The sequence below is a fragment of the Pseudomonas sp. IT-P253 genome (assembly GCF_949768125.1).
Classification (GTDB): domain Bacteria; phylum Pseudomonadota; class Gammaproteobacteria; order Pseudomonadales; family Pseudomonadaceae; genus Aquipseudomonas.
On record NZ_CATKPT010000008.1, the window covers coordinates 57,672 to 115,342 of the forward strand.

Genomic DNA, 57,671 nt, shown 5'->3' on the forward strand with positions numbered 1-57,671 from the left:
CTGGATTACATTTTGGAGCTGATCTTCGAGCACAACAAGAAGATTAAGAGCAAGTCGGATCTAGTGGATGAGGTGCGCCGGGTGGTTCGTGCCAGCTTGGGTAATCGCGCCAAAGAAGGCTTGCTGGTGGATTTCATCAATCGGACCAATTTGGATCAGATTGGCGATAAGGCAAGCGTGATCGACACCTTCTTCAGCTTTGCTCAAGTGGAACAGCAACGTGAGGCTGCCGAGCTGATAGACAGCGAGAACCTCAACGCCGACGCGGCCAGACGCTTTATCACTACCTCACTGAAACGGGAGTTTGCCAGTGACAATGGCACCGAGCTCAATGCTGTGCTGCCTAAAATGAGTCCGCTGAATCCGCAATACCTGTCAAAAAAGCAGAACGTCTTCCAGAAAATCTCTGTTTTTGTTGAGAAGTTTAAGGGCGTGGGTGGGTCGGTTTAATTACCCTCCATTCGCCCGGAATCCTTCAAGATATTCGTGTGGCCAAGCGCGGCCCCGTGTATTTACCTGACCTCGACTCGAGCGGATGTCAGTCGATATGGCCTCAGATTCGTCTGCTTTTGGCCGTTCTCCGCCGGTCGTCACTACGGCGTGTGCTGGTCAGGTCGAATGCAATTCGACTGGTCAGTGACAATGCAAATGGTCAAGTCCATGCAATTACGCAGGCTCACATTAAAAACCGACGAACGACCACCCGCCTATGGAAAACCACCGGGTTCCAAGGTCTTCCAGCGCTACCGATTGGCGCAAGAGTCGCCCCCAAAATACTGTTGACCGCGAGCAGAACGAGCGCTAAACCAGAACTGTACAAGCGCTGTCCTCGACAGCACCCAGGTAGCCAGAACCTTTGAGGCTACGCCACATTCTGGTGGTTCACCCCCAAGTGCGATTAGCGTCCGGCGGCTCGCACGGTCACAGCGATGTGATGGATGCCTACTTCTCAGCTTTGCCCATTGCGGCAACTCATGCCTTCTCCTGGCTGCTCTGCAGCAATTTATTCGCTTGGCCATTTCTTGCGCCAACCTGTTGCCCGTCTCTTTGCCCCCTAAAGAGACGGGCACATATCACACTGCTGCAGCCCTGCTCGCACGGGCCTTTGCGGCTTTCCCCCTCGTGACAATCGGCGTGACAAACACCGAAGTCACCAGCAACAGCGATGCCGATGATGGTGCCGCAGCCCAAGGAATGGACTGCACCTGACTGACAGTCAGGCACGCCCCGGTCATCGCCTCATTGCCTTCACCCGACTCAGGATCTCGCGGCACCGGTCTCGTCAGCCAGTGCAGCCTCCACCCGCCCACTTCTTCGGAAGTGCTCAGGAGGCCAGATCATGAGGTGCCCAAGCTCCCGGTCGTAAGGAGCCGTCAGTCCCACGTGAGTGGACAAACCTCACAGGTCGCAGGGGCCTTGATCCCTGATAACACTCAACAACCGTGGCGGGATTAGTGAGGACGAAGTCGATAATCTCAGGAGAATGGCGATGCAACTGTTCGAAGCGTTCGAGCCACCACAACCATTGCTGGAATACCAACAGGCGCCACTGCCCTACCCGGTCAAAGCACTGGGGGATCTGTTGGGCCCTGCGGTCGAACGACTGGCCGACGTGATCGGCGTACCCTGCGCCATGGCAGCACAATCGGTGCTCGCCAGCGCTGCTCTGGTGAGCCAGAGTCATGCCAATGTCCAACTCGACGGTCGAACCTATCCGCTGTCCCTCTACCTACTGACGGTGGCGTCCTCGGGTGATCGCAAAAGCGCGGTGGATCAGCTGGCACTGAAGGCGGCGCGCGACTGGGAGCGACAGCAGTGGATCCGGTACGCGGAAAAGCTCAAAGCTTATCGCGCCGCTACCAGCAACATGACCAAACCCAAAACCTCAAAGAAACACGCGGAGGCGGAAGGCGGCGAAGTATCCGAGCCAGTACCGCCGAGACTGATCATTGCCGAGCCCACTATCGAGGCCCTGGTCAAAAGTCTGTGCCATGGTTTGCCCAGCATGGGCTTGTTCAATGACGAAGGTGGCCAGTTCTTGGGCAGCAGCACCATGAGCAAAGAGAACCTACTCAAGGCGATCACCACTTTGTCGACGTTGTGGGATGGCAGCCCGATCGACCGGGCACGCTCCATGGCCGGGGAAAGCCTTCGGGCTTATGACCGCCGCCTCAGCCTGCACCTGATGCTGCAGCCCTACCTGGCCAACCAGCTATTCAAAGACCCGGTGATCAATGGCCAAGGCATCCTCGGCCGTTGCCTGATCAGTTGGCCCGAGCGCCTGGCCGGCCAGCGACTCTACAAGGCAATCGACCTGACCCGAGATGCAAAAGTCCAGCGCTACCAACAGCGGATCACCGCCCTGCTGCAAAAGCCCTGGTCGCTTCACAAGGATGGATCACTCAATCCCGCCACCCTGGAGCTGACTGCCCATGCCCGCCGGGCCTGGATTGATATTCACGACACCATCGAGTGCCAGTCTGGCGAGTTCGGCGAGCTGGCCGGCGTCCAGCCTGTCGCGGGCAAGGCCGCGGCGAATGTACTGCGCATCGCGGGCGTGCTGGCCATGGTTGAAGAGGCCAGTGTGTTGGACGAAGCACACATCCAGCGCGCCTCCACGTTGATGGATTACTACCTGGCCGAGATTCAGCGCCTGACCGAACAGGAGCCGGTCAATAGCCGACGCGAAGAAGCGGATCGGCTGCTGCGCTGGTTGGCGCAGAAAGGCTGGACCCACTTCACCGTCCGCGACGTCAATCGCAACGGTCCTCGTTTTGCCCGCAAGAGCGCTGACCATACCGCCTCTTTATTGGTCGCGCTGATCACTCATCGCTGGCTGAGCAGCCGCGACGGAAAAACCTTCGAGGTCCGCCATGTTTCGCCTCAATGACGCGGTGCGTCGCTACCAGGCGCAACAACAACCGCAACCCGAATCGCGGCGTGTCGCCGCTGCTGTCGCCACCCTGTCGCCACGCGCCAGGCCAGAAGCGACGCGGGTTGTCGCCACTGTCGCCGCTGTCGCCACACCACCACTGGAGCCTACCCACCTCGCCCGGCTGATCGAGCAACTGCGTGAGGAAGGGGCACTGTTGCAACACCACGAGAACGCCCTCCTGATCCGCCCGACACACTGGCAGCAGGTGGACAGGATCAGCCCCCACTGGAAAGCCCTGCTGCGCTTTCTGCAAACAAATGAAAACGGTGATGATGATGGCTCTAGTCGGTCGGCGTGATGGTCGTAACTTTGGCTACGGTCGTCAGCTGAGCTATGCCGGCCCACAAGCGCTCAAGGATCTGTTTGCCGGCGGCCACTTCGCCACGGTCAAAGCGCATAGCGATCGCTGGCAAGCATTCGTGTGTTGGTGTCGATCAGAGGACGGCCCCGGTTACAACGATGCGCGCCAGATCGATCGCCGGACGCTGCAAGACTACGCCGCGTATCTGCGCCAGCAGATCCAGCAAGGTGAACTCTGCATCGCGACCGCGCAGAACCGCCTGAGCAGCGTCAACCGCACCCTCGCTGCGCTGCGCGGTGATCAGGACGTGAGGATCGCCAGTCCGAGTCAGACGTTGGGACAGAAGCGCTCGAACGTACGCACCTGCGCACCGGATGGCCAAGACCGCAAACAAGTGCAGCGAGTGATTGAGGCGCTTGGCGAACAGCAACACGAGCGGGTGGCGGCAATTGTCCTTTTGGCGCGAGAAACCGGTATGCGCCTGCGCGAAGCGATCCTGGCCGATCTGCCGCGCTTGCAACGCGAGGCCGAACACTTAGGCCGCATCAACATCCAGGACGGCACCAAAGGCGGCCGCTCAGGCGCATCAGCACAGCGGTGGATCGCAGCAACTCAGGAGGTGAAGACGGCGCTACAGTTCGCTCGGAATGCGTCGCCGCCCGGCAGCCGCAACTTGTTGGCCCGAGACGAAAACTACGCCGCGTTCATGCAACAGACCGTGCTCCCCGCCCGCGAAACACTGCATGAACACGGGCTGAAGGGTTTCCATGAGCTGCGAGCGGCCTACGCCTGCGAACGTTACGAGCAGCTCACTGGCCACGCGGCTCCGGTCAATGGTGGTCACTGCTATCGCATTGCCCGCGACCTTGATCAACAGGCGCGCCAACAGATCAGCCTTGAACTCGGGCATAACCGGATCGATGTGATGTCGGCCTACATTGGAGGTCGAGCATGACCAAGTCCTTCGATATGGCGCTGTTCCTGAGCGGCGTACTGACCGGCTCGAAGGTCACGCAGCAACGACACCTACGGCAAGCCCGAATCATGCAAGCGGCCATTCAACAGCGATGGCAGCGAGACAATCCCTGGACCTGGCAGCTCAAGCATGTGCGCTGGTTTCTGGCTCACCATCTGAAGGGGCATTCCGATGCTACCCGGTATTACTATCGGCTCACGGCCCTATTGGTCTGGAAGCGATTAGGGAACGGCCGAGAATTACTGATTGGTCGCTCAATAATTCGTGAGTAGGCAGCCCAGCAACCTCACTTGCCCACTTCATTTATCTCAGCGTGGACATTCTCTTGATGGATGGGCCTGTTCGCAGGATACCGCTGCAACGGAAAAAATCGTCCAGGAGCAGACGTTCGAGGCAGGGTCGATGCGGCCAGTCAGCTATTCCGATCAGCTTAAGAAACTACTGCGCGATTGAATTTAGGCTTCCTTCCTTGCTTCGCTTACAGCGTCTGGTTTACGCCCTGCCATGAGAAAACTTCCGACAAACCAAATAAATGAGGCAATTAGAGATGCGACTATACCGAACCCGAACCCGATGAACCGTTCCTTCCAAATGCCAGCATTTGTACGGTCTTCTTGCGCCCGGAACAGAGCTTCGACCACCGCCCTATTGGACTCAACAAGAGGTTGTAATTTTTCCTGTTCTGTTTTTAGCTTAGAAATATTATCTTCCGTTTCTCGGAGAGAAGCTTGTTGCATCTTCACAAAAGAAAGTAGCTGCCGAATATTCTGCTCCGTGTCTTCCAGCTGACTAATTTGCAAACCATAATTATTATTCTCAAGTCTTTTAGCTTCTCGATTAGACTTGTCAATATAGTCAAAATATATAGTCGACACAGTCATTATAACAGTCACCGCGGCGGTAACCGAGGCAGTTAGAAATGGCTTCAGCTTGAATATTTCTACCCAGAGCCTTGCTGACGCCTGAATCAAAGAACTCGTCATGCTTTTCGCGCTCTAGTAATTAAATTATTAATGTCAATTAAAATATGGCAACTCTTGAACAATCGCCTACTGCTGCGAGGAACTGTTACTGCAGAGCAACCGTGTGCCGCCATCCGAGTGCATAGAGAGTGGATTCTGGCTTTAAAACCTTTAAGCCTCCTCAGGCTCAGCATACACTTTGTTTTGTTGGCAATACAATGAAAGCTCCGCCTCATAAATGTCGCCATCTAATAAATCATACAGTTCCGGCGTGACTTTTGAGTAGTTCCCCACGCCATAACCACCTATATAAACGTCCTCGGTCTCCCCAGCTTCTGCAATGGGTTCGTATAATTCAATCCCTTCAAAACCATGTGGCAGGGCCGCTCTTAGAATCTGTACCTTGTGGTCAACAGGAAGCATAGGATTTAAGGCAATGGTCCATACTTCCGGTGGCGAAAGTTTCGCACTGCCAAAGATTGAGGCTATGGGTATCCCAGAGGCTCGGAGGGCATTTTTTATCTCTTTATAGTTTGGGTGTAAGTGATTTATTCCAACGGCCCAATTTTTCCAGTCAAGATTTGGATTTTTTAAGCTCTCTGGCTTGTGGGCTGTAACTGGCGACTTCAACTCTGCTAGCTGCGAAATACGCTTTTCTATTTCACTTAAGCGGTTATCCTGCACTGTATCCTTATCAATCCTTACGACAGATGCTGATTTTTTGCTTATATACTCATGATAAAAGGTATCTTCTTGGAGCTCGGCACGAAATTTTGTCTGCAGTAAAAACAGAGCACCAAGAAATATAGGCACATTAATAATTGCAGCTATTACCAGCGCGCCCCTCTCCCAACTTTGTGCGTCGAGGGATAAAGTCGCGGTAAGAAATATTGAGTCAGTAAGTACCAATCCTACAAGCCAAGCACCCAAAAGCTGTATCGGCTTCGTGATTTTATGTGGTTCTAATTTTTGGTCTGCCATATCTGCTCGTTCGGTGTAAAAAATTTTCGAGTGCGTTTTTTTAGCATCTAGCTGCGGTAGGTTTTAGACAACATCTGGCTTTCAATCATCGTTGCCAACCGATAAGTCCACTCGAGAAGTACAATATTGCAGAATGATTTCACTCGAGCGCTGTCAAGCCAGGCTACTATTTCGCCATCAGACTGTCTACTCAGTCCCTCTAGCAGTTGTGCCGGGTGCCTAGCGTCACTTGCTGGCCTTGATCTGCTCCCGCCCCGCACAATAATCAATTGAATGAACTCCGAGCCCTGACTGCCAGGGCCAAAACCCGCCGCACGGAGAGGGGCATTCCGCGCATTGCCATGGTCCAGGGCAGATCCCGAGCACATACTGGCTGCGGTCTATGACCCGATAATCAATCTGATCCCGCAAGGCAGCAAAACCATGACCGTAGGCGACCGCACGCTGCGGTATGACCCGACGACGTATTTCGTCATGTCCATCGAGTTGCCAGCGCTGGGCACGGTGCACCCTGAGTCTGGCGAGCAGTACCTGGCGGTCAGCCTCACACTCGATCCGACAGTGCTATCCACGCTGTTGGCCAACCTGCACAAACCAGTTGGCCGCGATGAAACCGACGCTGGTTTTCGGTGGCAGCACTCACGCCCGAGCTGATAGACGCCAGGGTGCGCATGGTGCGTTTGATGGACAACCCTGACGCCATCTCGGCCCTCGCCCCCGTTTACGAGCGTGAAACTCTGTTCCTTGTGCTGCAAGGCCCCACCGGCTGGATGCTACGGGAGATCGCAGCACTGGATACCGTGGCCATGCAGTGGGCTCGTCGAGACTTTGCCGAACCTATCAGACACCGACAGCCTAGTGATTGCTGCCTTTGGGATAGAGCCACTACCTCGTGGCTGGCAGCTATCGGCTCAGAGTGTGCAAAAAAGCTCATGGCCTCGTACTCTTGGAGTATCGACGTTTGTTCGCTGAGCGATCGCACGGTCAGGACCATGGCTTGCATCGGTAAAGACCTGGAACACGTCAACACTGTTTTACACTCTCTTGGATGGGCCAAAACCAGCTTTTTTAGGCCGACAGCACCTTCATCAAACCGTTAGTACCGATGATTTTCATGATCCATTTCAAGATGTAGGCGAGCACATTCAAGCTCATCTCTGCATTTACCCCTGCCAGCTTCGCGTCAAGAAATGCGTCGCCCCACCCATTGTTTGAGCGTCCCGAAGATATGTTAAACCGTTCGTTTGCGACTCCGCACCTTCAGGATAATCAGCGATTAGAGTGGGTTATGATTCGTTACGTTAGATATTTAGTCATGGAGAAAAAATGAATTATTTGAAAGAGTTCAGCTCTTGGATTGATGAACGCCATTGGATTGAATTTTCGGCTGAATTTTTTAATGAAATGGGCTGGAACTGTATTGAAAGCGAAAACTCTAGTTATGTGGTTGAGGCTGATGGAAAAAGGTATTTTTTGAGTGCTCGGCATAATGCGGGAAATGGAGCTATCGGCACAGAGAAGGAGTTAGATATCCTTGACAGGATTGATACATGCAATGCCGATGGCTTTATTGGATTTTATTCTGGAAACTATAGCACCGGACTGTATGTTAGATTGAAATCCCTTGGCGTGCCATTTGTATTATTTAACGGTGCTCGCATTGCGATTTACATGGCATATGCTAGATCTTTTTTCGTTGATAAATACTTTGGTAATGGAGAGCGTGCAGGCCGGATTATTTGGAGATACTATAACAATAAAGATACAGACAAACCGCTTAAGCCTCTTCTTTGCGTGTGTGGCTGCGGCAAAGATATTCTAGAGGTAAAAAACATTTCGTACTCATTGGTACTGCTGGAGCAATATGAAAATCAACTTTATTTCCTTTATGGTTTGAAGTCGTGTCTAGCTCAATTTGATGGCAACACTTATTGTGGCTGGGTAGAAATAAATCAAATTTTGCACCCGGACCAATTTGCGTCTTGGAACAGACTAGTTTCTAATTATATTTCAGACAATCCTTCGTTAGATTTATCCAATTTTCACCCCGCCCGCCGAGAGTTTATGTGTAGACTGATGCAGCGCATGCGGCCTGTCAATGCCGGCTTTTTCATGGAGGCTATGTCTTTTCAATGAAAATATTCAACCAGTTGAGCCCAGATGACTGGGAAAATTTTGCATATTACTACCTTGAAAGCAAAGGTTATCTGATTATTGACGAGCCTTCGGTAGGTCCCGATGGAGGAATCGATTTAAAGGTAGAGATAGGCGGCGTGTATTGTCTCGTAAGCTGCAAGAATTATGTTCACTCAGACAAAAGTGTGGTTGCCAATAATGAACGCTCGGTTCGCGATAGACTTAGGCAACACGGAACGAATAAATTTATCGGATTTTATTCTACAAGGGCTGACAAATCATTAATTTCATATCTCGACGAGAAACATGTGGACTATACAATCGTCGATGGCGATGAGATTGCAAGGGAGCTTCCGAACTTGCCATTTTCTGTCATTCAGGCATTGATGAATGCTGGTCGAGTGCTTCAATCAAAAACTTTTGGTGAAGAGCATCGAGGCCTGCTGTGTAAGTGTGGTTGTGGCCTGGATCTTCTTATTGGTGGAAATGCAGCATCTGCAGCCATATATTTAATTTTCGAAGAGGGGGAGTATAGCATGGAATGGCGATTGCTCGACCATATGCTAGGTGGCGAGGAAAAACAGTCGAGAATTTTTTTACTGGAGAGTCTGTTTGATTTGAGAGGTGTGAATAGATTCATTGATGTCATGGATGAAGAATGTAGGAAGTCTTCATTTCAGGCGTCTAAAGATTTTGATAAGTGCTACTCAGAGCTTCTAGAGCTAAGTCATCAGATGATATATACATCTGACTTAACGGAACATGAGCAATTCAATTGATGATTCGTGTAAGTTCTGTACGAAATCCTTTAAGGCCATCACAGCAGATGAGCACTAGGGTTCAGTGGAGTTCGCGCCCATCGAAGACAGGATAGTCTCGATGGTACATCGATAAGACACACCCAGTACAGTCTAGGCTCTGTACGAAAAATAGTGTCCTAAACACAGCGTGGCGCAGGCCCATGAGACCATCGCCGCGATGGCTTTTCGCGAGTTTGTAAAAGCGCGTGACAATGCGCCGATTTCTCTTCAGCCATCCGTACTTATGCTTCATGAACTCCACATTCAAAGCTCTTAGCTGATCTCGGAGACTGTGCTTCCGATTCCCTCATGAGCCAGCCCGCCATAATGCGATCCGACGGATCTACTACAGGCTTTAGGTTGATGATTTACCAACGACATCAAGAAGAAAAACTAGAGCATCCGCAGCAGGATTTCAGATGCCTACATCAACAAATGACATGAAACAGCTTTTGATTAGCCGCATACCTGAACCGCGGCGGGCGCCTATCAATGTAGTGGTGTTGTACCTCACGCCTAGCAAGCCGAAAGCTAACGCAATTACGAACACAAAGCCAAACGACTTCACTCCCAAAGTGACGCAGCTCAGGCAATCAATCGCAATATTAGGCTTGGCAATGTCCGCTTCTTGCCCAGGCTGTGTAAAAACGCATTCACGTTTTTTTGGTCCGCGTTTTTTACGTAAAATCTGATTCCGCGCGGCGCCTCAGCAGACTCAGAATTTATGCAGGGGCGCTTTTTTCAGGCTGCTGTCAGATACAGCCAGCGCTCAAAAACGTTTTTACACAGCCTCGGCCGATTTCTGCCTGTCGCCACCAGCGACTATGGGCAGTTCACTGCCAATCATAGTTACAAAGCGTGCTGGTCAGATCGAATGAAACGGGAGGTCAAGTGGAGTGCAGTATTCCAATTGGTATTCCAACTAAAAATCAAGAACGTCATTAATGTTATAAATCAATATCTTACCGATCGAATTCAAATTCCCCCGGCCCACCAATCGAGACACCAACGAAACCCGCCCAGTGCGGGTTTCGCTGCATCTGGGGTTTCATATGTTGTTGAAGGTTGTAGTGGATTCATGCCGATTCGCGCCCGCTTCAGCAGCTTTTCAGCAACATCTCTCTCCGGCGTTCTGCCGACCTAACACATCCCCCTACCCCCGCTCCTTCCTCAAATGCTCGACTATTCTGGTGGTCGCCCCCCTCGTCTAGTGGGCGGCGGCAAAACCGCAAACTGCGCTTTGCCGTTGCTTCTCTAAATCGGTCGGGTCGGCACCTGCCTGCCATTGAACGACTCAACGCTTCACCCCCCATTCGACTCAGGAGATAACAATGAATAAGAACATTTCTCGTCGTAGCGGAGGTCAGATTTTGGTGGATGCGTTGCGCATCCATGGCGTCAAAAGAGCCTTTTGTGTGCCTGGCGAAAGTTACCTGGCAGTCCTCGATGCTCTGTATGACGTGCGCGAAGAAATCGATCTGGTCGTCTGCCGCCAGGAAGGCGGTGCAGCCTATATGGCAGAAGCCTATGGCAAGCTCACCGGAGAGCCGGGCATCTGTTTCGTGACCCGAGGTCCGGGCGCGACAAACGCTTCTGTTGGCGTTCACACAGCGTTTCAAGACTCTTCGCCCATGATTTTGTTCATCGGCCAAGTCGCTCGTGATCAACAGTACCGCGAAGCTTTTCAGGAAGTTGATTTCCGCCAGATGTTTGGCCCCCTCGCGAAATGGGTCGTACAAATAGATGACACCAGCAGAATTCCCGAGCTGATAAGTCAGGCATTCCATCGAGCGGTCAACGGCAGACCCGGACCTGTAGTGGTCGCCCTGCCAGAAGACATGTTGACCGAGATGGCGGAGGTCAGTGATGCCGGGGCGTTCAAGCGAGTTGTGATGACGCCGGCAGTCGAGCAAATGGCAGCAATGGAGCAACTGCTGCAGCAATCCGAGCGTCCATTGATGGTGCTGGGAGGCAGTGGTTGGGATACCGAGTCAGTACACAACATTCAGTGTTTTGCTGAACAGCAGAACCTCCCGGTTGCGGCCTCTTTCCGCTGCCAGGATCTGTTCGACAATCGTCACCCCAACTACGCCGGCGACCTTGGGTTCGCGGCGTCTGCCCAACTGACCGCAGCGGTGAAAGAGGCTGATCTACTGCTGGTGGTTGGCTCCAGAATGGGGGAAGTGTCGACGGGTGGATACGCAGCGTTGGACATCCCCGTACCCAAACAAACCCTGATCCATGTCCACCAGGGTATTGAGGAACTGGGTCGGGTGTACCAGCCGACACTGGCTATCAACAGCAGTATGTCGAGTTTCGCAACAGGGGCAGCGAAGCTGACAACCGACACGTCTCAACGACACAGTGAATGGACGCGGTCACTGAATGAAAACTATCAAGGCAACCTGCAATGCCCTGCCTCCCCCGGCGATGTTCAACTGGCCGAAATCATCAACTGGCTAAATCGGCGACTTCCCGATGACGCCATTCTTACCAACGGCGCTGGCAACTATGCCGTATGGCTTCAACGCTTTTATCAGTTCCGCCATTACCGCACTCAGCTAGGACCTACCAACGGCTCTATGGGTTATGGCGTCCCCGCTGCGGTGGCCGCCAAACTGACTTGCCCGGACCGACTGGTGGTTTCATTTTCCGGGGATGGCTGTTTCTTGATGAACGGCCAGGAAATAGCAACCGCCGCTCAATATGGCGCCAATGTGATCTTTATTGTGATCAACAACGGTATGTACGGAACAATCAGAATGCACCAGGAACGGAATTATCCTGGACGGGTTTCAGGAACCGAATTGCATAACCCGGATTTCTCGGCACTAGCACGGGCTTATGGGCTCCACGGCGAAGTCGTCACCCGTACCTGCGAGTTTGCACCAGCGTTCGAACGCTGCGTGAGCGCATCCGGCGCTTCGTTGATCGAAGTCAGGATCGATCCTGAGGCCCTGACACCACGGATGAGCCTGACGCAAATCCGAGAACAATCACGCAAACAGTAATCGGCAGGCAGTGCCCTCTGACGGAGGGCGCTTCGGGGGAGTGCCGTCTTTGCATCGGATAATGAAACCAAGCCCTTCTACACTCAACCCGCACCACAGCCCAAAACACCCACCAAACGAGCGCCCATGACCACCCTCAAAGAACGCTTGAAGCAAGGCAAGGATGCTCGCAAGCTCTGTTCCCGCAGCGCGCAGGCGTCCGTAGGAAAAATAAATCGTGACCCGCTGCCGCTGATCAAAGCATCGAGTGAGGGCCGCATTAACTCGCTGGTCGAACTGCGGTATGGGCGCATGCTGGTGTCGCCATTTACCTTCTATCGCGGCAATGCCCTGCTGCACGCCCATGACCTGGCTGGTACGCAGAACATGGGGTTGGTGGCGCCGATTTGTGGCGACAGTCACTTGATGAATTTTGGTGGGTTTGCCACGCCTGAACGCAATCTGTTGTTCAGCGTCATTGATTTCGACGAAGCCCATCCCGGGCCATGGGAATGGGACTTGAAACGGCTGGTGGCGAGTTTCGTGGTGGCTGCGCGCGACCTGCGCCATGGCGATACGGTCGAAGAAACAGTCTGCCGCCGGGTGGTCGGCGCCTACCAGCAGACCATGCATGAGTGCGCCGACCAAAGCGTGCTGGAAACCTGGTACGAATCCATCACTTATGACGATTTGCTGGAGCAGGCGCGCAAAAGCACGCTGGAACATGTACAGCGCTCCATAGAGAAAGCTGAACGACGCACCCATGCCGAACTGCTGCCGAAGATCAGTGAACGTGACGCAAAAGGCCGTCTGACTATTCGTGATGACCTGCCGGAAATGTTCCACCTGCACAAAAACATCACGTTGCTGGATGCCGACGATGACTGGCTACGTCTCTCGGACTGGCGGCCGCTCTACGACACACTCATGCGCGACTATCGAGCCACGCTGCAAGCCGATCGCCAGGACCTGTTATCGCGTTTTCATGTCCATGATATGGCGTTCAAAGTGGTAGGTGTCGGCAGTGTCGGCACGCGCTGCCTGGTGGCGCTGCTGACCGATGAAAAGGAGTCCCCGCTGTTCCTGCAATTCAAGGAAGCACGGCGTTCGGTACTCGCCGATTACGTGAAGACAAAATCACGGGTGCGCCACAATGGTCAACGCGTGGTCGATGGCCAGCGGTTGATGCAATCGGCCAGCGACCTGTTCCTGGGATGGACCACCGGGCCTAACGGACGTCACTTCTATGTGCGTCAGCTGCGCGACATGAAAATCTCCGCGGAACTCGAAAACTTCGATGCAGAGACTTTCGCTGCCTACGGGCTCGTCTGCGGCCGCGCATTGGCCCGCGCCCATGCCAGATCGTCCGGTTGCGCCGCGCAGATCAGCGGCTACATCGGCAAGGGCGACGCGTTGGCGGATGCGCTATTCAAGTATGCGCAAAGCTACACCAAACAGAATGAGCGCGACTTCGAACGCTTCCAGATGGCCTGCCGCAAGGGGCGTTTGCGGGCGCGATCGGAAGCCGACTTTGCGGCGGATCATTTGCCGTAGCGAGTTTCGGCGCCGGGAAGCGGGCCTTCATCGAAATGAATTTTTCTTCACCCCATGGCCCCGTGCCAACCGGTACATTGCGCTCGCTCATTCAAGAAACTATGGTTTGCCCGCCTTCCCGCGGGCTTTTTTTTGCCTGCTTTTTGCGGCGCTGCCGTTTATCTTCGAGCGACGGCGACGGCAAAGGCAGTACCTTTATCGTGCCCCTGCCGTTGGCGGTTTGAATTTTTCGCATGCTCTTCACGTTTTGTTAAGCATTCACTCCGTACGCTAAGACTCCCCGCTTCTCCGTCGGTCACAAGAAGTCTATGTCGCGCTCAACCTCTTCACTGTTTCTGCTTGCCGCCCTGCTGTTTTTCTTCGCCTTGGGCAATCACCAACTGCAAGGCTCCACCGAGGCCAGGGTCGCCGGGATCGCCATGGAAATGCACTTGGATAACGACTGGGTAACGCCCCGGTTATTCGGTGAACCTTTTCTGGAGAAACCGCCCCTGAGTCTGTGGCTCGATGCCGGGGCGATCCACGCATTCGGTGGCACACCATGGGCCGTACGGTTGGTGTCGGCATTTGCCGGGTTATTCAGCGTGATGGTCCTTTACGCGATGTTGCGGCGATTGGGTCGGCCCAAGGCGATCGCCTGGACGGCGGGGATTCTGCTGGCGACCATGGCCAGTTACTGGAGCAACGTACGCAGCGTCGGTGAAGACGCGTTACTCGCCCTGGGTGTGACTATGGCGCTGTTGGCGTTCTTTCAAGGGCATCGACGCGCAAACCTCGCCAACGCCTTGCTATTTGCCGTGGGGATTGCCATCGCAACGTTGAGTAAAGGCGTGTTGGGCCTGGCGATGCCAGGGGCGGTGATCTTTGCGTTTCTGCTGGCCGAGAGCCTGATGGACAAACGCCTGAAGGTCTCGGACTGGCTACGCCCCGGCCTGTTGACGCTGTTGGGTTTGGTGCCGCTGATGATCTGGCTGGCGATGCTGTACCTGCGTGGCGGCACCCAGGCCTTGTCGGAAGTGCTGCTGACCAACAGTGTCGGACGCTTCAGCGGCTCCTTTGTCGAAGCGGGGCATTACGAGCCGTTCTATTACTACCTGGCCAAACTGCCAGAAGCTTTTCTGCCGTGGAACATTCTGGTGTACCTGGGGCTGTGGCATTTCCGCAAAAGCCTGATGGCCAATCGGTACCTGTTGTTCTTCACGCTGTGGATACTGGCGCAGTTCGTCATGCTGAGCCTGGCCTCGAGCAAACGCACCGTGTACCTGATGTCCATGACACCCGCGGCGGCGGTCATCGCTGCCGAGTACGCGAGCGTCCTGTATGAAAGGCTCAAGGCACGGGAAACCGCCTCGACGTTACTTGGCCGCATTGCCCGCCACCGTCAGGCCATGGCCGTCGGCGCGATGACCGTGGTGGTTGCAAGTTACCTCGCCGTCGCGCAATGGGTATTGCCTGACGCAGATCGCACCGAGTCTTTCCTGCCGCTGATCGAGCAGATTCAGACGGCGCAAAGTAACGGGCTCCATGTCGCGATGTTCCAGGCCAGTGAACGGGCGGGTGGCGCCAGCGTGTTCTATACGCAAAATGTGCTCAAGGGGCTGGATACCGAGGCGCAACTGCATGAATTCTTGAGCGCTTCACCGTCCAACGTGGCGGTTATGGGTGGAGACGCCGAACCAGCCGCACCGCTGAAAGTGCTCAAGACGGTGAAAGTGGGGCGACAGGTTTACTACTTCGTCGGCAGTGAGAAAGCGTCATCGTTTTTCGTCGCAGGAGATGTCCTACCTGTCGATGAGAAAAAGGAGAAAAGTCCCACAGGTCTTTAAGGTTGTGGCTCGGAAGCGGGCTCTCTAGTCTTGGGCTGTCACTGAAAACTCAGTGATCGGGTGTGAGAACCCGGCAAAGAGTATTAATCCAGTACCAGTACCACCATAATTGCCGCCAGCTTATCCGCTGCCTGCAATTGCATTATGGCGGCTGTGTGCGGGCAGACTACGGTCTGGCCGGATTGCTCCTTGCCGGTTTCTCACTCCGCACATAGCTGCCACCTCTTCGTCCGCGTGAGAAACGGCAAGTGATGGCTCCGATTTGATAAGGAGTGTTACTTGGAAAAGTTGATCCCCGATCCCCCCGTTACCAAACCCTATCGCCCCAGCCCCTTTTTCACAGTCCTTCCCGACATCCGCACCGAAAGCCTTCTCGCCCATGCCTGTGAGTCATTGGCCTCGGCCAGCGTCATGATGAGCGATTTCGCCACTGACTTGACCGGTTCCCAGCGCAACACGGCGCTGGCCATTGCGCAAATCATCATGCTGGCGGAGTTGGCGGTGAACCGGGCGCTGGATAATGTCGATCCGCAGGATTAGGCAGGCCTGGCGCGTTATCGTTCTTCGCGAGCAGGCTCGCTCCCACATCAGATGTGCGACACCAACAAAGAGTGGGAGCGAGCCTGCTCGCGAAGGCCATTTCCCAGACAACAAAAAACCCGCAATCCCTATTCGGGATGCGGGTTTTTGTCGTCAAAAACCTGGCTCAATTGGCGGGCTGAGTCTGAGCTGCCAACACCGGTTTTTCATGCTTTTGCAGAATAGGAACGTCCAGCCGCGCTCGCCCATAAAACGCCAGCGCCGTCAGCAAACACGCCAGCCACACAAAGATCCCGGCCCAGAGGGTGTGGGACATGTAGTGCCAGCCTTGCAGAACCCGCGTCGTGCCGTAGATGAAACCAAGCAACAGCGAGCCGTACATGATCGCTTTGGAAAAACGCCAGCTGTAACGGCGCGCCACGAAGTACAGCGCCAGCATGGTGAAACCGCCCGAGGCATGGCCGCCTGGCCAGCAACGGCCATCGCCGGCTTCCTTGAACAGCTGGAAGTTGTCGTACCACTCTATATGGGCCATTTTCCCACCATAAATGGTCGTTTCAATCGGGCAGTACACGCTGGTGTGCGACTTGAGGAAATGGATCACGCCGGTGCAAATCGCAAATGCGAACACCACAAACCAAAAATCCCGACGATGAGCGGTGGCAAACCGGAGCACCGGAGCGGCTTTGCACCGCTCCAGGAAGCCGCCAAGACGCGGATGTTTTTGCGTGTTGACCAACGGCCAGACTAACGACAGGATCGCGCCAATCAAGGCAATTTCAGCGGTCCAGTTCGGAATGATGCGCGCCCACTTGTGGGTGAGCCTTTCAAAGAATTGAATCTGGTCGATCGGGAAGGTCTTGGTGACGGGATCAAAAAGAAGATTGCTGAAAGCAATGTCGATTTTGGTCATGTCGAACAGCAGGAAAACCACGGCCGCGCAGGCCAGCGGAATACCGAAGTTCACCCAATAAAAACGGTTTCGGGAAGCGGTCAGCATTGTGTGTCGAGATCCAGAAGGAGATTGGAAAAACTTATTCGGTGGTCACCGAGTGCCAGTCCGAAGCTTCGATAAAACCGAGCATGTGCGGGGCTTGAGGCATTTCGGTCGAAATAAACAACGACGAACCGTAACCCAACGTAGAGGTCGGTAATTTGAGGTCTTTCTCAAGTTGCGCCATGCATTCGCTGTGGGTCACCAGAATCAGGTTGCGCCCGGCCACCTTGTGCGCCAGCGCATCACGCAACATGGTGCCCTTGCAGCTGATCAACCAGTCCTCGCCGGTGCTGACTTTGTTGAACATGAAATCGGCCGTTTGCGACGTACGAAGCATCGGACTGTTGTAAATATCTGCATGGTCCAAGCCCAGTTTTTTGAACTGCGCCCCGACGTCCACCGCAACGCTGCGGGAACGCTCGGTAATGCCATCGTTGCCAATCAGGCAGGGAGCGCTGGAATGATCACAGCGTTCGACATGGCGCACCAGCACGATTATGTCGCCCTTGGCCCAACCGTCAACCAGCGCCTTGGCACCGGCCACGTTGCCATTGGCCAGATTCGGCACAGCGGCACGATGCAGCAGCCAGATCGTCAACGGAACGACCAATAGGGCCACGGCCAGCACCACGATTACATTGCGACGGCGGGTTTTCCCGAACAGATTCAGTCTTAATTCCACATCAAGCCGCCTCGCCGGCACGCAACTTTTTCATTCGACCGGCAAGATTACAGAATTTCGCGTCGGCAGGTAGTGAAACTCATGTGAAAAAAAGCTTAAGACCCGAGCAAACCCTTGTTACAGAATCTGCCTGAAAAATCCTTTCAGCTCTCGCCATGGCTGCCGATACAAACCTGCTACACCCCCTTGCTGGCACCCAACAACAACAATCTTCCAGCCAACCGACGATCAAGAAACACAACGTTCCTGGAGGAATTTTGATGAATAGCTGGTTCGGCAATATCAGCGTGAACCTGAAACTGGGCCTGGGATTCGGCCTGGTCCTGGCATTGACGTGCGTCCTCGCCCTGACGGGCTGGACAAGCCTGGGCGGGTTGATTGACCGCAGCAACTGGATGAGCGACATCACCCAGCTCAATGCCGGCCTGACCAAGTTGCGCGTGGTTCGCCTGCAATACATGTTGACCAACGGCGACGAAACGGCCGCGCAGACCGTGCAGACCACCCTGGAGGCCTTCTCGGCACAACAACAATCGTTGCTGGCGAAATTCAAGAGCCCGGAAAACCTCAAGTTGCTCAAAGCGCAAGGCGAGGTCATTGAGGCGTACAGAACGTCCCTGAATAAAATGCGCAGCGCGTACCGCACCGGCAACAGCGCGCGCGACGCCATGGGTGCCAGCGCCGACACCGCCAACACGCTGATCAATGCCCTCAACACTCGCGTGCAGCAGATGCCGGCGAGCGACCAGCGTTTTGAACAATTCCAGGCCATCACGGCCGCCAAGGAAGCCTTCTTGCTGGCGCGCTATGAAGTGCGCGGCTACATCGAGACCACCAACGCCGAGACCGAGCAAAAAGCCGTCGGCCAAGTGGACGCGGCCATCGCCAGCCTGAAAACGCTCAATGTGCAGTTCGCCGACATCCAGCTGGATGCCGTGCGTCAGCTGGAAACCGCGCTGATCAATTACCGCAGCGCCTTGCAGGCCTATAAGGCCGCCAACAACGATGCGGTGCAAGCGCGCAAGGAAATGACCGACCAGGGTGCCAGCATCGTGTCCCTGAGCGATCAGCTGTATCAGATCCAGCTCGACCGCCGCGACGCCGAAAGCGCCCAGGCCCGCACCCTGCAACTGATCAGCACGTTGCTCGCGTTGCTGGTCGGCCTCATTGCTGCCGTGATCATCACCCGTCAAATCACCGGTCCCCTGCGCGATACGCTGGCGGTGGTCGAGCGCATCGCCAGCGGCGACTTGTCCCAGGACGTGAAGGTGACTCGCCGCGACGAACTCGGTGTGTTGCAACACGGTATCGCGCGCATGGGCGTGACCCTGCGCGACTTGATCAGCGGCATCCGCGATGGCGTCACCCAGATCGCCAGCGCAGCCGAAGAGCTGTCAGCCGTGACCGGGCAAACCAGCGCCGGGGTCAACAGTCAGAAGATCGAGACCGATCAGGTGGCCACCGCCATGCATGAAATGACGGCCACCGTGCAGGAAGTCGCGCGCAACGCCGAACAAGCCTCTCAAGCCGCCGCCGCGGCTGACGGCGAAGCTCGCGAAGGCGACAAGGTCGTCAGCGAAGCCATCGCCCAGATTGAGCGTCTGGCCAGCGAAGTGGTGCGCTCCACCGAAGCGATGAGCGTGTTGCAACAGGAAAGCGACAAGATTGGCAGCGTCATGGACGTGATCAAAGCCGTGGCCGAACAGACCAACTTGTTGGCACTCAACGCCGCCATCGAAGCCGCCCGTGCGGGTGAAGCCGGTCGTGGTTTTGCGGTGGTTGCCGACGAAGTCCGTGGCCTGGCCCAGCGCACGCAAAAATCCACCGAAGAAATCGAAGGCTTGGTGGCCGCCCTGCAGAATGGCACTCAGCAAGTGTCGGCGGTGATGAACAACAGTCGCGTCCTGACCGACAGCAGTGTCGCGCTGACTCGCAAGGCCGGGGTATCACTGGAAAACATCACCCGCACGGTGTCCAACATCCAGTCGATGAACCAGCAAATCGCCGCCGCGGCCGAGCAACAAAGCGCCGTGGCCGAAGAGATCAGCCGCAGCATCATCAACGTGCGTGACGTGTCCGAACAGACCGCCGCGGCCAGCGACGAAACCGCCAAGTCCAGTATTGAGCTGGCACGGCTGGGGAATCAGTTGCAGATGATGGTCAGTCACTTTCGGGTCTGATCTTCACTTTGCGGTGAATGAAAGCCCCATTCGCGAGCAAGCTCGCTCCCACATTGGATTTGTGTCTTGCCACTATTTAGTGGCCAGCACTTGTTTAATGTGGGAGCGAGCCTGCTCGCGAAGGCTACCTAACCTTCAAACACAAATCGCATTGGTAAACACCAACCGATTCCCGAACGGGTCGGTGACGGTCATGTCCTGGCTGCCCCATGGCATTGCCTGTATCTGTGGACAGGCGAACTGATATTCCTTGGCCAACAATTGCTGCTGGAAAGCTTCCAGTTCATCGGTCTCGATCCGTACGGCCGAGCCCGGTGTCGCGTCGCCGTGATGCTCGGACAAATGCAGCACGCACTCGCCGCGAGAGACTTGCAGGTACAGCGGGAAGTTGGCTTCGAAGCGGTGCTGCCAGTCGATCTTGAATCCCAGGAAGTCGACGTAGAACTCCACGGCCTTTATTTCATCGAAAATCCGCAGGATCGGGGTGGTTTTGCCGAAGCTCATGAAGTTGCTCCCAGACTGGTAAGGCCCAGAGTGAAGCTGGGCTAGTGTCAGCGCTTCGGCTTGGCGATGGCTTTCTTTAATTGCAATGTGCCACTACGCGAAGCAGTTCAATAGATCGTCCGAACGCCGCACCCTGTAGGAGCGAGCTTGCTCGCGATGGTGTATCAGCTACATTGATGTCGACTGACACACCATCGAGAGCAAGCTCGCTCCTACAGGGTGGCACTAAGATCAATGAAAACCTGCGCGCAAATCCCCTTCCCGCGCCAGAAACCGCCCTTCCCTCCTGCCATTCGCCTGGCCTTCGCTGTAGCTCAACGCACCATTGACCCACACCCCATCAATCCCTTCCGCAGCCCGTTGCGGGTCATTGAAGTCGGCGACGTCGCGAATGGTCGCGGGATCGAACAACACCAGGTCTGCCCAATGCCCCAGGCGAATTTCGCCCCGTTCCTTCAAGCCAAATCGAGCGGCCGAGAGCCCGGTCATTTTGTGCACCGCAGTGTGCAGCGGAAACAGCCCCACATCGCGACTGAAATGCCCGAGTACGCGTGGGAATGCGCCCCACAAGCGAGGATGCGGAAACGGGTCTTCCGGCAATCCGTCAGAGCCAACCATGGATAACGGATGGGCGAGGATTCTTCGTACATCGGCCTCGTCCATTCCGTAGTACACCGCGCCCGCCGGCTGCAGTCGGCGGGCGGCATCCAGCAGCGGCACGCCCCATTCGGCGGCGATGTCCATCAGGTCGCGGCCGCCCAGTTCCGGGTGCGGTGTCGACCAGGTGATGGTGATGCGATGGGCGTCGGTGACTTGCTTGAGGTCCAGGGTCGAAGAGCTCGCCGCATAGGGATAACAGTCGCAGCCCACCGGGTGGGTTTTTGCCGCGAGTTCGAGCGCTGCCAGCAGCTGCGGACTACGCCCCCAGTTACCGGCGCCCGCACATTTGAGGTGGGAAATGATCACCGGCGATTTCGCATGACGGCCGATCTGGAACGCCTCGTCCATGGCCTCCAGCACCGGTTCGAATTCGCTGCGCAAATGAGTGGTGTAGACCGCGCCGAATGCGCTCAGCTCTTCGGTCAGTTGCATGACTTCGTCGGTTGTGGCCGAGAAGGCGCTGGCGTAGGCAAGCCCCGTGGACAAGCCCAGTGCGCCGGCCTCCAGGCTTTCTCGTAACTGTTCGCGCATCGCGCTGATCTCATCCGGCGTGGCGGTGCGAAACAGGTCGTCGAGGTGGTTACTGCGCAACGCGGTGTGGCCGACCAGTGCCGCGACGTTCAACGTGGTGTTCGCCGCTTCGACCGCCGCGCGGTAATCGCTGAAGGTCGGATAAACAAATGCCGCTGCGGTCCCGAGCAGGTTCATCGGGTCCGGCGGATCACCCTTCAAACTCACCGGCGAAGCGCTGATCCCGCAGTTGCCGACAATCACCGTGGTCACGCCCTGGCTGAGCTTGGGCAGCATCAGCGGCTGGCGGATCACCACCGTGTCGTCGTGGGTGTGTACGTCGATGAACCCCGGTGCCAGCACACGGCCGGCCGCGTCGATTTCTTCGGTGGCAGTGGCGTCGTGCAAATCGCCGATGCGCTCGATACGGCCGTTCAGAATGGCCACGTCAGCGGGGTAGCCGGGGCGGTTGCTGCCGTCAATGACCAAGGCGTTGCGAATCAGCGTGTCGTACATCATGTCAGTCTCCCAGCGGCAAGTGATCGTCGCCGCCGCGGTAATCGTCGAGGGCGAGTTTGATCCGCCGCAGACGTTCTTGATTGTCTTCAGGATTGGCCAGCGCCAGCTCGGTGGCAAGCACGTCGATGGCCAGCAGCATGCCGTAGCGTGCCGCCGTGGGTTTGTAGATAAATGAGGTTTCGACGCCTTGCAGCGGCAACAGCACATCGGCCAATTGCGCCAGCGGCGAATCGGCCCGGGTGATCGCGACAATACGTGCGCCGTAGCTGCGCGCCAGTTCAATGGCTTCGAGCAGTTCGGGGGTGATGCCGGTCAGCGAGCAGGCAATGACGGCGTGCCCGGCATCGAGGCTGGCGGCGGTGACGCGCATCATCACCGGGTCGTGGCACACCGCAATCGGGTAACCGAATCGCACCAGCCGCACTTGCAGTTCATCACTGCACAAGGTCGAGCAACCGCCCATGCCGAACGCGTGAATCATCCGCGCCTTGCCCAGTAACTTCACCGCTTCGACGAAACGTGACTCATCGAACGCCGACAGATGCTGGCGCAAGGTCGACTCGATATCACCGACGATCTGCCCGTAAAACGCCGACTGCTCGGGCGTACCTGCAGGGTCCAGAAAGCGACTGCCGACCCCGCTCGCCTGGGCCAGCTGCAGGCGCAAGTCGCGCAAGTCACGGCAGCCCACCGTGCGGGCGAAACGCGACAGCGTGGCGGTGCTGACTTCCGCTCTCAGCGCCAGCTCATCGAGGCTGGCGGCAGAGGCAAATCCGACGTCGTCGAGCATCAGCCGCGCGATGCGTCCTTCACCGGCACTGAAAGAATCCTGACGGACGCGGATCTGGTAGAGGATGTCCATGGCAGGCGGCTCCGGTTAAATCAGGTAAGAGAGACCCACGGTCAGACCGAACGCAACCACCGAAATCAGGGTCTCGAGCACGGTCCAGGTCTTGAAGGTCTGGACGACGGTCATGTTGAAGTATTCCTTGATCAACCAGAAGCCGCCGTCGTTGACATGGGAAAAGATAACCGACCCGGCACCGGTCGCCAGCACCAACAACTCCGGGTGCGGATAACCCATCCCCACGGCCACTGGCGCGACAATCCCCGACGCGGTGGTCATGGCCACCGTGGCGGACCCGGTGGCGATGCGCATCAATGCCGCGAACAGCCAGCCCATGATCAACGGCGAAAGGTGAAATTCGTGGGCCAGACTGACGATCTGGTCGGTGACGCCGGCGTCCACCAGGATCCGGTTCAAGCCGCCGCCCGCACCGACCAGCAAGGTGATGCTGGCGGTGGGGGCCAGGCATTCATTGGTGAATTTAAGGATCGATTCGCGGCTGAAGCCCTGGGCGATGCCGAGGGTCCAGAAACTCAGCAAGGTGGCCAGCAGCAAGGCGATCACCGAGTTGCCGATGAACAGCAGGAACTGGTTGAAACCGCTGCCCGGGGTGGAAATCAGGTTGGCCCAACCGCCGATCAGCATCAACACCACCGGCAGCAAAATGGTCGCCATGGTGAGGCCGAACCCCGGCAGGCTGTCGCGCGGTTCACGGTCGAGGAACTGCCGTTCCAGCGGGTTATCTGCCGGCAGTTGAATGCGCGGCACGATGAGTTTGGCGTACAGCGGACCGGCGATGATTGCGGTCGGTATGCCGATCAGAATCGCGTAGAGCAAGGTCTGCCCCACCGACGCCTGATAGACCTGCACCGCCAGCATCGCCGCCGGGTGCGGCGGCACCAGCGCATGCACCACCGACAGCCCGGCGACCATCGGCAGACCGACCATCAGGATCGACACACCCACGCGCCGCGCCACGGTAAACGCAATCGGCACCAGCAACACAAAGCCGACCTCGAAGAACAGCGGCAGCCCGACCAGGAACGCGATGCAGACCATCGCCCAGTGCGCATTTTTCTCGCCAAACCGGTCGATCAAGGTGCGCGCCACCTGCTCGGCGCCACCGGACTCGGCCATCATCTTGCCGAGCATCGTGCCCAGCGCCACGACCAGCGCAATGTGCCCCAGAGTTTTGCCGACACCGGCCTCGTAGGCGCCGACCACGCCGGACGCCGGCATCCCGGCCAGCAGCGCCAGGCCGATGGACACCAAGGTGATGACGATGAAGGGGTTGAGTCGGTAACGGGCGATCAAAACGATCAACGCAATGATGGCGATGGCGGCATACACCAGCAGCCAATAGCCGAAGGACAGGGTCATGCGGTACTCCTCGAAAGGGTCACGTCGAATGGATTGTGAAACTCATAAAACATTTCGAGGCGTGACTTTCAAACGAGGTGAAAGTTATTTTCGTAGAGGGGTAAGGGTTGTCGCGCAGAGGTATGAGCAGACGTGGGTTATGAAAATACGACTAGCGAATTTTCAACAATCAGGGAGAGAAAACATGAAATATGGAATCTACGCCGCATGGCCGTAGGAGCGAGCTTGCTCGCGATAAATCTGACCCCGCGGCGTTCTCAGGCTTATCGCGAGCAAGCTCGCTCCCACACCCTTTAGTTGTATTCGCCCCCGGCGCGCTTGAGCATCTGCTTGCAGCGCTCCGAAAGGTGAAACACCCGTAGATGCTTGCCAGCCTTGGCATAGCGCTCGCGCAGGGTCTTGAGCGCCGCAATGGCCGAATAGTCGACAAAGCTCAGGTGGCGACAATCGATCGTCACGACGGGTGGATCGTTGGCGGGATCGAACTGATTGAGAAAAGGCGTGGTCGAGGCAAAGAACAGCGTGCCGTGCAGGTGATAAAGCTTGCTGCCGTCGGCTTCCAGATGACTGTCGGCGTAGAGCTCGCGGGCCTGCTGCCAGGCGAAGTTGAGCGCCGCGATGATGATCCCGCACAGCACGGCGGTGGCCAGATCGGTGAACACCGTGATGACCGTAACCGCGACGATCACCAGAACATCGTTCAGCGGCACCTTGTTCAGCACCCGCAACGAAGCCCAGGCAAACGTCTGCTGCGCCACCACGAACATCACACCGACGAGTGCGGCCAGCGGGATGCGTTCGATCAGCGGCGAAAGAAACAGAATGAACAGCAGAATCAGCACCCCGGCCACTGCACCCGACAGCCGTCCGCGACCACCGGAATTGAGGTTGATCACCGTCTGGCCGATCATCGCGCAGCCACCCATCCCGCCAAACATGCCGGAGACCATATTCGCGGCGCCCAACGCCACGCATTCGCGATCCGGGAAGCCACGGCTCTCGGTGATCTCGTCGGTGAGGTTCAGGGTCAGCAGGGTTTCGAGCAGGCCGACCAGCGCCATCAATATTGCGTAGGGGGCGATAATGCGCAGGGTTTCCAGGCTCCACGGAATGTCCGGCAGCGCGAACGTCGGCAAGCCGCCAGCGATGTGCGCCATGTCGCCCAAGGTGCGCGTCGGCAGACCGAGCAGGTACACCGCCAGGCCCACCCCCAGAATCGCCACCAGCGCGGGCGGCACGGCACGCGTCAAACGCGGCAGCAGATAAACAATCGCCATTGTCAGCGCCACCAGACCCGCCATCACGTACAACGGCGTGCCACTGAGCCAGGTGTCCCCACGCTTGAAATGCTCCAGTTGAGCCAAGGCAATGATGATCGCTAACCCATTGACGAAACCGAGCATCACCGGGTGCGGCACCATGCGCACCAGTTTGCCCAGTTTCAGCAGCCCGAACGCCAGCATGATCAACCCACCCAGCAACACAGTGGCCAGCAAATACTGCACGCCGTGCTGAACCACCAGCGCGACGATCACCACGGCCATTGACCCGGCCGCGCCGGAGACCATGCCCGGCCGCCCGCCGAAGAGCGCGGTCAGGGTGCAAATGATGAACGCACCGTAAAGCCCCATCAATGGATTGAGGTGGGCAACCAGCGCGAAGGCGATGCATTCGGGCAGCAGGGCGAAAGACGTGGTGAGCCCCGCCAGGACATCGGCACGCAGGCGTTGTGGTTTCATGAGTTGCCCAACAAAAAAAGAGCGGCGGATGTTACGGAATTGAGGGCGAGCCGGCCAGCTGTTGGGCGGCCGAAAATGCCTTCGCGAGCAGGCTCGCTCCACATTTGATCTCTATAGGACACAGGTTTTGTGTACGACGAAGATCCACTGTGGGAGCGAGCCTGCTCGCGAAGAGGCCCGGTCGCGCTCCCGATTCACTCTCGCGCAACGATCACGAATCAGCCTTGAATTCCGTATTCGCATACACCGCCAATTTGCCCTGGATGAAGTCCAGAAAGCATTGAATGCGTAGCGCCAGTTGCGAGTTACGGTAGTACACCGCGTTGATCGGTTGGCGATAACCACTGTTGAAATCCGCCAGCAGCACCTGCAAGCGGCCGGCGCGGATGTCGTCGATGGTCATGTAGTGCGAAAGGCAGGCAATGCCTTGACCTTCCAGCGCCAAGTGCCTGATCGTCTCGCCGCTGGACGCGCTGATCGACGCCTGAATCGGCCAGCGATCCCCATGCACATAGCGCAGTGGCCATTGATTGAGGCCCTCGTTTTGGGTGAAGCCCAGCAAGGCATGCCCGGACAGGTCCGCCACTTCAACGGGTCGGCCGTATTTTTCCAGGTATGCCGGGCTGGCAACGATGTGCAGCGGGCTGCACCCCAGGGAGCGGGCATGCAGGGTCGAGTCGGCCAGTGTGCCGATGCGGATGGCAATGTCGGTGCTTTGTTCGAGCAGGTCGATGATCAGGTCGTTGCTGTTGAGTTCGAGCTGGATGTCCGGATAGAGCCGGCGGAATTCATCAATGTACGGAACGATGGCATGCAGCATGAACGGCGATGCCGCGTTGATCCGCAGGCGCCCGGACGGGGTTTGTTGACGTGAATTGAGGCGTTCTTCGAGCTCGTCCATCTGATCGAGAATCAGTTTGGCATGCTCGAAAAAATACTTGCCCTCCTCGGTCAGGTCCATGCGCCGTGTGGTGCGGTTGATCAGCGTGGTATCCAGTTTCGCCTCCAGCCGCGACAGCGTGCGGCTGACCGCCGAAGGGGTTTGCCCGACCTGCTCGGCCGCCGCCGAGATCGACCCGCACTCAATCACACAGACGAAAATCTGCAACTCATCGGATCTGGCTTTCACGTGTGTCCCTTATCGATAGTCCAGCGCAGTTCTACTGGCAGAAGAAATCTAATGTGGCGAGGGAGCTTGCTCCCGCTGGTGCGCGAAGCGGACCCAAAACCAGCAAACGCGGTGGTTCGTGTACACCGCTTCGGCTGATTTACGACGGCTTCGCCGCCGAGCGGGAGCAAGCTCCCTCGCCACAGATCAATGTCCGCTTCAGATATCGATAGTAGCCGAGCCTCATGCGTTCAGGCCGAACACCTCGTTCAAATGCTGTTCATAGCGCGCCACATCGGCCTCGATGTTCGGACGCTTCATCACGTCGACGCAGAGGAAGGTCGGCAGTGCGGTCATGCCGAGGAACTCGTTGGCCTTGTGGAACGGGAAGTACACCGCGTCCACGCCCTTGGCCTCGAAGAAGTCGCTCGGGTCGTCGAAGGCTTGCTGCGGCGCGTTCCAGGTCAGCGACAACAGGTATTGCTTGCCCTGCACCAGGCCGCCGCTGCCGTATTTTTGCGACGCGTCGGACCGTGTGCGGCCATCGCTGGCATAGAGGCTGCCATGGCCTTCGGTGAACACTTCGTCGATGTATTTCTTGACGGTCCACGGCGCGCCCATCCACCAGCCTGGCATTTGATAAATGATCACGTCGGCCCAGAGGAATTTCGCGACTTCTTCAGCGACGTCGTAACCCTCGTCGATGAAGGTGGCTTTCACGTCGACACCGCCGCGATCCAGCACACTCAGCGCGGTTTCATGCAGGGTGGTGTTGTAGCGGCCATCGGAGTGGGCGAATTGTTTGCCGCCATTGAGCAACAGGACTTTTTTCATGAGAACGCTCGGAAGGTTAGAAATTTGATGGCGGCAGCGTAACGATCCGGCTCGCGTGGAATAAGCCCTGAGTCGGCAATATTCATTTGACCCATGCGCACGAATCCACAGGCGATTGTTGCCGTAGACTGCCGCCGATTCTGACTTGAGGAGTTTTTTGATGAGTGACGTTCAAGGTTTCATCCTGCACGCCAAGACCCGCCCGGAAAAATCCGACGCCTTCGAAGCGTTCTTCAGCGGCTATGTGCAAGCGAGCCGTGCCGAGCCCGGTTGCATCGAGTACCACATGCTGCGCGACAAGCAGGACCCGACATTGTTTATCTTCTACGAGATCTGGCAGTCCCAGGCCCACCTCGACGTGCACTCCAATCTGCCGCACATGCAACAGTTCCTCGCCATGCGGATGGAGTATCTGGAACGGGATTTCGAGATCCGCGCCATCGAGATGCTCAGCCCGTCGTCCGCTACCCGCTGATCAACAAGTGGCCGCCGAGCACGCCGAGGCCGATGAAAAACACGCGCCTGAACAGTACGGCGCTGATCCGCTGGCGTAGCCATTGCCCCAGCAACAGGCCGAGCACTGCCGGAATCAGCGCCAGCATCGAGGCGCTCAACTCGCCACCGCCCAGCGCTCCGCGCCAAAACAGGCCGGCGGCGAGTGCGAGGGTCGAAACGGTGAACGACAGGCCCAACGCCTGCACCAGTTCATCTTTGCCCAGGCCCAGCGTTTGTAGATAAGGCACTGCCGGGATCACGAACACCCCGGTGGCCGACGTGATGACGCCGGTCAGCACGCCGCACGCCGGCCCGAGCCAGCGCTCGGTCTGACGACCGACGCGCAAGGTCGGCAACAATAACCCGCTCAAGGCGTACACCAATAGCGCCGCCCCAAGCCCCCGCACCACCCAATGACCACCGGCCATGCCGATCCACAACGTGCCGGCCCCCGTGCCGATGAAGATCGCCAGCAGCATCGACCACAGGCGTGTGACCAGCCCCCGCAGGTGCCCGCCGAACGCCAGTTGCCAGACATTGGTGAACGTCGCCGGGATAATCAACAATGCCGCAGCCTGCGACGGCACCATAGCCAGGCCAAGCAAGCCCATGGCGATGGTCGGCAGGCCGAGGCCGATTACGCCCTTGATCATTCCGGCGAGCAGAAAGGTCGCGAAGACCAGCAATGAAAGGGTCTGGCCGAGGTTTTGGTAGAACGCGCAGAGAGTATTCATGCGCCTATCCTGAGCCTGGACTGGCCGCGTGAAAATCTGCCATATACTGAGGTAGCCTCTTGTTCTGCAAGAGGCTAACACTTCGCTGTTTTGAGTGACGCCTTCGCGAGCAGGCTCGCTCCCACAGGGGACCGCGCCGCTTTACTGTGGGAGCGAGCCTGCTCGCGAAAGCGCCCTTCCAGACAGAACAAATCCGGAGGCTGTAACAATGCACTTCGACCTGACCGACCTGCGCCTCTACCTGAACATCCTCGACAGCGGCAACATCACCGCCGGCGCCGCTCGCAGCCACCTGTCCCTGGCGGCGGCGAGTGCGCGAATCCGCGCCATGGAGTCTTCGCTCGGCATCGATTTCCTGGCGCGCGGTCGTCGCGGTGTCACCCCCACGCCGGCCGGAAAAGCGCTGGCGCAACACGCCCGACTGCTGCTGCAACAAGCCGAGCACCTGCAGCAGGAACTGACCGAATACGCCAACGGCGTCAAAGGCCAAGTGCGATTGTTGTGCAACACCACAGCGATCACCGAGTACCTTCCGGAGCTGCTCGCGGACGTTCTGCGAGCCCATCCGAACCTCGATATCGACCTGCAGGAATTGCCCAGCGCCCGCATCACCCACGCCCTGCGGCAGGGCGCTGCCGACCTCGGCATCGTCTCCGACGCCGTGGACACCCACCCCCTGCAAACCCTGCCCTTTCGCGATGACCCGTTGGTGCTGATCATCCCCCGCGATCACCCCTTGGCCGACATCGAAACACCGGGGTTCAGCGATACCTTGCGGCATGACTACGTCGGGCTGGCCGCCAATAGTGCACTGGCGGTGTACCTCGAAGAACAGGCACTGCACGCGGGTATCCGCATGCAAATCCGCATCCGTGCGCAAGGGTTCGACGGGGTGATCCGGATGGTCTCCCGCGGCGCAGGACTAGCGATCGTGCCGCTGGCGGCAATCCAGCGGCGTGCAGGCGATCAACCGTTTAAAAGCATTGCCCTGAAGGAAGACTGGGCCCAGCGAAAATTGTTGCTATGCGCCCGTTCATTTACCGACCTGCCCGTTTATGCCAGGGCTTTGCTCCAGGCGTTGCTCACTGAGTGAGGCCGGTTTGGCCTTTCTGAAAAACAGGCCATAGACCACCGAGAGAATCAGCAGGAACGGCACACCGAACACCAGCGTCATCTTGAAGGCTTCGGTGAAGTAGGTGGTGATCATCACCGCGCCCATCAGCACCAGCCCCAACAGTGTCGTGTAGGGAAACAGGCGCATACGGAACGACAGTTTCCGCTCGCCATTGCGCTCGTGGTAACGACGGAAACAGTAGTGGGTCAGGAAGATCATGAACCAGGTGAAAATGGCGCCGAACATGGAGATCGCCATCATCAAGGTGAAGGAACTTTCCGGGTACAGGATGTTGAGCAAGGTTGCCAGGGCGATGCCCGAACTCGACAGCAACAACGCGTTCAGCGGGATCCCGGTCTTGCTCAATACGCCCATGGATTTCGGTGCATAGCCGCCACGGGACAGGCTGAACATCATGCGCGTGGTGATGTAGAGCTGACTGTTCATCGCCGACAACGCCGCGATCAGAATCACAAAATTCATGACGCCGGTTGCGCCAGGGATACCAATGGTTTGCATAACCGTAACGAACGGGCTTTGAGCGTGACCGGCCTGAACCCACGGCACGATCGCCAACATCAGCGCCAGGGTCAGCAGGTAAAACACCACCAGTCGCACGATGGTCGCGCGAAAGGCCTTCTTCACGGCTTGCTCCGGGTCCTGTGCCTCACCTGCGGCTACTGCGATCATTTCCACGCTCAGGTAGCTGAAGATCGACACGATCACCGCGACCCACATTCCTTGCAGACCGTTGGGGAAAAAGCCGCCATGGGACGTGTAGTTGTGCACGCCATATTCCGGGTTGCCGGAACCGAACACCACGTACACCGCGAGGATGATGAAGCCGACAATCGCGCCGATCTTGATGGTCGAAAACCAGTATTCGAAAGTGCCGAACGTCTTCACGCTGATGGCGTTGAGGACGATCAGGACGCTGGAGAACGAGACGATCCAGATCCATTCCGGTACGTTGGCAAACCAGTACTTCATGTACATTGCCACCGCCGTCACTTCCGTGCCGACCGCCAGCACAATCGCCGCCCAATAGGCATAGCGCACCAGGAACCCGGCCAACGGGCTGACATAGAATTCGGCATAGGCACCGAAGGAGCCCGAGGTCGAATGAGCCACGGTCATTTCTGCCAGGCAGCCCATCAACAACAGGGTGATGACCGCGCCGATGGCGTAGCTGAGCAGCACGCTCGGCCCGGCATAGCCGATGGCGTAGGCGCTGCCCATGAACAGCCCGGTGCCGATCGCACCACCAATGGCGATCATGCTCATCTGACCCGATGTGAGCTGACGCCTGAGGCCCTGTTCACGTTTGGATATGCTTTCAAAACCGGTTTTTTCGGTCATTGTTCCAGCCTCTGAATATTGTCTTTCTTGAAGAGAGCACGTCGTTGGGGTTACCGGTCGGGATCAGAAAATATTCAGCGGATATTCGATGATCACCCGGACTTCGTTGTTGTCGGTGGTATCGGCGAGCGCCACCTGAGCGGTCGAACGCACACTGGCCTGGCGTATACGCACCGACAGGTCCTTGGCCTTGCCCGATTGCACGACGTAGCGCGCTTCAATGTCACGCTCCCATTGTTTGCCGTCGCTGCCGTAACGCCCATAAGCGCCATTGGGACCGCCGTCGTAGTGGCTGTCGTCGATATGGTCGCCACTGACGTAACGTGACATGAAGCTCAGGCCCGGCACGCCGAAGGGCGCCATGTCCAGGTCATAACGCAGCTGCCAGGAACGTTCGTTGGGCGCATTGAAGTCCAGGACTTGAATCGAGTTGGCGAGGAAAATCGACGTGCCCGGTTGCTGATCGAAACCCAGATAATCAAACGGTTCATCGCCATTGACGCGTTGGTAAGCCAGGGTCAACCGATGGGCACCGACCTTGTAGGCACCGGACAGCGACCACGTGGTGTTGTCAATTCTGCCGGCCAGGCTCTGGCCCTCATCGTTGGTGCGGTAAATGTTGAAATCCAGGTTCAGCGACTGATTGGGTGTCAGTGCGTAGGTGTAGTTTGCATTGGCGTAGTACTGCCGCCAGATATCGGTGAATTGCGAACCGTACAGGCTGAGGCTTAGCTGATCGTTCAAGGTATAGCGGCCGCCCAGGTAATCGACGTTGCGGGTTTCCACCCCGGCATACAACGCCTTGAGGGCGCCATCGCTATTGGTCGAGGCACTGTCGTTGCCGGAAGTGAAGTGCCCGGCGTCGAGCAGTAGCCCTATCAGTTCGCGGCTGGTCAGCTCAAAGCCGTTGGCCCGTGTGGTGAACAGCCGCGCATTGCCAGTGCCGAATACCGGGTTGTACGGCGTCAGGTTGCCGTACTTGAGTTCGGTGTTCGAGATCCGCGCTTTCAGCGCACCGCCTGCTTCGGAATAGTCATCCTCGGGGCGGCCATCGGAATCGACCGGCAGCAAACCGGTGCCCGTACGACCTTTGCCGCTGTCGAGTTTGATACCCAGTTGCGCGTAGGCATCGACCCCAAGACCCACAGCGCCCTGGGTATAGCCGGAGCGATAATCGAGCACGATCCCGTGGGCCCATTCGTCCCGATAGTTCTGCCCGCCCGGATTGTTGAGGTTGTTACGGTAGAAATAGAAGTTGCGGTTAGTCAGGGTCAGGCTGCTGTCTTCGACGAATCCATTGTCGGGTGCGGCATAGGCCATTTGACCGAAACAAGACGTCATGGCGAGCGGCAAGGCGGGCCAGAGGGACAGTTTCATTCTGCGGGCTCCTTATTATTGTGTTTGCACAGAATTTTTTATGGGAGGCGAGCGAAGGCCTGCTGCCGGGAAGACCTCAGCAGCAAGACACGCTGACCGGGTGTATCAGGTGACGCTGTGGCGGACCTGGAATTGCGCTTGCGACCAGGTTTTCTGATCAAGAATTTCACCGAGGACCTGCACGGCGTCCCAGACCTCGGTGAAGGTTGTGTACAGCGGGGTAAAGCCGAAGCGCATGATCCGCGGCTCGCGGTAATCACCGATCACGCCACGGGCGATCAGGGCCTGGATCACCGCATAACCTTCGGGATGCTCGAAGCTGACATGGCTGCCACGTCTGGCGTGTTCGCGCGGTGTGATCAGCGTCAACTCGTGAGCGGCGCAGCGCTGCTCCACCAGCTGGATGAACAGATCCGTCAGGGCCAGGGATTTGCGGCGCAGGCTGGCCATGTCGGTCTGGGCAAAAATAGCCAGGCCACACTCGACCATCGCCAGGGAGGTGATGGGCTGGGTGCCGCACAAGTAACGTGCGATGCCGCTGCTCGGCTCGTAGCGAGACTCCATGGCGAACTGTCGCGAATGCCCGAACCAGCCGGACAGAGGCTGCGCCACCAAATCACACAGATCAGGCGAAACCCAGACAAACGCTTGCGAGCCAGGGCCGCCATTGAGGTACTTGTAGGTGCAGCCGATGGCGTAATCGGCCCGCGCCTGATGCAGGTCGACCGGCACCGCCCCGGCGGAATGCGCCAGGTCCCAAATGGCCAGCGCGCCACATTCGTGGGTCAGTGCGGTCAGGGCCTGCATGTCGTGCATGTAGCCGGTTTTGTAGTTGACGTGGGTGAGCATGACCACGGCAGTCTCTTGATCAATCGCTTGCGGCAGCTCTTCGGGACTGTCGACCAGGCGCAGTGTGTAACCTTGCTGCAGCAGGTCAGCCAGGCCTTCGGCGATGTAGAGGTCGGTAGGAAAGTTGCTGCTTTCGGTGACAATCACACGCCGCGTCGGCGAACGTGTGGCTTGCACCCGCAGAGCGGCGCTGAGCACCTTGAACAGGTTGATCGAGGTGGTATCGGTCACCACCACTTCACCCTCACGCGCCCCAATCAGCCCCGCCAATTGATTGCCCAGACGCTCGGACAGATCGCGCCATCCCGCGCTGTTCCAACTGCGGATCAGGCCGTTTCCCCATTCTTCGGCAATCACCTCTTGAGCACGTGCCAAGGCGGCGACAGGGCGCGCGCCCAGGGAGTTACCGTCGAGATAGATCACGCCTTCGGGCAGTGCAAATTGCTGACGCAGTGGAGCGAGCGTGTCCTGAGCATCACGCTCCAGGCAATCGTTTCTTGTGGTCATTGAAGGTCCTGTTCTTTGAATGTCGTGGCGTTTTTCAGGCGTTGTAGGCCCCTTTTCCGTGGAGAGATAATGAACGAAGCTTTGGAGAATTTTCGTGCAAAGTAAGCGGACGTATAGTAATTATCTCGCAGAAAATTCGAATTAAATGCCATTAACCGCGGATTTATACCAGCCATGAATCTCGACTCGACAGACCTGCGGATCCTGCATCAACTGCAACAGGATGGCCGTATCAGCAACCAGGAACTGGCGGAGAAAGTCGCCCTGTCGCCGTCGGCCTGTCTGCGCCGTTTGCGCCTGCTGGAAAGTGAGGGAATCATCACCGGCTATCGCGCGGTGCTGAATGCCGAACGCTTGGGCATCGAACTGGAAGCTATCGTCCATGTGTCATTGCGACAGGATGTCGAGGACTGGCATGAGACGTTTATCAAGAAGGTTCAGCTGTGGCCGGAGGTGGTCACTGCTTATGTGATTACCGGGGCGAGCAACTATGTGTTGCGGGTCCAGGCGCGCAATCTCAAGCACTTCTCCGATTTCATCGTCAACCAGCTGAATCGCACGGCGGGGGTCACCGACATTCGTTCGGAAATCGTCCTGCAGAAGATCAAGGAGCGCGAGGAGTTGCTGGATTTGGTGGTGCGTAAGTAAGGATAACCGCGCCATTGTGGGTGGTGAAAAACAACTGCGGTACGCCGATCCATTGTGGGAGCGAGCCTGCTCGCGAAGCTGTTGTCCCCTCACCCCAAAACTATCTCAAGCGAACACCATCACCGCATACGCCGCGCTTCATTACGCTGCAAGGTCATGCTCGGAGATTCGTCAAACAACTTACGGTACTCGGCAGAAAAACGCCCCAGGTGCGTAAACCCCCACCCCATGGCGATCTCGGAAATATTGCGTGCAGAACCGTGCTCAAGAATGTCCTGACGTACAGCGCTCAAGCGGTACTTTTTCAAGTAGACCATCGGCGACAAGGCGAAGTATTTCTTGAACGCCTCGAACAACTTGAAGCGCGAAACCCCTGCCGCGGCTTCGATGTCTTCCAGGTGCAGGGCTTCCCGGGCGTTGGCATGGATATATTGCCGGGCCCTGATCAGATAGTGCGGCAGCTTCACGCCCAACACGGCCCGCAGTTCTTCAGAATAATTGTTCGGTTGGGCGAGGATCAAACCTTTGATCAACGAACTTTCGACATCACGGGTGAAGGCCACTTGTTCATACAGTTCGCTGCTGCGCTCCAGCTCGGCGATGAAGTAACGCGCCATGCGCCACCACGAAGCCGACGCCCCGTCGACCGCGTCCATCACCGACTCGAAACGCAACGGCGCATCCAGCGGCCGCTGCAGCAGGCCTTCCAAAGACTCACTCATGGCGGCGCGGGTGATCACCACCTGGACTTTGCGGCAATCGCCAGAGATCGCCAGCACCTGGTTTTCATTGGGTGAAATGATCACCCCTAGATCACGGTTGGATTTCAACACGCTGCCGTTCTTGCTCAACTCCTGCTCGCCCACCAGAGGCAAACTCAGGCTGTAACTGCTGAAGTGCTCGGCGTCTTCGATGTCGACGGTAACATCCGTGCCGTATTCGATGGTGCCCAGTGTCGTGGCCATTGACTTGAACACATTGGCGCTGTGATGAAAGCGGATCCGCTCGGGCGTCGTGGTCACGAGTCGATGGGGCCCGCAGATACCGGACATCCAGTTCCTCGCGCCCTCGACGTCGAAGCTATCAATACGTATGTCGCGAAACTGCGAATCAGTTTTGCTACTCATCACGGTGCACCCACGGCTGTTTTTTCAACGCGCTCTGACGGCGCATATCGGACTGGAAAAAGGCAAGTTCCAAGCCACAAAACCGCTGTGCCAACCCAGTGGATAGCAATCACCGACTAACTGGATAAAGCAGCTGTTTCGATGCCCGGGTCATACCCTCGACGTCCGATCAAACAGTACCTGAATGCTGCAAACACGGGCAGCCGTCCATCGCATGGTGCACGGTCTGAGTAGTAGCTGCCCAGCACGAGACACCGGTGTTACCTCCTTATTGCACGGTCGAACACTTCCACGTAGCAGCTGCCGAAGGCTGCTACAGGATCAGTGCACCGCCGAATATTGCTGATCTTCCCACCAATTTTATGGACTGCCTTCGTCGACAAACCGGATAGACCCCCACCCGCCCCACTCTCTCTAATGAGCACAACCGATAGGCCCGAATAAAAAAGGTACAGACCCATGAGTGGCGAAAAAAACGTCGAGCAGTGGAAAGCATTTATTGAAGGCTGCCTGGACTTCCGTCCGGCAGACGGCGTGTTCCGGATTGCCCGGGATATGTTCACCGAGCCGCAGTTGTTCGATCTGGAGATGGAACTGATCTTCGAGAAGAACTGGATCTACGCTTGCCACGAAAGCGAGCTGGCCAATAACCACGACTTCGTCACGATGCGCGCCGGCCGTCAGCCGATGATCATTACTCGCGACGGCGACGGCCAGCTCAACGCCTTGATCAACGCCTGCCAACATCGCGGCACGACCCTGACCCGCGTCGGCAAGGGCAACCAGTCGACCTTCACCTGCCCGTTCCACGCCTGGTGCTACAAAAGCGACGGCCGCCTGGTCAAGGTCAAGGCGCCCGGCGAATACCCGGAAGGGTTCGACAAGGCCACACGCGGCCTGAAAAAGGCGCGCATCGAGAGCTACAAGGGTTTTGTGTTTATCAGCCTGGATGTGCACGCGGATAACAGCCTCGAAGACTTCCTCGGCGACGCCAAGGTGTTCTTCGACATGATGGTTGCCCAGTCCCCGACCGGTGAACTGGAAGTGCTGCCGGGCAAGTCGGCCTACACCTACGACGGCAACTGGAAACTGCAAAACGAAAACGGCCTGGACGGCTATCACGTCAGCACCGTCCACTATAACTACGTGGCCACCGTGCAGCACCGCCAGCAGGTCAACAGCGAGAACGGCACCAGCAGCGGCAGCACGCTCGACTACAGCAAACTCGGCGCCGGCGACGCCAATACCGATGACGGCTGGTTCGCCTTCGATAACGGCCACAGCCTGTTGTTCAGTGACATGCCTAACCCGACGGTGCGCTCCGGTTACGCGACGATCATGCCGCGGCTGGTCGAAGAACACGGCCAGGAAAAGGCCGAATGGATGATGCATCGCCTACGCAATCTGAACATTTACCCGAGCTTGTTTTTCCTCGATCAGATCAGCTCGCAACTGCGCATCATCCGCCCGGTGGCGTGGAACAAGACCGAGATCATCAGCCAGTGCCTGGGGGTCAAAAACGAATCGGACGCTGACCGCGAAAACCGCATTCGCCAATTCGAAGACTTCTTCAACGTGTCGGGCCTGGGCACGCCGGATGACCTGGTGGAGTTCCGCGAAGCACAGCGTGGTTTCCAGGCGCGTCTTGAGCGCTGGAGCGATATTTCCCGCGGCAATCACCAGTGGGCAACCGGCGCCACGCCTAACAGCGAGTCCATCGGCATCGCCCCGGCCATGACCGGCACCGAATTCACCCACGAAGGCCTTTACGTCAACCAGCACAGCAACTGGCAGAAATTCCTGCTGGATGGCCTGGACGCGAAATCCCTGAAGCTACGTGAGGTGTGAACATGAATGCGCAATTGCAGTACCAGATCGAGCAGTTCTTCTATCGCAAATCCGAACTATGCGACGCCCAGGACTGGGACGCCTACATCAAGCTGTTCGACGAACACAGTGAATTCCATCTGCCGCAATGGGACTCGGAGCATGTCTACACCCTCGACCCCAAGCGCGAGATGTCGCTGATCTACTACCCCAACCGCTCAGGTCTGGAGGACCGTGTGTTCCGCCTGCGCACCGGTAAGTCCGCGTCCTCGATGCCGATGCCCCGAACCTTGCACCTGATCAATAACGTGCGGATCAGCGAACTCGACGGCGGTGAACTGGAAGTGCGTCTGAACTGGCACACCTTGTTCTATCGCCTGGCCACGTCCGAGCAGTTCTACGGCCGCGCGACCTATCGCCTCAAGCCCCACGCCGACAGCTGGCTGATCACCCGCAAGCATGTCCTGCTGCTCAACGACACCATCAACTCGGTGCTCGACTTCTACCACCTCTGAATCCATGGAGACCGGGGCATGAACCACAAGGTCGCATTCAGCTTTGCCGACGGCAAAACACTGTTCTTTCCCGTACAACCCGATGAAATACTGCTCGACGCTGCCCTGCGCAACGGCATCAACATCCCCCTGGATTGCCGCGAAGGCGTCTGCGGAACCTGCCAGGGTCGCTGCGAATCGGGTGATTACAGCCAGGACTATGTGGATGAGGAAGCCCTCTCCGAACAAGACCTGCAACAACGCAAAATGCTCACCTGCCAGACCCGGGTGAAGTCTGACGCGGCGTTTTATTTCGACTTCGCTTCCAGCCTGTGCAACGCCTCGGGTCCCGGGCAACTCGGCGGTACCGTCACCGAAGTGACGCAGGTCTCGGCCAGCACGGCGATTCTGCATCTGGATCTCGGCATGACAAGTCAGTTGGACTTCCTGCCGGGGCAATACGCCCGGCTGCTGATTCCGGGGACACAGAGCAAACGCTCCTACTCGTTCGCCAACCGACCGAGCAGCAGCAATCAGCTGCAATTCCTGATTCGCCTGCTGCCCGACGGGGTGATGAGCAACTACATCCGTGAACGCTGCCAGGTGGGCGACCAAATCGCCCTGGAGGCACCGCTGGGCGCCTTCTATCTGCGGCATGTCGCCAAGCCGCTGATCCTGGTGGCCGGCGGTACCGGGCTTTCTGCGCTGCTGGGCATGCTCGACGAACTGGCCGAACGCGGATGCGCGCAACCGGTGCATCTGTACTACGGCGTGCGGGACGCTGCCGACCTGTGCGAGCGAGTACGCATCGAAGCCTACGCCGAACGCATTCCAGGGTTTCGCTACACCGAAGTGGTCAGTGATCCATCGCCGCACTGGACAGGAAAGCGCGGCTACATTGCCGAGCATTTCGACGCCAGCGAACTGCGCGATGCGCCGGTCGATATGTACGTCTGCGGCCCCCCGCCCATGGTCGAATCGATCAAGAGCTGGTTGCAGACCCAGGCACTGGACAGCGTGCACCTGTATTACGAAAAGTTCACCGAGAGTAATATCTGACGATTCATATCAGGCCTGACAACAATAACCAGAAGGGAACGAGATGGCGGATGAAATCTTGCAACAGGGCGAGCTCAAGCGAGGGTTGAAAAATCGGCATATTCAACTGATCGCGTTGGGCGGAGCGATTGGTACCGGGCTGTTCCTGGGGTCCGCCGGCGTGCTCAAATCGGCCGGACCGTCGATGATCCTCGGTTATGCGATTGCCGGGTTCATCGCCTTCCTGATCATGCGCCAGCTAGGCGAGATGATTGTCGAGGAACCGGTAGCCGGTTCTTTCAGTCACTTCGCCCACAAATATTGGGGCGGTTATGCCGGTTTTCTGTCCGGTTGGAACTACTGGGTCCTGTACGTGCTGGTGGGCATGGCGGAGCTGACGGCCGTCGGCAAATACGTGCAGTTCTGGTGGCCGGAAATTCCCACCTGGGTCAGCGCGGCGGTGTTCTTTGTGCTGGTCAACCTGATCAACACGCTTAACGTCAAGATCTTCGGCGAGATGGAGTTCTGGTTCGCGATCATCAAGGTCGTGGCCATTCTGGGCATGATCGCCCTGGGTTGCTACATGCTGTTCAGCGGCACCGGCGGCCCGCAGGCCTCGGTCACGAACCTGTGGAGCCACGGTGGCTTCTTTCCCAACGGCACCACCGGTTTGCTGATGTCGATGGCGTTCATCATGTTCTCCTTTGGTGGCCTGGAGCTGGTGGGCATCACCGCCGCCGAGGCCAGTGAGCCGAGGAAGGTCATTCCCAAGGCGATCAACCAAGTGGTTTATCGCGTGTTGATCTTCTACGTCGGCGCACTCACCGTGCTGCTTTCGCTGTACCCGTGGGATCAACTGCTGCAGACACTGGGCGCGTCCGGCGATGCCTACAGCGGCAGCCCATTCGTGCAGATCTTCTCGCTGATCGGCAGTGACACGGCTGCGCAAATCCTCAACTTCGTGGTGCTCACCGCGGCGCTCTCGGTCTATAACAGCGGCGTCTACTGCAACAGCCGCATGCTCTATGGCCTGGCGGAACAGGGCGACGCACCGAAATCGCTGATGAAGCTGAACAAACAAGGTGTGCCATTACGCGCGCTGGGCATCTCCGCGTTGATCACGATGTTGTGTGTGGTGATTAACTACGTTGCCCCGCACGATGCGCTGGAGTTGCTGTTTGCACTGGTGGTCGCCTCGTTGATGATCAACTGGACGCTGATCAGCCTGACCCACCTGAAGTTTCGCAAAATCATGGGCCAGCAAGGCATCGTGCCGAGCTTCAAGTCGTTCTGGTTTCCTTTCAGTAACTACCTGTGCCTGGCGTTCATGGCCATGATCATCTGCGTGATGTTGATGATTCCTGGCGTACGCGCCTCGGTGTACGCCATGCCGGTCTGGGTGTTGATCATCTACGTGTTCTATCGGATGCGTGTGGCAAGGGACCGGCGCTTGCCCGTGGCTCAATAATCCCGCGCTCAACAAAAAGCCCCGGCATTCAACTAATGCCGGGGCTTTCTTATTTCGGATGTCGCGTCGTGCTGTATGTAGCAGCTGGCGAAGCCTGCGTTCGACCGCGCAGCGGTCGCAATTCGGTGAGCACGATTTGCCTGAGGAAATGCAGGGACCTGTTTCACGACCGCTGCGCGGCCGAACGCAGCCTTCGGCAGCTGCTACACGGCAACAGCGCTTAGAGGGTCGAACGCACCCGCCACAACTCCGGGAACAGCACGGTATCGAGCATCTTGCGCAGGTAACCGACACCTTCAGTGCCGCCGGTGCCTGGTTGGAAGCCGATGATCCGCTCAACCGTGGTGACATGCCGGAAGCGCCATTGACGGAACGAGTCCTCCAGATCAATGAACTTTTCGGCCAGTTGATAGAGATCCCAATAACGCGAAGGGTCTTTGTAGACCTCGCGCCAGGCCGCTTCGACGGAGGCATCGTGCACGGTAGGGCTGGTCGGATCACGCTCGAACCGCTGCGGGTCGATCTGCAGACCGGCGCTGACCATCAAGCGAATCGCCTCGTCATACAGCGAAGGGGTGGCGATCGCCTTTTCGAGTTCCTGCAACAGTTCCGGACGGTGGGCGTGAGGGCGCAACAGGGTCGCGCTTTTGTTGCCCAGAATGAACTCGATCTCACGGTACTGGAACGACTGGAAACCCGACGATTGCCCCAGAAAGGGTCGTATCGAGTGATACTCAGTCGGGGTCATGGTCGCCAGCACTGTCCAGGCATGCACCAACTGATCAAAAATCCGCGAGACCCGCGCCAGCATCTTGAAAGCCGGCGGCAGCTCTCCCAATCGGAGGTGTTCGCGGGCGGCTTTAAGCTCGTGCAACATCAACTTCATCCACAGCTCAGACGTCTGGTGCTGGATGATGAACAGCATCTCGTTGTGGTCTGGAGACAAGGGGTGTTGGGCATTGAGAATACGCCCCAGGTCCAGATAGTCGCCGTAGCTCATGGCGTCGGAAAAATTCAGCTCGGCGTTATGCCATTCCTCGGTCTGGCTGGCAGGTGAATAGGGACATTGGCTCATTGAGCAGGCTCCTGACGTTGCGTTGTATTCAGTGGACGCAAAATAGCCCTCACCGGACTGGCGTCGAGATGGGCAAAGCGCAGCGGCAGTGCGATCAATTCATAGTCACCTTCCGGGACCTCATCGAGCACGATGCCTTCGAGAATGGCCATCCCGTGGCGGGCCACCGCGTTGTGCGAGTCCATGGTCTTGGATTGCTGCGGGTCCAGCGACGGCGTGTCGATACCGATCAAGCGCACGCCGAGACGGGCCAGCAGGTCGACGGTTTCCTTGGCGACGGCAGTGAAGTGCGGATCCCAGGTCGTCAGCGGCGCCTGTCGATAGGTGCGCAGCAGGACACGCTCGGGCAGGTTATGTAAACGACCCTCAAGGTGTTCAGGGTGCACCAGTTGGCCACTGTCCAGGCAATGCAACACCCGGCAAGGCCCGATATAGACATCCAGCGACACATCGCCAATGGCGGCGCCGTCCGCGCTGTAGTGCAGCGGCGCATCGACATGGGCGCCCGTGTGCGGCGACAGCGTGATCCGCCCGACATTCACTGGGCATTCAGGCCCGAAGGTCCAGACGCGTTCTTCCTGAAAAGGCGTATCACCCGGCCAGGTCGGTGTTGCGGCACTCAAGGGCGGGCTGATGTCCCACCACGACATTGTTTTTTTCATTGCAAAGCTCTCGGCCTTTTCCGAAGTGAATGATACGAGCGATACCTGTGCATGTTCTTGCGAATACGTTCGAAAATGCCGGGGGCTTTCGCACAAACTGCCAGGAAACGGCGGTTTATCGAGAGGAAATTTCAACACCCCCCTCATCGATTTCCACCACCGGGCCTGGTGTGGATGGACGACGGTCGCTGCGTTTCTGGATACCTCAATGTCGAGCACAGACAACTGGTGCCGCACCAAGCCCTATAGGGTGCGACTTCAGTTCCCCCTAACGCCCGGAGTCATCATGTCCGCACCGATTACCGTTCTTCGCGACACTCACCCACTGCCAGTGCTCGACGCCTGCAAATGGGAAAAACTCGAAGGTGACCCGCACACCGTCAACCTCAACGCCTACACCAGCGAAGACGGCAGCAAGATCATGGGCACGTGGATTTGCACGCCGGGCAAGTGGTATGTGGAATACGTGAAGTGGGAATACTGCGATTTCCGCGAGGGGTACTGCATCATCACGCCAGAAGGCAAGGAACCGATCCATCTGCGCGCGGGTGATATTTTCGTCATCGAGCCGGGGATGAAAGGCACGTGGGAAGTGGTTGAAACCGTGCGCAAGTATTTCGTGTTCGCCTGATACAAAAAACCGGGAGATCACCCGACGTGATCTCCCGGTAAATATCGATGCGACCGGCTGCTCCTACAGGGGTTTGCGATAGCTGTTGATGATGGCCGAGAAGTCCTTGCCACCTTCCCCACGCTGGCTCATCGCCTGATACAACTGCTGAGCCACTGCGCCGAGCACCACTGGCTGGTGCGCCTGACGTGCCGCTTCTGTCGCCAACCCCAGGTCCTTGAGCATCAGCTCGGCACCGAAACCGCCGGTATAGCCACGCGAGGCTGGCGCCGTTTCGACGATGCCCGGCCACGGGTTGTACATCTCCGAACTCCAGCAACGCCCGGTGGAGCTGTTGATAATCCCGGCCAGCACGCCCGTGTCGATGCCCAAGGCATCGCCCAGCGCCATGGCTTCGCTGACGCCGACCATGGAGATCCCCAGCAGCAGGTTGTTGCAGATCTTGGCGATTTGCCCGGTGCCGACTTCACCGCAATGAACGATGTTGCGGCCCATTTGTGCCAGCACCGGTTGCAGGGTGGCGAACAGTTCAGGGGTGGCACCGACCATAAACGTCAGGGTTCCCGCCGCTGCGCCCCCCGTACCGCCGGAGACTGGCGCATCGGCCACGGCCACGCCTTGCTTGGCAGCGGCTGCGGCAACATCACGGGCGGTCTGCGGATCGATGGTGCTGCAATCCACTGCCGGCACGCCTTTGGCGATCCCCGCCAGCACGCCATCTTCACCCAGCCAGACGCTGCGCACATGCACGGCGGCCGGCAGCATGGTAATCACCAGTTCTGCGCCCTGAGCGGCTTCACGGGCCGAAGCGCTGATGCTGCCGCCCAGTTGTTCCAGCTCTGCCAGAACGGCTTTGTTCAAATCCACCAGCCGCAACGAATGGCCGGCCTTGATCAGGTTGCGCGCCATCGGCGCGCCCATGTTACCGAGACCGATAAAAGCGATTTTCATGTCCGGCTCCTTAACGCAAGTTGATGGTGGTGTTCACACCGTCGTTGACGCTGTCGTCATCGAACCAACGACTGGTGACCGTCTTGGTCTGAGTGTAGAACTGCACCACTTGCTTGCCATACGGACCGAGGTCGCCAAGCTTGGAACCGCGCGAACCGGTGAAGCTGAAGAACGGGACCGGCACCGGAATCGGAATGTTGATGCCGACTTGACCGACGTCGATTTCGTTCTGGAATTTGCGGGCAGCCGCACCGCTCTGGGTGAATAGGCCCGTGCCATTGCCGAACGGGTTGGCGTTGACCAGTGCGATGGCCTCGTCGAGCGTATTGACTTCCAGCACCACCAGCACCGGGCCGAAAATTTCCTGGGTGTAGATCTGCATCTCGGGTGTTACGCCGGAGAACAGGGTCGGGCCGATAAAGTTACCTTTTTCAAAGCCTGGAACCGTGATGTCGCGACCGTCCAGCTCCAGTTTGGCGCCTTCCTTGATGCCGCTTTCGATCAGATCCAGAATCCGCGCCTTGGCTTTTTTCGAGATCACCGGACCAACGTCCGTCCCGGCCTCGCTGCCGGCATTCACCTTGAGTTTCTGCGCCAGCGCTTTCAGGTCCGGCAGCCACTGCTTGGCCGCGCCCACCAACACCACGACAGAGGTGGCCATGCAGCGTTGACCCGCAGCACCGAAACCGGCACCGACCAGCGCATTCAGCGCTTGCTCGCGATTGGCATCCGGCAGCACCACGGCGTGGTTCTTCGCGCCCATCATCGATTGCACGCGCTTGCCATGTTTGCCGGCCAGGTCGTAGACGTGTGTACCGACGGCGGTCGAACCGACGAAGGAAACAGCCTTGATGTCTTTGTGGGTGCAGAGCGCGTCCACCACGTCCTTGCCGCCATGAACAACGTTAAGCACGCCCGCCGGAACGCCAGCCTCGATCGCCAGCTCCACCAGCAGCATGGTCGACATCGGGTCCTGTTCGGACGGTTTGAGGACGAAGGTGTTGCCGCAGGCGATGGCCATCGGAAACATCCACAGAGGAATCATGGCCGGGAAGTTGAATGGGGTGATGCCGGCGCAGACGCCGATTGGCTGACGCAGGGTGTAGGTATCGACGCCGCCCGCGACGTTTTCGGCGAATTCGCCCATTTGCAGGCTACCAATGGAACAGGCGTGTTCGACCACTTCCAGGCCACGGAAGATATCGCCTTCAGCGTCGGCAATGGTTTTGCCCTGCTCGTTGCTGAGCACCACGGCGATGCGCTTGGAGTGTTCGCGGATCAACGCCTGAAGCTTGAGCATGATGCGCATGCGCGCGCCGATCGGCGTCAGCTTCCAGGTCTGGAAGGCGCGATGGGCGGCACTGATCGCGGCGTCGACTTCGGCGGCTGTGGCAAACGGAACCTTGGCCAGCACTTGCTGGGTGGCCGGGTTGACGATGTCGTGCCATTCGGTGGTCTGGGACTCGACCCACTCGCCGTCGATCAACAGCTTGACCTTGTGCAGCGTGGTTTCGTTTGGCGTGAGCGATACGTTCATGGTGGGTCTCCTGGACGTTGTTCTTATTTAGAGAGCTATCTTGGGAGCCAAGGCGAGACAGTCGCCTTGAGTTGAGTCGTGTGTCGCGAATTGGTTGTCGGACTGTTTTTGGAGTATAGATGTGCAAACTTCTAATAAGAACGCACATAAAAGCCGGTCCATCATGCAAAAAAACATCACATCCTTAGGCTCGCTGAATTGGGATGACCTCAAGTTTTTCCTTGAAGTCGCCCGCACCCGCAAGGCCAGCACCGCCGCCAAACGCCTGGCGGTCGACTACACCACCGTGTCGCGGCGCATCAGCTCACTAGAAGCGTCGTTGGGCACGTTGCTGTTCGAGAAATCCCGGACCAGCGGTTTCGTCCTGACCGCCGAGGGCCAACGCCTGCTGGGCTACGCCGAGTCGATTGAAAGCACGCTGCACATGGCCTGCGAGCAGGTTTCCGGCTCCGGCGTCGCGTTGTCCGGCCATGTGCGGATGGGCTGCACCGAAGGCTTCGGCAGTTTTTTCATCACCCCACAGCTGAGCCATTTCGTCGACGCCTACCCGGCAATCTCGGTGGACATCCTGCCGCTGCCGCACTTCATCAGCCTGTCCAAGCGTGAAGCAGACATCGTCATCGCCCTGGAACGCCCGGAGCATGGCCCGTACGTCTGCTGCAAACTCTGCGACTACCGATTGCAGCTGTACGCGACGCAGGATTATCTGGACAAGCACCCACCCATCCGCCGCCCGGCAGACTTGGGTAAACATTCATTCATTAGTTATGTCGACGATCTGGCATTCAGCTCGGAGCTGCTGTACCTGGCAAACGTGTTGCCTGGCGCCAGCGCCAACCTGCGCAGCACCAGCGTGATCGCGCAGTTCGTGGCAGCGCAGCAAGGTCGATCGCTGGCGATTCTCCCGTGCTTCCTGGCGGCGCAGGATCCACGGCTGTTGCCGGTACTGCCGGAAGAAATCAACATCACCCGGCAGTTCTGGATGTACTGCCGCGAGGATCTGAGGAAGCTCAAGCGGATTACCCTGTTGTGGGATTACATCCGTGCGGTGACTGAGCAGAATCAACGGCTGTTGATGGGGGAAAGTCGGGAGATGTTGTTCGCCGACGAACAGCCCTTCAAGGAATAAGGTAGCAGCATCGTTATCAGGTCAGCGGGGCTTTGCCAACGGTTTGAATCAGTGTTTGGTACGCAACTTGTAACACCGAGACGCACTCGCAGACACCGAAACGGACCAACTTCCAGAGGCACACGCAGAACCGCGCTAAGGCCCCTATGCCGGCGCACGATAAGACTCAGCCGCTAGGGGCCTACGGGGAGACTTGGGAACCATAGAATCACTGAGATGGCCATTCAGATTTTTCCGCCAGAATCTCAAGGGATGAATAGTTAACTCTCGTGGATAATTTACCCCTTGGAAGCCCAAAGTCATTCTGTGCATATCAGTTGTACGATGCGTTCTTCTCCCATGAGGGATTTTTCGGTCCAGTCTTCGAGTATCTTTACTTGCTCTGGAGACAAATCGTAGCCATCGAATTCGTCTTCCGGCTGTTGCCAGTTCATCAGTTTTTTTAGTTCCTCGTGACGGCTGCCGGGTATCTCCACGCTTAGAAGCAGTTCCTCGGTCTGTCTGTCAAAGACTTCTATGACATGTTTCATTTTTCTACTCTCCTTGTCGGGTCAGCAGGTTTTGTTTGCTCCCCGGTCTCCGGGTCGTACTCGCCAAGATGCTTTCCTTGTTTGGTGTACAGCTCAACCTTGCCATGTTGTGAGTCCCACTCATAAATTCTTCCTGACGAATCCTTCCAACGCCTGCGTTTTTTACCGCCACCACGCACAAACGTTTTCAATGGCGCGGGTTTCACATCAGGAAAAGCTGGAAGTGCTGTTGGTGCGGGGTGGTACTTAAGGTCTCCTGGGACACTCAAAACAATGTAAACCGGCTTCACCAACGACCCCGCCGGAAACACAAGAATGAAGTCCCTGTACTCAGGCGGGTAAATCGGGTTCACGATGATGCCGTCAGCCGCTTTCGTCGGCGGGTAAACCCAGATGTGCGGTGCTTGTGGGGCGGCTTCCAGTTTGGGGATGCCGAGGATGTCGGAGCCATCCTCGGCGGGCGTCCAGATCAGTTCAATGCCGTCACCGAGGTCCGCCACCTGTTGGCTGCCGCGCAAGGAGAACTGCACGACTTCGACCATTTCCCAATCGCGGTGCTTGCCGGTGTAAAAACCGTAACCCTTGAGACTGCCGTCAGCCTGTTGCTCGACGCTTAGTCGAACTCGTGTACGGGCTTGCTTCAGGGCTCGGAGCTGGTCTTCGGTGTAGAGGGCGCTATCGCCCAGGCTGGGGGCCCAGAATATGGCGGCCAGGCCCGCCAATGCCGTGGTTCCTGCTGCGCCGAGTGTTGCGACCGGTATGGCCAGAGACGGGAAGCGCAGTGCAAGACGGCCTATGCCGAGCGAAACGGTCGTGCCGCTGATTGTTTGCAGATTCAGCAGACCGGAATCGTCTGCTTCGCGAGCGCCGAGCCAGGCAATTTCACCGTAGTCCTTGAGGCTGTCGGTGGGCACCATTCCCAAAGGATTCGAGTAATCAATGATGGCGTCCGGCAGTTTGCAGGACTTGGCGAAGACACATCCGGCTTGAATGGGCTTTTGCCTTTCTGCCAGGACCTGACGGCCGCGCTCGAAGGCATCTTGCCTGGCGAGCATGGCGTCGTAGGCGTTTTGTCGGGCTTCCCGCTCGGCCAGTTCGGTGGCCGTCATGAAGCGCTGAGGGACGTGATGTCCGTCGCCGGACGGCGGGTTTTTAACCCTGGGGACCTCCTTGTTGCCAGCCACGGATCTTCCTTGCGTTCGTACGTCGACAGCCCATGAAAAAAGGCTGTGCGACGTTAACGAACGTGGCTAATCGTGGCTGTAGGACGAGTCTTGAATGCCCCTAAGAGTTGTCTCTGTTTCTCAGCTCGGCAGGGCGGTGTTCTTGCGACTCGCCGAGGCGGCCTATCAGTGCAGTTGAAAAATGAGCGGGAAGTGGCGCCAGAATTTCAACAAGGTCGCGCACCTGGGCTCTTCGGACAATTTCCGCCCCTAGGCGCCGCACCGTTCAAACACCCGTCTTGATGCCCTCTTCCAACTCCAGCATTAACCCGCTCAAGCGCTTGACCTTGCGCCGCACCGCCTCTTCGAACACACCGGTACGAGGTTCGATCAATGTGAACCAGTCCTTGGCCCGAGTAATTCCGGTATAGATCAACTCCTTGGTCAGCACAGGGTTCAAGGCGTCCGGCAGAATCAACGCGGTATGGGCAAACTCCGAGCCTTGGGATTTGTGCACGGTCATGGCATACACGGTTTCGACATCGTTGAGCCGGCTCGGGAGCACAAATCGCACGCCGCCCTGACCATCGTTTCGCGGAAACGCCACGCGCAGCACCTGCTTGCCCGGACAGTCGCGTTCCGGCAATTTGAGGGCAATGCCGATGTCGCCATTCATCAAACCCAGACCATAGTCGTTGCGGGTCATCAGCACTGGCCGACCTTCGTACCACTGCTGGTCGCTATCGATCAGCCGGGCCTTGAGCAATGCGCCGGTCACTCGCTGATTCAAGCCCTCCACGCCCCAGGGCCCTTTGCGTACGGCGCACAACAACTGGAACGCGTCGAAGGCTTGTAACACCTGCCGTGCCCAATCTGCCCAGCGCGAATCATCAAGCGTGCAGTCGAGCGGTGGTCGCTCGCGTCGCAGCAAGCCCAGGTAATGCCGATAACCTTGCGGCCCATCACCATGACCTTCGAGCAGCAAGCGCTCCAGCGCCCGATCCTGCTCCCCCTTGAGGGACAGTGAAAACACGTCGCTGTGACTTCGAGCCGCCAACAACTTGCGGGCCTCCTCGGGCTGCTGCTGGTTCACCCAACGTGCCAGTTGGCCAATGCCGCTGCCTTCGCCGAACCGGCGCGAGTGGCGCAGCATCACGACTTGCTGAGCCAGAGGATGCGTGCCGTTGGTGTCTTCATGCAAACCGCTGGACACCAGACTTTCTCCGCTGACCGACTCCAGCCACTGGCGAGTCTGCGGGCTGTACCAGCCGGCCTCGGCATCGCGACACAGATCGCCCAGCACAGCGCCCGCTTCAACCGATGCCAGTTGATCCTTGTCGCCAAGCAACACCAGGCGGGCATGGGCCGGCATCGCGTCTAGAAGATTGGCCATCATTTCCAGATCGATCATCGAGGCTTCGTCCACCACCAGTACATCCAGCGGTAAGCGATTACCCGCGTGGTGACGGAAGTGCCGGGTACCGGGACGACTGCCGAGCAGACGGTGCACGGTGGTGACGTCAGACGGAATTTTGTCTCGTATGGCTTCAGTGACTTTGAGTGTCCGGACTTGCTGACTGATGGACTCCGTCAGCCGTGCCGCAGCCTTGCCGGTGGGCGCCGCAAGCCGTATGCGCAGCGGTTTGCCCGCCTCTACCGCCGGCGCCTGGAGCAACGCCAGCAAACGCACGACCGTGGTGGTCTTGCCCGTTCCCGGGCCGCCGGTGACGATACTGAAAGCGCTACGGGTCGCGAGGGCACAGGCGAGTTTCTGCCAGTCAATCACTTCGCCGGGTTTGGCGGGACCGAACAAACCGGTCAGGCGCAGCGGCAAATCAGTGGGTGCTGTTTCGTGCTCCGCCAGGCGCTGGCGCAGCGAGTGGTCGATGCGTCGTTCGTAAGCCCAGTAACGGCGCAAGTACAGGCGCTTGCCCGATAACACCAGGGGCCGGTGCTGTGCCGACTCACGAGCGTCGGCCGCCAAAGCGACCAGGCGGCTGCCGGCCAATACCTTGCACCAATGAGCCCCCTCCAGCGTTTCAAGCAATTGAGATGGCAACAGCATCGCGCCACTTTGCACATCACCTTCCGGTGGCAACGACAGGGCGAAGTCCGGCGCTTTCAACGTCTCGAACAAATCCAGGCAGACGTGGCCGTGCCCCAGTTGGTGACTGGTCAATGCCGCCGCCAGCAGTACCAGCGGATCATCGTCAGGGGCGAGTTCATGAAGAAAGGCAACGAAGGCTTTGTCCAGCGACCGAAGCCAGCCGCGCTCGACCCACCGCGTGAGTAATATCAACAAGTCATCGGCGCAACTCAAAGGAGTCAGATGCGCCAGGCTTTCGGCCGCCAGAGGCGTGGGCAGCAAATCAGCGAAGGTGCGACTCATAGCAGTACTCCCTGTTCCCAGGCGGGTTCAACCTTGGGTTCTGGCTTGCCTTGGAACAACCGGTCCAGACGTTCGATCAGCTCTTTTGGAGGACGGGCGAAATACACACCCTGGCTGGATGCGCGCGTACCACGCAGAAACAGGTACATCGCGCCCCCGACATGCCGGTCGTAATCGTATTCGACCAGCCGTGCCTTGAGCTGTCGATGCAGGGCCAACAGGTACAGCACGTATTGCAGGTCATAACGGTTGTCGAGTATCGACTGTTCCATGGCCTGCTCGGTGTAGGCCGCATCGTCAACGCCCAGCCAGTTGGATTTGTAGTCAGCGACGTAGTAGCGACCGCCGTGTTCGAACGTCAGGTCGATAAAGCCCTTGAACATGCCATTGAGCAAGACCGGCTCTGCAGACACCCGGGCCACGCCGTTGTGGGTGTATTGGCAGACCAGTTCATCGAGCTTGAGCACATCGACTTTGTGGCTGGCGAACCAGAACTCCATCTCGACCCGGGATTGGGTCAACTGCTCGAACACTACGGGCGTGTGCTCTGCGCCGATGTGCAACGGGGATTTGAGCAGGTGTTGCAGCCATTCGCTCAACGTGGTGATCCAGCCTTCCCAGCCACGGCGGTTGCAGCGCCGGCCAACGGCGTCTTCGATGGCTTTCGGCGTAACGGCAAAACCTTCGTTACCGGCCCATTCAAGCAAGCCATGGAGGAAGGTGCCTGGGTTCGGGCCACGAGGGAATCGATGGATATCAGCACCGCCTGCCAAGACTTCTCGTGGCGCTTGCGGGTCGAGGCGTTCGTCGTCAAAGAGCTTTTGCGCTTGCGGGCTTTCAGGCGCTTCATCGGCACTCACACTCAGGCGGTCGCCTATGCGCAAGGCACTGTACGAGGCGATCCACCAGTTCTCGCTGGCCTTGCGCTTGGGGACCAGCGGCGCCAGCAAGGCTGCTTCGTTACGCGGCGGATGGTAATGCTCGGCGCTCGCTTCAGGCATTTCACTGCAGTTCAGCGCTGGGCAGTCCTGCTGCAGGTCCTCCAGCCAACGCTTCAAACCAGCCGACTCGGGCAATGCTGCGCCACCGCCCAGTAAATAACCCAATGCTGACAAATGCAGCACCGAGCTGTTGTTATTGCCGCGCTTGAGGTCTGTCACGCCGAGCCAACAAGCGTGTTGCGCTCGGGTCAGCGCCACATAAAGCAAGCGCAGATCCTCGGCCAGACGTTCATCGTCAGCCAGGGTGATCAATTCGGCCGTCGGCTTCAACGTCACCTGGGCCTTACCGCTGGAATCGTGGTAATGCAACGGCAGTCGGCTGCCATCTACCGGCTTCGCCGAGCAGATGAAGGGCAGGAACACCAAGGGATACTCAAGCCCCTTGGACTTGTGAATGGTCACGACTTTCACCAGTTGCTCGTCGCTCTCCAGACGCAGGATCTGCTCTTCGCCTGCCTGACCGGACAGCGCCAGATGCTCGGACAAATGCCGGATCAGCGCTTGCTCGCCATCGAGTTCGGCAGAGGCCTGTTGCAGTAATTCGGACAGGTGCAGCAGGTTGGTCAACACCCGCTCGCCATCGCTGCGCGCGATCAATGCCTGGGGTAGCTGAAAGTCATGCAAAAGACGTCGCAGCATCGGCAATACGCCTTGCTTGCGCCACAGTTCGCGGTAACCACGGAACTGCATGACCCGCGCTTCCCAGGCCAACTCGTCCTGATTCAGCTGCTCCAGTTCGGCCAGCGACAGGTTCAACGTGATGCAGGCCAACGCGGCGCGCAGCGGACGCTCGACATCCGGCTCGGCACAGGCTTTCAGCCAGGTCAGCACGTCATGGGCTTCCTGGGCGGCGAACACCGAGTCCTTGTCCGACAAATAAACGCTGCGCACGCCGCGAGCAGACAGTTCGCCCCGCACAGCCTGCGCCTCTTTGCCATCGCGTACGAGGATGGCGATATCCGAGGGCAACAGCCCTCTGAAATCTTTGCCGTCCTGTATGAAACCTGCCCGACCCTGTTGCCCGCCGTTAAGCAACGCCGTGATTTCACTGGCGCAGCTGGCGGCTAATTGTTGTCGGTACACCGCGCCGGACAATGGCTGCTCGGCGGACAGATGCCAGACGTTCAGCGCGGGCACCACCTGACCATCAATGTGCAGGACTTCTTTGCGTCCCTGGGAGGCGACGGGCAGGAACGGCACCGGGTTCTCGCCATTCTTTTCGCGAAACAGGAATGCGCCACGGCCCACCGCACGGGACTCGGCACGCTCGAAAACATGGTTTACCGCATTGACCATGCCATGACTGGAACGGAAGTTGGTGCCCAGGGTATGTAGACGGCCAGCGGTCGCCTGTCGGGCGCGCAAGTAGGTGTAGATGTCGGCGCCGCGAAAGGCGTAAATCGCTTGTTTCGGATCGCCGATCAGGAACAGACCACCCTCGGGACTGTTGTCTTCGATGCGATAAATGCTCTCGAAGATCCGGTACTGCACCGGATCGGTGTCCTGGAACTCGTCGATCAGCGCGACCGGAAATTGCTCGCGGATCAGGGTTGCCAGACGCTCGCCGCCATCGGCCTGTAGCGCTGCATCGAGGCGCAGCAGCATGTCATCGAAGCCCATTTCTGCGCGGCGACGTTTCTCTTCTTCGAACCGAGCCCCCACCCACTGGGCAGCATGTTGCAGAACCGCAGCATCAGGTGTCGGCAACTCATCGAGACGAGCCTTGAGGCCGGGCATCGCGTCCAGTCCTGGATGATTCGGGACCTCGCCCTTCTTCCAGGCTTCAGCCATGCCATCGGGGGTCAGGCGAGTGAACCCAGTACCGATATCCAGCTGCTCGAGGGATTCGTCCTCGGCCCAGGCTTTTATTTTTTCGAACCAGGGTTCGAAATAGCGCGCCTGCATCTTGCGACCGTCGACGCTCTTGCTCGAAACACCCTCGTGACAGATGGCAAGCAACTCATCCGCCCACTGACGCCACGGCATCTTGAGTTCCAGCAACGCCGCACGTCGCTCCAGCAGACACTCGGTGATCAGCTCAGCGGGTTCTTTGCCTTCGCCGCTATCGCGTTCACTGGCGAACAAACCCCGTATTCGCGGCAGCAGGGCCGCCGGGCCGCCCCAATTGCCGCGCACCCAGTTGAGTGCATCGCCTTGCATCGGGTAGCAAAACAATCGCCAGTAATCGCGCAGGACCTCACCCAGTAAATCACTGTGGTCGGTTTCAAGGGTTTGAGTGAACAGACTGCCACTGTCGAACGCGTGCTCGCGCAACATGCGCTGGCACCAACTGTGGATGGTCGAGACGGCGGCTTCGTCCATCCACTGTGCAGCGATGTCCAGCCGATTGGCGCAACCGGACCATTGCTCCGGCAGGTACTGTTCCCGGAGCTCGGCAATCAAGCCATCGGGCGCCGACGTTTCATCTCGAAAAAACCGTGCCGCCTCGGCCAAACGTGTACGGATACGTTCGCGCAGTTCTTTGGTCGCCGCATCGGTAAACGTTACAACGAGGATCTGCGGCGGTAACAGCTCACGTCCGAAACCGCTCGAGTCGCCGCCGTGCCCCAGGACCAGACGCAGATAAAGAGCGGAGATGGTGAAGGTCTTGCCGGTCCCGGCACTTGCTTCGATCAGTTGGCTGCCGCGCAGCGGGAATGCCAGCGCCAGAGGTGTTTTCGTGGTCATGAGCGCGCCTCCTCGCTGGTCAATGAACGCCAAGGGGCTTCAAGCAGCGGACGATACAATGCGTCGCACCAACCGGGGAACGTCTCATCAGCAACCAGAGCGTCGTAGTCGGCGAACTGACGTGCGAGTGCCGTGCTTTCACGCCGTTCACCCTCTGTGTTCAGGCCGTCGCCTTCGTAGGCTTTGCGGGCGGCCGCCTCGGCTTTGACCGGATCGGTTTGACCGAGCCACGCGAACGCTGTTTTCACGGCAATCGGCAGTGGTTGGCGCATGCCCGTTTGCCAGGCCATTAACAGGTCACCCAGAATCCGCAGCGCTGCCCCCTCCTCAATCGGACCGAGCAGCAGACTGTCGTCACTGGCCACCAATGCTGTGGTCATCGCCATACCACTGGCGCAGGCCACCAGGTGATTGACCCAGGGCCGCGTCAGTCGATGCCATTTACGCGACTTGATCGAGCCAATGCTGTTGGGGATGGTAGTGACTGATAACAAACAGCCATCGGCTCGTTGATGCAGACCACTGAGCCAACCTTCCAGCTGCAGCCCCTGCAATTCCAGGTTCACTGGCAGCGCACTGGTGAGCGGCGTTGGCCACAATGCCAAGAGCTGCTGATAGCGTTGCAGCAGATCTGGCAGCGGCTCAATCAACTCTCGCTGAAGGCATTCACCAAAACCGGCCATCGGTAGCAACCCGCTGTGTTGCAGGCGTTTTGCCTGCGCCTCGAGAGCCTGATTGGTGTCGTCCAGATTTCCCAGCGCGGCTCCCAGCAGACTGTCGCTGAGGCTATAGCGTTGCAATGCGTCAAGTACGAATGGCTCTTCATCAGCCAACGGCGCCTCAGCCACTTCAAAGAACACCTTCAGCCGCTGACTGAAGAAATGTCGCACCGGATTGCGCAGAAAGTCCTGCAGTTGACCGAGACTGAGCGGCTCATCCTGGACGTAAGGAACGAGGCGCTCGGTATCAGTCGTTTGCTCAGCGGTTTGATGGAGTACCTGCCACTCAGTGGCGTAGCTGAACAAGGCATCGGCTTCATGGAAGTAGCGAGCGCTGAATGGCTGCAGCGGGTGTTCCTGAGTCATGGCTTCAAGTAAATTTTCGTCGACGTCGTGCAATCGCCAGCCGCTGGCCAGATGGTCACGCAATTGACCGATCAATACCGATGCCGGGCGCTCGCTGTTGTCGCGAATGCTACGACCGACCCAGCTGATATAGAGCTGGTCGCGAGCCGACAATAGAGCTTCCAATAGCAGGTAGCGGTCATCTTCGCGTCGAGAGCGATCGCCAGGGCGGTAATCACTGCCCATGAGATCGAAGTCTAATGGTGGTTGCGCACGCGGGTAATCGCCGTCATTCATACCGAGCAGGCAGACCAGTTTGAAAGGGATCGCACGCATGGGCATCAGGGTGCAGAAATTCACCGCTCCCGCCAGGAAACGCTGAGACAGCCGGCCTTGATCGAGACCTGCCAACCAGGCCTCACGGACCACCGTCAACGGCAATTCTTCCTGCAGGTTTACTGACTCACAAGTCTCAAGCCAGGTTTCACGTAACGCTTCGAGTTGAGCCAGCAAGTAGTCGTCATGCTCATTACTGGCCTGGAAGAACAACTGCACCAATGCTTGCAATCGCAAACTCCATTGCTTGGGCGGCGCAGGTTGAGCAAGTTCCTGATGGGCAACTTCAAGGGCGTTGAGCAGCGCGACCAAAGGCCCTATCAGCGCAGCGTCCAGTCCCCCGATCTCGTCGTAGGGCTCGATACCCTCGCAGGCACCCGCACTGCCTACCGCATAACCGAGCAGCATCCTTCTCAGGCCGAAACGCCAACTGTTTTGCTCCAGAGCCTCAGGCAGCCCGAGGCCTTCACGTTGCTCCGCGTTCATACCCCAGCGAATGCCAGCGCCTTCGATCCAGCGGTGCAGAGTCGGTAGGTCGCGCTCCTCAACACCAAACCTGGCGCGTAGTGCGGGAACGTCCAGCAGGTCGAGGATCTCGCTGACGGGGAAACGACTGTCAGGCAATTTGAGCAGATGTTCGACAGCAATCAGTAGCGGGTCACGGCCGCGCTGGCCTTGGTCAGCGAGCGTGAAGGGAATGAAGCGCGGGTCGAGGCGCTCAAGCTGACCAAATACCGCGCGAATATGCGGCGCATAACTGTCGATGTCCGGGACCATCACGATGATGTCGCGAGGCCTCAGGTCTGGATCAGCGCTGAAGCGTGCGAGCAATTGATCGTGGAGAACCTCCACTTCGCGCTGAGCGCTGTGGACGATGTGAAAACGGATTGATTCATCACTCTTTAAATCGACAGCCGGCCAGCGCTCGCGAGTTTCATTCAGGGGACGCAATTCAAGAATGTCGTCCTGCAGTTGGTTGAGCATATTTTGTGGCTGGCTGTCGCTGAACAGGTCAATGCGCCCGTCGCGAAATGCCGAGCGATAGCTGTTGGGATCGTCGTAGCTATCGAGCAGATTGATGTAGTCGCGCCCTTGCTTGCCCCAAGCCGCCAGGAGCGGATGGGCGTGCTGATGGAGGGTCTGCGGATCAAGTACAGCGGGCATGCCGCTCTTGCGAGCCTGGCGTTTGTATTGATGTCGCAGCAGGTCTTTATCGGCGACGATGTCCGCCCAGTGGTGACGACATGGGTTGTGGACGCAAAGTAAAACCTGGCTGAATCGGGCCAGTCCGGCGAGTGCTTCCAGGGCTTGAGCCGGCAGAGAAGAAATACCGAAAACGATCACCCGTGAAGGCAGTCCCTTGGGCGCCACGTCGAGACTATTGATGCGCTCTATAAACCGCTGGTGGACGCCGGCACGGCTCTGCGCCATGCCCTGCTCGCCCACGTCCAGCAACAGCGCCCGCCACAACTCTGCCTGCCAACAGTTCGCAGGGGTCAGGGGTTTTGTTTCGCCTC

The 57,671-nt window shown here is 57.9% G+C and carries 45 protein-coding genes and 4 pseudogenes (2 of these 49 cut by a window edge); 23 read left to right on the top strand and 26 right to left on the bottom strand.

Annotation, left to right across the window (positions count from 1 at the left end; genetic code table 11):
• The 5 genes from ACM6IR_RS04485 to ACM6IR_RS04505 form a co-directional block, all read left to right on the top strand.
• Window positions 1–450 carry the 3' end of a type I restriction endonuclease subunit R gene (locus ACM6IR_RS04485; RefSeq protein WP_414906570.1) on the top strand. The gene continues 2,652 nt to the left of window position 1, outside the view, so 450 of the gene's 3,102 nt are visible here — the last part of the coding sequence; its start codon lies off the left edge, out of view; it ends in the stop codon at window positions 448–450.
• Between the two features lie 1,039 nt (window positions 451–1,489).
• Window positions 1,490–2,890: a YfjI family protein gene (locus ACM6IR_RS04490; RefSeq protein ID WP_414906571.1), complete on the top strand. Its 1,401-nt coding sequence runs from the start codon at window positions 1,490–1,492 to the stop codon at window positions 2,888–2,890.
• On the top strand, window positions 2,874–3,233 hold the full coding sequence (locus tag ACM6IR_RS04495; RefSeq protein ID WP_414906572.1) for a hypothetical protein: 360 nt from the start codon (window positions 2,874–2,876) through the stop codon (window positions 3,231–3,233). The genes ACM6IR_RS04490 and ACM6IR_RS04495 overlap by 17 nt, the downstream gene beginning before the upstream one ends.
• Window positions 3,211–4,191, top strand: coding sequence for an integrase domain-containing protein (locus ACM6IR_RS04500; RefSeq protein ID WP_414906611.1), 981 nt, complete (start codon window positions 3,211–3,213; stop codon window positions 4,189–4,191). Before ACM6IR_RS04495 ends, ACM6IR_RS04500 begins: the two co-directional genes overlap by 23 nt.
• A complete protein-coding gene (locus ACM6IR_RS04505; protein ID WP_414906573.1) occupies window positions 4,188–4,484 on the top strand; it encodes a hypothetical protein in 297 nt (98 codons plus the stop codon). Before ACM6IR_RS04500 ends, ACM6IR_RS04505 begins: the two co-directional genes overlap by 4 nt.
• A 183-nt stretch (window positions 4,485–4,667) precedes the next feature.
• Here ACM6IR_RS04505 and ACM6IR_RS04510 read toward each other — a convergent pair whose 3' ends face one another.
• Together ACM6IR_RS04510 and ACM6IR_RS04515 are read right to left on the bottom strand one after the other, a co-directional pair.
• Window positions 4,668–5,195 (bottom strand): hypothetical protein, encoded by a 528-nt coding sequence (locus tag ACM6IR_RS04510; RefSeq protein ID WP_414906574.1) that lies wholly within the window; start codon window positions 5,193–5,195, stop codon window positions 4,668–4,670.
• Window positions 5,196–5,345: 150 nt separating this feature from the next.
• Window positions 5,346–6,155 (bottom strand): hypothetical protein, encoded by an 810-nt coding sequence (locus tag ACM6IR_RS04515; protein WP_414906575.1) that lies wholly within the window; start codon window positions 6,153–6,155, stop codon window positions 5,346–5,348.
• A 341-nt stretch (window positions 6,156–6,496) separates the two neighbouring features.
• Between ACM6IR_RS04515 and ACM6IR_RS04520 the strand changes: the two are divergent.
• Window positions 6,497–7,000, top strand: a pseudogene (locus tag ACM6IR_RS04520) (AraC family transcriptional regulator); the annotation flags it as partial.
• A gap of 223 nt (window positions 7,001–7,223) precedes the next feature.
• Here ACM6IR_RS04520 and ACM6IR_RS04525 read toward each other — a convergent pair.
• A pseudogene (locus tag ACM6IR_RS04525) lies at window positions 7,224–7,413 on the bottom strand (IS5/IS1182 family transposase); the annotation flags it as partial.
• 68 nt (window positions 7,414–7,481) lie between these two features.
• Between ACM6IR_RS04525 and ACM6IR_RS04530 the strand changes: the two are divergent.
• The 6 genes and pseudogenes from ACM6IR_RS04530 to ACM6IR_RS04555 all read left to right on the top strand — a co-directional run bounded on the left by ACM6IR_RS04530 (window position 7,482) and on the right by ACM6IR_RS04555 (window position 16,001).
• The gene (locus tag ACM6IR_RS04530; protein WP_414906576.1) at window positions 7,482–8,291 is read left to right on the top strand and encodes a hypothetical protein; all 810 of its coding nucleotides are present in this window, start codon (window positions 7,482–7,484) and stop codon (window positions 8,289–8,291) included.
• On the top strand, window positions 8,288–9,070 hold the full coding sequence (locus ACM6IR_RS04535; RefSeq protein ID WP_414906577.1) for a hypothetical protein: 783 nt from the start codon (window positions 8,288–8,290) through the stop codon (window positions 9,068–9,070). Before ACM6IR_RS04530 ends, ACM6IR_RS04535 begins: the two co-directional genes overlap by 4 nt.
• A gap of 1,352 nt (window positions 9,071–10,422) precedes the next feature.
• Entirely contained in the window at window positions 10,423–12,102 is a 1,680-nt protein-coding gene (locus ACM6IR_RS04540) for a thiamine pyrophosphate-binding protein (protein ID WP_414906578.1), read from the top strand.
• A 126-nt stretch (window positions 12,103–12,228) separates the two neighbouring features.
• Window positions 12,229–13,635, top strand: a complete 1,407-nt coding sequence (locus tag ACM6IR_RS04545; RefSeq protein ID WP_414906579.1) for a DUF2252 domain-containing protein — start codon at window positions 12,229–12,231, stop codon at window positions 13,633–13,635.
• 308 nt (window positions 13,636–13,943) lie between these two features.
• Window positions 13,944–15,374, top strand: a pseudogene (locus tag ACM6IR_RS04550) (ArnT family glycosyltransferase); the annotation flags it as partial.
• A gap of 366 nt (window positions 15,375–15,740) precedes the next feature.
• A complete protein-coding gene (locus ACM6IR_RS04555; protein ID WP_414906580.1) occupies window positions 15,741–16,001 on the top strand; it encodes a DUF6124 family protein in 261 nt (86 codons plus the stop codon).
• 166 nt (window positions 16,002–16,167) lie between these two features.
• On the opposite strand, the gene ACM6IR_RS04560 is transcribed toward ACM6IR_RS04555, so the two are convergent.
• Window positions 16,168–17,001 carry a phosphatase PAP2 family protein gene (locus tag ACM6IR_RS04560; protein ID WP_414906581.1) on the bottom strand — a complete coding sequence of 278 codons (834 nt, stop codon included), beginning with the start codon at window positions 16,999–17,001 and terminating at the stop codon, window positions 16,168–16,170.
• A gap of 34 nt (window positions 17,002–17,035) precedes the next feature.
• Complete coding sequence (locus ACM6IR_RS04565) at window positions 17,036–17,680, bottom strand: histidine phosphatase family protein (RefSeq protein WP_414906582.1); 645 nt, start codon at window positions 17,678–17,680, stop codon at window positions 17,036–17,038.
• Between the two features lie 395 nt (window positions 17,681–18,075).
• On the opposite strand from ACM6IR_RS04565, the pseudogene ACM6IR_RS04570 reads away from it, so the two are divergent.
• Window positions 18,076–18,954 (top strand): annotated as a pseudogene (locus ACM6IR_RS04570) (methyl-accepting chemotaxis protein); the annotation flags it as partial.
• A gap of 201 nt (window positions 18,955–19,155) precedes the next feature.
• Window positions 19,156–19,860, top strand: a complete 705-nt coding sequence (locus ACM6IR_RS04575) for a methyl-accepting chemotaxis protein (protein WP_414906612.1) — start codon at window positions 19,156–19,158, stop codon at window positions 19,858–19,860.
• Between the two features lie 135 nt (window positions 19,861–19,995).
• On the opposite strand, the gene ACM6IR_RS04580 is transcribed toward ACM6IR_RS04575, so the two are convergent.
• The 7 genes from ACM6IR_RS04580 to ACM6IR_RS04610 form a co-directional block, all read right to left on the bottom strand.
• Window positions 19,996–20,364: a glyoxalase superfamily protein gene (locus ACM6IR_RS04580; protein WP_414906583.1), complete on the bottom strand. Its 369-nt coding sequence runs from the start codon at window positions 20,362–20,364 to the stop codon at window positions 19,996–19,998.
• A 231-nt stretch (window positions 20,365–20,595) separates the two neighbouring features.
• Window positions 20,596–22,053: an N-acyl-D-amino-acid deacylase family protein gene (locus tag ACM6IR_RS04585; protein WP_414906584.1), complete on the bottom strand. Its 1,458-nt coding sequence runs from the start codon at window positions 22,051–22,053 to the stop codon at window positions 20,596–20,598.
• 1 nt (window position 22,054) lies between these two features.
• Window positions 22,055–22,915 (bottom strand): MurR/RpiR family transcriptional regulator, encoded by an 861-nt coding sequence (locus tag ACM6IR_RS04590; RefSeq protein WP_414906585.1) that lies wholly within the window; start codon window positions 22,913–22,915, stop codon window positions 22,055–22,057.
• Window positions 22,916–22,930: 15 nt separating this feature from the next.
• On the bottom strand, window positions 22,931–24,280 hold the full coding sequence (locus tag ACM6IR_RS04595) for a gluconate:H+ symporter (protein ID WP_414906586.1): 1,350 nt from the start codon (window positions 24,278–24,280) through the stop codon (window positions 22,931–22,933).
• A gap of 293 nt (window positions 24,281–24,573) precedes the next feature.
• Complete coding sequence (locus tag ACM6IR_RS04600; RefSeq protein ID WP_414906587.1) at window positions 24,574–26,019, bottom strand: SulP family inorganic anion transporter; 1,446 nt, start codon at window positions 26,017–26,019, stop codon at window positions 24,574–24,576.
• Window positions 26,020–26,230: 211 nt separating this feature from the next.
• The gene (locus ACM6IR_RS04605) at window positions 26,231–27,148 is read right to left on the bottom strand and encodes a LysR substrate-binding domain-containing protein (protein WP_414906588.1); all 918 of its coding nucleotides are present in this window, start codon (window positions 27,146–27,148) and stop codon (window positions 26,231–26,233) included.
• A 222-nt stretch (window positions 27,149–27,370) separates the two neighbouring features.
• On the bottom strand, window positions 27,371–27,961 hold the full coding sequence (locus ACM6IR_RS04610) for an NAD(P)H-dependent oxidoreductase (protein ID WP_414906589.1): 591 nt from the start codon (window positions 27,959–27,961) through the stop codon (window positions 27,371–27,373).
• 160 nt (window positions 27,962–28,121) lie between these two features.
• On the opposite strand from ACM6IR_RS04610, the gene ACM6IR_RS04615 reads away from it, so the two are divergent.
• Window positions 28,122–28,436: a putative quinol monooxygenase gene (locus ACM6IR_RS04615; RefSeq protein WP_414906590.1), complete on the top strand. Its 315-nt coding sequence runs from the start codon at window positions 28,122–28,124 to the stop codon at window positions 28,434–28,436.
• On the opposite strand, the gene ACM6IR_RS04620 is transcribed toward ACM6IR_RS04615, so the two are convergent.
• Entirely contained in the window at window positions 28,426–29,190 is a 765-nt protein-coding gene (locus ACM6IR_RS04620) for a sulfite exporter TauE/SafE family protein (protein ID WP_414906591.1), read from the bottom strand. The two genes, ACM6IR_RS04615 and ACM6IR_RS04620, sit on opposite strands and share 11 nt — an antisense overlap.
• 208 nt (window positions 29,191–29,398) lie before the next feature.
• Between ACM6IR_RS04620 and ACM6IR_RS04625 the strand changes: the two genes are divergently transcribed.
• The gene (locus tag ACM6IR_RS04625) at window positions 29,399–30,283 is read left to right on the top strand and encodes a LysR substrate-binding domain-containing protein (protein WP_414906592.1); all 885 of its coding nucleotides are present in this window, start codon (window positions 29,399–29,401) and stop codon (window positions 30,281–30,283) included.
• On the opposite strand, the gene ACM6IR_RS04630 is transcribed toward ACM6IR_RS04625, so the two are convergent.
• The 3 genes from ACM6IR_RS04630 to kynU form a co-directional block, all read right to left on the bottom strand.
• Complete coding sequence (locus ACM6IR_RS04630) at window positions 30,224–31,663, bottom strand: amino acid permease (protein WP_414906593.1); 1,440 nt, start codon at window positions 31,661–31,663, stop codon at window positions 30,224–30,226. The two genes, ACM6IR_RS04625 and ACM6IR_RS04630, sit on opposite strands and share 60 nt — an antisense overlap.
• A 63-nt stretch (window positions 31,664–31,726) precedes the next feature.
• Window positions 31,727–33,040 carry an OprD family porin gene (locus ACM6IR_RS04635; RefSeq protein WP_414906594.1) on the bottom strand — a complete coding sequence of 438 codons (1,314 nt, stop codon included), beginning with the start codon at window positions 33,038–33,040 and terminating at the stop codon, window positions 31,727–31,729.
• A gap of 105 nt (window positions 33,041–33,145) precedes the next feature.
• Window positions 33,146–34,396, bottom strand: coding sequence for a kynureninase (kynU, locus tag ACM6IR_RS04640; protein WP_414906595.1), 1,251 nt, complete (start codon window positions 34,394–34,396; stop codon window positions 33,146–33,148).
• A gap of 174 nt (window positions 34,397–34,570) precedes the next feature.
• On the opposite strand from kynU, the gene ACM6IR_RS04645 reads away from it, so the two are divergent.
• Window positions 34,571–35,044: an Lrp/AsnC family transcriptional regulator gene (locus ACM6IR_RS04645; protein WP_201114996.1), complete on the top strand. Its 474-nt coding sequence runs from the start codon at window positions 34,571–34,573 to the stop codon at window positions 35,042–35,044.
• Between the two features lie 119 nt (window positions 35,045–35,163).
• Here the strand turns inward: ACM6IR_RS04645 and ACM6IR_RS04650 are convergent, their stop codons facing one another.
• A complete protein-coding gene (locus ACM6IR_RS04650; RefSeq protein WP_414906596.1) occupies window positions 35,164–36,171 on the bottom strand; it encodes a helix-turn-helix domain-containing protein in 1,008 nt (335 codons plus the stop codon).
• Window positions 36,172–36,630: 459 nt separating this feature from the next.
• On the opposite strand from ACM6IR_RS04650, the gene antA reads away from it, so the two are divergent.
• Genes antA through ACM6IR_RS04670 form a run of 4 tightly spaced genes read left to right on the top strand, consistent with a single transcriptional unit; the run spans window position 36,631 to window position 40,998 of the window.
• A complete protein-coding gene (gene antA, locus ACM6IR_RS04655) occupies window positions 36,631–38,019 on the top strand; it encodes an anthranilate 1,2-dioxygenase large subunit (RefSeq protein ID WP_414906597.1) in 1,389 nt (462 codons plus the stop codon).
• A gap of 2 nt (window positions 38,020–38,021) precedes the next feature.
• Window positions 38,022–38,513 (top strand): anthranilate 1,2-dioxygenase small subunit, encoded by a 492-nt coding sequence (gene antB, locus ACM6IR_RS04660; RefSeq protein WP_414906598.1) that lies wholly within the window; start codon window positions 38,022–38,024, stop codon window positions 38,511–38,513.
• Between the two features lie 18 nt (window positions 38,514–38,531).
• Window positions 38,532–39,551 (top strand): anthranilate 1,2-dioxygenase electron transfer component AntC, encoded by a 1,020-nt coding sequence (gene antC, locus ACM6IR_RS04665; protein ID WP_414906599.1) that lies wholly within the window; start codon window positions 38,532–38,534, stop codon window positions 39,549–39,551.
• Between the two features lie 43 nt (window positions 39,552–39,594).
• Window positions 39,595–40,998, top strand: coding sequence for an amino acid permease (locus ACM6IR_RS04670; protein ID WP_414906600.1), 1,404 nt, complete (start codon window positions 39,595–39,597; stop codon window positions 40,996–40,998).
• Window positions 40,999–41,218: 220 nt separating this feature from the next.
• Here ACM6IR_RS04670 and kynA read toward each other — a convergent pair whose 3' ends face one another.
• Together kynA and kynB are read right to left on the bottom strand one after the other, a co-directional pair.
• The gene (gene kynA, locus ACM6IR_RS04675) at window positions 41,219–42,073 is read right to left on the bottom strand and encodes a tryptophan 2,3-dioxygenase (protein ID WP_414906601.1); all 855 of its coding nucleotides are present in this window, start codon (window positions 42,071–42,073) and stop codon (window positions 41,219–41,221) included.
• On the bottom strand, window positions 42,070–42,735 hold the full coding sequence (gene kynB, locus ACM6IR_RS04680; protein ID WP_414906602.1) for an arylformamidase: 666 nt from the start codon (window positions 42,733–42,735) through the stop codon (window positions 42,070–42,072). The genes kynA and kynB overlap by 4 nt, the downstream gene beginning before the upstream one ends.
• Before the next feature lie 286 nt (window positions 42,736–43,021).
• Here kynB and ACM6IR_RS04685 point away from each other — a divergent pair, with 286 nt between their 5' ends.
• Window positions 43,022–43,366 (top strand): cupin domain-containing protein, encoded by a 345-nt coding sequence (locus tag ACM6IR_RS04685; protein ID WP_008024653.1) that lies wholly within the window; start codon window positions 43,022–43,024, stop codon window positions 43,364–43,366.
• 63 nt (window positions 43,367–43,429) lie between these two features.
• Here the strand turns inward: ACM6IR_RS04685 and mmsB are convergent, their stop codons facing one another.
• Window positions 43,430–44,317 (bottom strand): 3-hydroxyisobutyrate dehydrogenase, encoded by an 888-nt coding sequence (mmsB, locus tag ACM6IR_RS04690; protein ID WP_414906603.1) that lies wholly within the window; start codon window positions 44,315–44,317, stop codon window positions 43,430–43,432.
• A gap of 10 nt (window positions 44,318–44,327) precedes the next feature.
• Entirely contained in the window at window positions 44,328–45,854 is a 1,527-nt protein-coding gene (locus ACM6IR_RS04695; protein ID WP_414906604.1) for a CoA-acylating methylmalonate-semialdehyde dehydrogenase, read from the bottom strand.
• A 163-nt stretch (window positions 45,855–46,017) separates the two neighbouring features.
• On the opposite strand from ACM6IR_RS04695, the gene ACM6IR_RS04700 reads away from it, so the two are divergent.
• Window positions 46,018–46,983: a LysR family transcriptional regulator gene (locus ACM6IR_RS04700; RefSeq protein WP_414906605.1), complete on the top strand. Its 966-nt coding sequence runs from the start codon at window positions 46,018–46,020 to the stop codon at window positions 46,981–46,983.
• Window positions 46,984–47,282: 299 nt separating this feature from the next.
• Here the strand turns inward: ACM6IR_RS04700 and ACM6IR_RS04705 are convergent, their stop codons facing one another.
• From ACM6IR_RS04705 to recC, 5 genes are all read right to left on the bottom strand, one after another.
• On the bottom strand, window positions 47,283–47,513 hold the full coding sequence (locus ACM6IR_RS04705; protein ID WP_414906606.1) for a hypothetical protein: 231 nt from the start codon (window positions 47,511–47,513) through the stop codon (window positions 47,283–47,285).
• Window positions 47,510–48,697, bottom strand: coding sequence for a colicin E3/pyocin S6 family cytotoxin (locus ACM6IR_RS04710; protein WP_414906607.1), 1,188 nt, complete (start codon window positions 48,695–48,697; stop codon window positions 47,510–47,512). The genes ACM6IR_RS04705 and ACM6IR_RS04710 overlap by 4 nt, the downstream gene beginning before the upstream one ends.
• 265 nt (window positions 48,698–48,962) lie before the next feature.
• Entirely contained in the window at window positions 48,963–51,065 is a 2,103-nt protein-coding gene (gene recD / locus ACM6IR_RS04715; protein WP_414906608.1) for an exodeoxyribonuclease V subunit alpha, read from the bottom strand.
• The gene (gene recB, locus ACM6IR_RS04720; RefSeq protein WP_414906609.1) at window positions 51,062–54,754 is read right to left on the bottom strand and encodes an exodeoxyribonuclease V subunit beta; all 3,693 of its coding nucleotides are present in this window, start codon (window positions 54,752–54,754) and stop codon (window positions 51,062–51,064) included. The genes recD and recB overlap by 4 nt, the downstream gene beginning before the upstream one ends.
• On the bottom strand, window positions 54,751–57,671 hold the 3' portion of the coding sequence (gene recC / locus ACM6IR_RS04725; RefSeq protein ID WP_414906610.1) for an exodeoxyribonuclease V subunit gamma. It continues 532 nt past the right edge of the window; only the last 2,921 of its 3,453 coding nucleotides appear in the window; its start codon lies beyond the right edge, outside the window; its stop codon occupies window positions 54,751–54,753. The genes recB and recC overlap by 4 nt, the downstream gene beginning before the upstream one ends.

What these genes read in the sequence shown, in the direction of transcription:
- ACM6IR_RS04490 (WP_414906571.1), top strand. Translation starts at nt 1,490, where the DNA reads ATGCAACTGTTCGAAGCGTTCGAGCCACCACAACCATTGCTGGAATAC.
- ACM6IR_RS04495 (WP_414906572.1), top strand. Translation starts at nt 2,874, where the DNA reads ATGTTTCGCCTCAATGACGCGGTGCGTCGCTACCAGGCGCAACAACAA.
- ACM6IR_RS04500 (WP_414906611.1), top strand. Translation starts at nt 3,211, where the DNA reads ATGGCTCTAGTCGGTCGGCGTGATGGTCGTAACTTTGGCTACGGTCGT.
- ACM6IR_RS04505 (WP_414906573.1), top strand. Translation starts at nt 4,188, where the DNA reads ATGACCAAGTCCTTCGATATGGCGCTGTTCCTGAGCGGCGTACTGACC.
- ACM6IR_RS04510 (WP_414906574.1), bottom strand. Translation starts at nt 5,195, where the DNA reads ATGACGAGTTCTTTGATTCAGGCGTCAGCAAGGCTCTGGGTAGAAATA.
- ACM6IR_RS04515 (WP_414906575.1), bottom strand. Translation starts at nt 6,155, where the DNA reads ATGGCAGACCAAAAATTAGAACCACATAAAATCACGAAGCCGATACAG.
- ACM6IR_RS04530 (WP_414906576.1), top strand. Translation starts at nt 7,482, where the DNA reads ATGAATTATTTGAAAGAGTTCAGCTCTTGGATTGATGAACGCCATTGG.
- ACM6IR_RS04535 (WP_414906577.1), top strand. Translation starts at nt 8,288, where the DNA reads ATGAAAATATTCAACCAGTTGAGCCCAGATGACTGGGAAAATTTTGCA.
- ACM6IR_RS04540 (WP_414906578.1), top strand. Translation starts at nt 10,423, where the DNA reads ATGAATAAGAACATTTCTCGTCGTAGCGGAGGTCAGATTTTGGTGGAT.
- ACM6IR_RS04545 (WP_414906579.1), top strand. Translation starts at nt 12,229, where the DNA reads ATGACCACCCTCAAAGAACGCTTGAAGCAAGGCAAGGATGCTCGCAAG.
- ACM6IR_RS04560 (WP_414906581.1), bottom strand. Translation starts at nt 17,001, where the DNA reads ATGCTGACCGCTTCCCGAAACCGTTTTTATTGGGTGAACTTCGGTATT.
- ACM6IR_RS04575 (WP_414906612.1), top strand. Translation starts at nt 19,156, where the DNA reads ATGACGGCCACCGTGCAGGAAGTCGCGCGCAACGCCGAACAAGCCTCT.
- ACM6IR_RS04580 (WP_414906583.1), bottom strand. Translation starts at nt 20,364, where the DNA reads ATGAGCTTCGGCAAAACCACCCCGATCCTGCGGATTTTCGATGAAATA.
- ACM6IR_RS04585 (WP_414906584.1), bottom strand. Translation starts at nt 22,053, where the DNA reads ATGATGTACGACACGCTGATTCGCAACGCCTTGGTCATTGACGGCAGC.
- ACM6IR_RS04590 (WP_414906585.1), bottom strand. Translation starts at nt 22,915, where the DNA reads ATGGACATCCTCTACCAGATCCGCGTCCGTCAGGATTCTTTCAGTGCC.
- ACM6IR_RS04595 (WP_414906586.1), bottom strand. Translation starts at nt 24,280, where the DNA reads ATGACCCTGTCCTTCGGCTATTGGCTGCTGGTGTATGCCGCCATCGCC.
- ACM6IR_RS04600 (WP_414906587.1), bottom strand. Translation starts at nt 26,019, where the DNA reads ATGAAACCACAACGCCTGCGTGCCGATGTCCTGGCGGGGCTCACCACG.
- ACM6IR_RS04610 (WP_414906589.1), bottom strand. Translation starts at nt 27,961, where the DNA reads ATGAAAAAAGTCCTGTTGCTCAATGGCGGCAAACAATTCGCCCACTCC.
- ACM6IR_RS04615 (WP_414906590.1), top strand. Translation starts at nt 28,122, where the DNA reads ATGAGTGACGTTCAAGGTTTCATCCTGCACGCCAAGACCCGCCCGGAA.
- ACM6IR_RS04620 (WP_414906591.1), bottom strand. Translation starts at nt 29,190, where the DNA reads ATGAATACTCTCTGCGCGTTCTACCAAAACCTCGGCCAGACCCTTTCA.
- ACM6IR_RS04625 (WP_414906592.1), top strand. Translation starts at nt 29,399, where the DNA reads ATGCACTTCGACCTGACCGACCTGCGCCTCTACCTGAACATCCTCGAC.
- ACM6IR_RS04630 (WP_414906593.1), bottom strand. Translation starts at nt 31,663, where the DNA reads ATGACCGAAAAAACCGGTTTTGAAAGCATATCCAAACGTGAACAGGGC.
- ACM6IR_RS04635 (WP_414906594.1), bottom strand. Translation starts at nt 33,040, where the DNA reads ATGAAACTGTCCCTCTGGCCCGCCTTGCCGCTCGCCATGACGTCTTGT.
- kynU (WP_414906595.1), bottom strand. Translation starts at nt 34,396, where the DNA reads ATGACCACAAGAAACGATTGCCTGGAGCGTGATGCTCAGGACACGCTC.
- ACM6IR_RS04645 (WP_201114996.1), top strand. Translation starts at nt 34,571, where the DNA reads ATGAATCTCGACTCGACAGACCTGCGGATCCTGCATCAACTGCAACAG.
- ACM6IR_RS04650 (WP_414906596.1), bottom strand. Translation starts at nt 36,171, where the DNA reads ATGAGTAGCAAAACTGATTCGCAGTTTCGCGACATACGTATTGATAGC.
- antA (WP_414906597.1), top strand. Translation starts at nt 36,631, where the DNA reads ATGAGTGGCGAAAAAAACGTCGAGCAGTGGAAAGCATTTATTGAAGGC.
- antB (WP_414906598.1), top strand. Translation starts at nt 38,022, where the DNA reads ATGAATGCGCAATTGCAGTACCAGATCGAGCAGTTCTTCTATCGCAAA.
- antC (WP_414906599.1), top strand. Translation starts at nt 38,532, where the DNA reads ATGAACCACAAGGTCGCATTCAGCTTTGCCGACGGCAAAACACTGTTC.
- ACM6IR_RS04670 (WP_414906600.1), top strand. Translation starts at nt 39,595, where the DNA reads ATGGCGGATGAAATCTTGCAACAGGGCGAGCTCAAGCGAGGGTTGAAA.
- kynA (WP_414906601.1), bottom strand. Translation starts at nt 42,073, where the DNA reads ATGAGCCAATGTCCCTATTCACCTGCCAGCCAGACCGAGGAATGGCAT.
- kynB (WP_414906602.1), bottom strand. Translation starts at nt 42,735, where the DNA reads ATGAAAAAAACAATGTCGTGGTGGGACATCAGCCCGCCCTTGAGTGCC.
- ACM6IR_RS04685 (WP_008024653.1), top strand. Translation starts at nt 43,022, where the DNA reads ATGTCCGCACCGATTACCGTTCTTCGCGACACTCACCCACTGCCAGTG.
- mmsB (WP_414906603.1), bottom strand. Translation starts at nt 44,317, where the DNA reads ATGAAAATCGCTTTTATCGGTCTCGGTAACATGGGCGCGCCGATGGCG.
- ACM6IR_RS04695 (WP_414906604.1), bottom strand. Translation starts at nt 45,854, where the DNA reads ATGAACGTATCGCTCACGCCAAACGAAACCACGCTGCACAAGGTCAAG.
- ACM6IR_RS04700 (WP_414906605.1), top strand. Translation starts at nt 46,018, where the DNA reads ATGCAAAAAAACATCACATCCTTAGGCTCGCTGAATTGGGATGACCTC.
- ACM6IR_RS04705 (WP_414906606.1), bottom strand. Translation starts at nt 47,513, where the DNA reads ATGAAACATGTCATAGAAGTCTTTGACAGACAGACCGAGGAACTGCTT.
- recD (WP_414906608.1), bottom strand. Translation starts at nt 51,065, where the DNA reads ATGAGTCGCACCTTCGCTGATTTGCTGCCCACGCCTCTGGCGGCCGAA.
- recB (WP_414906609.1), bottom strand. Translation starts at nt 54,754, where the DNA reads ATGACCACGAAAACACCTCTGGCGCTGGCATTCCCGCTGCGCGGCAGC.